Raw genomic sequence first — 57063 nt, 5'->3', positions numbered from 1 at the left:
CGGTCCGATCGTGGATCCCCGGAGTGCGGCGGCGATCGCGGAGGGTTCCCTGCTGCCTGCGACGGCCGCGGCTCGCACGAGCGCCACGACGGCGTCGTGGCTGGGGGCGTCCGCGACCGCGGCGAGATCGCGGAACGCGCGGTCGCCGAGGAGGGTCGTCCGCGCGGCATCGTCGGCGGTCATCCGTACGGCCCCGAGGAACGCGGAGGCCGCGCGTCCGCGCTCGTCGCCGCGGAGGGCGACCGCGTCGCCGGAATCCGTGCCGATCGTCGTCAGATCTCCCGAGAGGGTGCCTCCGGCCGCGGCCAGGGCGGGAGCGAAGGCGGGGCTCAGTGCGTCGGGCGTGAGCAGGATCGGGACGGACGCCCCCGCCGCCTGCAGAGCGGCGACCGCCGTCGCCTGCGCCGCGGCGGGGCCGGACACGACGACGCGCTCGACCGCCGGCTCGCCCTCGAGGTGCGGGCGGGCGGCGGTGATGATCACGTCCGCGGCGGCGCCCGGATCGGCGGCCACCGTCGCGGCGGGCGAGAGACCGGTCGGGGTGCCTCCACCGGTGTCGACGAGGAGTACCCGGGCGCCTCCGCCGGCCTCCTCCACGAGTGCCGCGTCGGCCGAGGCGGTGTCGGGTCCGAGGGACCAGACGCCGTCGCCGGGCAGGGCGGGGCCGCCTCCGTACGGGAGGACGGCCGCTGTCCCCGCTGCCCGAGCGGCGTCCACGGCCGCAGCGGTGTGGGTGCCGTGGGTCGCGAGGACGAGGCCGGACACGCCCTGCCCCGTCAGCTCCTCGACGGCGGCGCGGGCACCCTCGGGCGTCCCGTGGTCGTCGACGGCGACGAGACCGATCTCGCAGCCGCCCATCGCTGACCGGTGCGCTGCGACGACGGCACCGTTCGCCGCGTCCTTCCATTCCGCGCCCTCGCCCGGAGCCGAGCTGAGCGACACCACCACCCCGAGCGTCAGCTGCTCGGGCACCCGGGCGCACGAGAAGCCGACCGGGAGAGCGGCGACCTCCGTCATCGGGGCGGACTGCGGGGGCAGGAGGGAGACGAGGGCACCGCTGACGCCGAGGAGGGCGACGGCGCCGCCGATCAGCATCGGGCTCCGTCGGGCGGTGCGGGGGTGCTGCGCCGCGCGCCTGCCCAGGCGGGTCATCGCTCGTCCCCGATCCGGAAGGAGTAGACCGTCCGGGTCCGCGTGCCCTCGGGCAGGTCGAGGTGGAACGCGGGAAGCTCATCCCCGGCGCGGAGGGAGGCCCGCTCCTGGGCCTGCGCCAGCAGGATGCCCGAGACGTCCTCGGACCGCACCGCGGCGTAGCCCCGTGCGCTCTGCGAGGCGAGGGCGAGCTGCACGTCGGCGGTGCCGACCTTCGCGGCACTCGTGGTCATCGATCCGAGCAGGCCGGAGCCGCCGACCGTCCGGTCGCCGAGGTCCAGGAGCACCTTGTGCAGATCGGCTGCGAGGAGCGCGGCGGCCGCGTCGGTGTCGCGGGTCGAGGCGTCGATCGTCGTCGCGATGCCGGCCAGGGAGGCGCGCGTCCGCTCAGAGACGGCCCCGCCGATCCGGGCCTCCGCGGTGCGGAGAGCCCGGTGCCCGGCGTCCACCGTCGCTGCACCGTCGGAGCGGATGCCGGAGGAGGCCGTGCGCAGGCTCGAGACCGACCGGTCGAACATCGCGACGACCGCGTCGGCGTCGGCGCCGGAGCGCGTCGAGATCCGCCGCACCTGCTCGTCGAGGAGTGCGGTGACCGCGGAGGCGGCTGCCGTGTCCGCCTCGGCGAACGCATTCTGGATCGCCGGTGCGAGAGCGTCCTGCTGGGCACCGAGAGCGTCGATGCGGGTGCCGAGTGCGTCGCGCTGAGCGGTCAGCGCGTCGACGCCGGTGCGGAGGGAGGCGAGCAGGCCGGTGAGGCGCGTGTCGTCCGAGCCGGCCGTCGCGCCGGCCTCGGCCACGCCTCCGCGGACCGTGGCGAGCGCGGCGCGCAGGGCGGCGAGGTCGGCGCTAGCGCCGGTGCTGCCGACGGTGGAGGCGACGGCGGTCCACGCGTGGACCTGGTCGCTCAGCCGGTCGGCCAGGGGGGCCGGATAGCCGTCGGGAGCGTCGAGGCGGCCCGTGCCGGAGCAGGGCGTCGCGGTCAGGTAGGCGCGGAGCTCCTCGACGGAGCCCCGGGTCACCTCCACGGGTGCGCGCGTCGGGCGCCCGGTCGGCGTGGGTGCGGCAGCAGGGGACTGTGTCGCCGGCGACAGCTCGCAGAGCCGATCGGCCAGCTCCTGGTTCTGCGCCGACAGCGACCCCGTGCTGGTCGGCGTGCCGAGCTCGTCCAGGGCGGTCGTGGCGGCGGTGCCGACCGAGGCGACCGTCGTCTCCAGGCCCGCGGTGTCCGCGTCGAGCTCGTCCAGCGTCGCCGACAGGGCGGCGAGTGCCCGGGTGACGGATCCCTCCGGGTCGGCCAGGGTGTCCACCGAGGCCGACGCGGCGTCCACCCTGCTCGCGAGGGCGGCGAACCCGGCCTGCACGCCGTCCATCAGCTCCGGCTGCAGGGAGTCGACGAGGTCCTGCCCGCGATCGAGCATCCCGAGCAGCACGGTGTCGACGGCGGCTCCGGAGGCGGCGAGGGAGCATGTCATCGAGGGTGCCGTGCAGGTCTCGGCGGAGGGCTGTGCCGGCCCCGCGGCAGCACGGAGAGCCGCGACGACCTCGTCGCGGCAGGACTCGGCCGCGGTCCCGTACGCGTCGAGCTCGGCCGTGAGCCGCAGCAGCTCCGAGTGGATCGAGCCGGTGCGGCCGCCGTCGACGGCGAGTCCGCATCCGCTGCCCGAGACCGTCGGCGGCGGCACCGCGGCCGATGTGTCGCCCAGCATGGCGTCCACCGCGTCGATCGCCTCGGACAGCTGCGCCAGCAGGCCGGACTCGGTGCCCGAGACCGTCGACGACAGCTGCGCCCGGAGCGCGCCGAGCTGCCCGGAGAGGCTCTGCATCGAGGCCGCCGTCGAGGCGGCGCCGGCCCGCAGCTCCTCGGCCGCGCGGACACCGAGAGTCTCGGAGGTCGCGTCGAGCGAGGCCCGCACCTCGGCGACGGTGGTGCCGGCCTGCGTCAGCAGGTCGTCCACCGCGGTGACGACCTCGATCGTGCGGCGCTCGAGGGCGAGCGGCGAGGCGTCGGAGGAGTCGAACGCGGCGCCCAGCGCCCCCTCGGTGGTCGGGTCGGTGCTCAGGCCGGGCTGGACCGCCAGGTCGAAGGCGGGGACGGCGAAGTCGGCGACGTCGGCGACGAGGGTCAGCGTCGCCGTCGCGCCACCGCCCGGGGGAGCGAGGAGAGCGGCCCACTGCACGACGGCGTCTCCGTGCTCGTCACGGCTGAGCACGCCGTTGGTGACGGCACCCGACTCGCTCTCGGTGACGACGCGACTCGGCGAGACGCCCGGCAGGACCGCGGAGGCTGCGATCGTCAGCGGAGCGCCGACGAGTGCACTGCGGCGGGCTGCACGACCGGCCGCGTCGAACGCGACCTCCTCGGGCCGGACCGTCAGGTTCTCCACCGCGAGCGAGATCTCGATCCGACCCGAGCGCCCGGCGAGGTCGGCCGGATCGGTGCCCGAGGCGTCGGCGGTGCGCCACGAGGGCCGGACACGGACCGGCAGGTCGGCGGCGACCTCGGGGGGATCGTAGACGGTGGTGGTCGCCGAGGCGTCGGACGGGTCGTCGCCGACGGCGAGGGCCGTCCCCTCGATCGCACGGACACCCCCGTCGGACGAGACGGCGACGGACACCGCCTGCAGCACCCTGGCGGCGGTGAGCGCCGGCTCCGGTGGCATGCAGCCCGCCAGTACAGCGGCCACGACCGCGATCGCCGCTGCGGCCGTCGTCCTGCGAGCATTCGAGCGCACCCTGACCACCCCTCGTCCCGACGGGGCACCGGGCGGTGCCGCTCACGTCGACATGAGAGATGCTCGCAGATGAGCGGAACCCCGAGAGCCGGTGGCGCACGATGACCTGCACCGCGCGCCCCGGGGTCAGACGAGCTTCAGCTTCTTGCGGAGCGCCTGCACGTGCCCGGTCGCCCGGACGCCGTACTGCGCGAACTCGAGCGCTCCCTCGGCTCCGACGACGAACGTCGAGCGCAGCACGCCGACGACGGTCTTGCCGTAGAGGCTCTTCTCGCCCCACACCGCGTACGCGCGGTGCACGGTCATGTCGGGGTCGCTCAGCAGCGGGTACGCGATGCCCTGGGCGTCGGCCCAGCGGCGCAGCGCCTCCGGGGCGTCCCGCGAGATCCCGAGGACCTCGTAGCCGGAGTCGCGGAGGGACGCCGCGTTGTCGCGGAAGTCGCAGGCCTCCGTGGTGCAGCCGGGGGTGTCGGCCTCGGGGTAGAAGAACAGGATGACGCGCCGTCCGCGGTATTCCGTGAGCGAGACGGGCTCGCCGTCCTGGTTCGGCAGCGTGAACTCCGGAGCGGAGTCGCCGACGGCGAGGCGCGCCTCGGCGGGGAGGGGGGAGAGGTCGGTCATCGTCTGCTTCCGTCGGTCGTGGCGAAGGTGGTCAGGAGGCGCTGGAGCGAGTCGAGGCGCTCCGGTCCGCTGGCGCCCAGCAGTCCGCCCTCGACAGCCTCGATGACGGCGCAGTCGGGGGAGTCGGGCAGGTGCGTGCAGCCGCGCGGGCAGTCCCGGGCGATCACGGCGAGGGTCGTGAACGCGCCGAGGATGTTGTCGGTGTTCACGTGGCCGAGTCCGAACGAGCGGACGCCGGGGGTGTCGATGACCCAGCCGTGCCGGTCGCCGCGCTCCACGCGGAGCGAGACGGTGGAGGACGAGGTGTGCCGACCGCGGCCCGTCACGGTGTTCACGCGCCCGATGGCCCGGTGCGCGTCCGGGACGAGCTTGTTCACGAGGGTGGACTTGCCGACTCCGGAGTGCCCGACGACCACGGTCTCGTGGCCGAGGAGGGCGTCGGCGATCTCGTCGACCGGCGGCTCGTCCTGGCTCGAGAGGAACACGCGGAGGTCGAGCCCCTCGAAGTTGCGGAGGAACGGGGCCGGGTCCGCGAGGTCGGTCTTGGTGATGCAGAGCATCGGAGTGATCCCGGCGTCGAAGGCGGCGACCAGGTAGCGGTCGACCAGCCGGGTCCGGGGCTCGGGGTCGGCGGCGGCCACCACGCAGAGCATCTGGTCGGCGTTGGCGACGATCACGCGCTCGATCGCGTCGGTGTCGTCGGCGCTGCGGCGGAGGAGGGTCGACCGCTCGCGGATGCGGACGATGCGGGCGAGCGTCCCCTCGTCGCCGCTGGAGTCCCCGACCACGTCGACGCGGTCGCCGGCCACGATCGCCTGGCGCCGCAGCTCGCGGGCCCGGGCCGCCGTGAACTCGTGCTCCTCGGGCGTCCCGTCGCCGATCATCACCGTGTAGCGACCCCGGTCGACGCCGAGCACCATCGCGATCTCTGCGTCCTCGTAGGCGGGCCGGTTCTTGGTCCGGGGCTTCGTGCCCTTCGGGTTCGGGCGCACCCGCGCGTCCGACTCGTCGTACCCGTCGAAGTCGTCGAGAGCACCGTCGGCGTCGAGGCCGCTGTCCGTCCACCACGACACGGGTCAGACCGATCCGGCGAGGGTCGTCCACAGTTCCGGGAACTGGGGGAGGGTCTTCGCTGTCGTCGCGACGTCCTCGATCACCACGCCGGGGACCACGAGGCCGATCAGGGCGCCGGCGTGGGCCATGCGATGGTCCGAGTAGGTGCGCCAGCGGCCGCCGTGGAGCTCGGCGGGCTCGATGCGCAGACCGTCCTCGAGCTCCGTGACCCGGCCGCCGAGGCCGGTGATCTCGGCGGCGAGGGCGGCGAGGCGGTCCGTCTCGTGGTGGCGGATGTGGCCGATCCCGGTCAGGGTGCTGGGAGTGGAGGCCAGCGCGGCGAGGGCGGCGAGGGCGGGGGCGAGCTCGCCTCCCTCCGACAGGTCGAGGTCCACGCCCAGGATCTCGTCGCCGCCGGTGACCACGAGGTCCTCGCCGTCGCGCTCGACGCGGGCGCCGAACAGCGGCAGGATCCGCTCGAGGTGCGCCCCGACCTGCGTGGTGACGGCCGGCCAGTGGCGAAGCCGGACGCGGCCGCCCGTGACGAGGGCCGCAGCGAGGAACGGCGCGGCGTTCGAGAGGTCGGGCTCGATCAGCACGTCGGCGCCGGCGATGGGCTGCGGCGCGACGGTCCACTCGCCGTCGGCGGGCGTGCCGACCTCGACGCCCCGTGCCGCCAGTGCGGCGACGGTCATGTCGATGTGGGGCCGGGAGGGGACGGCGCTGCCCTCGTGGCGCAGGTGCAGTCCCTCCTCGAAGCGGGCGCCGGCCAGCAGGAGCGCCGAGACGAACTGGCTCGACCGCGAGGCGTCGACGACGACGTCGCCGCCCCGGACGGCCCCGGAGCCGTGGACGGTGAAGGGGAGCGCGCCGCGGCCGTCGTCGGCGACGTCGACGCCGAGCGCGCGGAGGGAGGCGATCGTCGCCCCCATCGGCCGCTTCGCCGCGTACGCGTCGCCGTCGAAGGTGGTGGGGCCGAGCGCGAGGCCGGCCAGCGGCGGGACGAAGCGCATCACGGTGCCCGCGAGCCCGCAGTCGATCGTCGTCGAGCCGAGCAGCTCCTCCGCGGGCTCCACGACCAGGTCGGCGCCGAAGCCGCCGGTCGAGCCGGACTCCCGGATCGTGGTGCCGAGCGAGCGCAGCGCCTCGACCATCAGGGCGCTGTCGCGGGAGTGCAGCGGCGCCCGCAGCGTGGAGGGCCCGTCGGCCAGAGCGGCGAGCACCAGCTCCCGGTTGGTCAGCGACTTGGAGCCGGGCAGGCCGACCTCGGCGTCGAGAGCGCCGGCCGCGAGGGGTGCGGGCCAGGCGTCGTCGCCGGGGAGCGCACGGGCGTCGCCGTACGGATCGAACTCGGGAGCGGAATAACGCGAGAAGACCATCGGTTGTCAGGATAGTCGGCGCGCAGGGCGTCGTCAGGAGCGTGACGGAGGCGGAGCATGACGGCAGCACCCCCGGTCCTCCGGAGCAGCAGGCCCGTCGCCCGGAGGCGCCCTCGTGCCGCAACCCCGGTCGTCCGCCGCGCCGCCGCTCTAGAATCGCTCGTGATGACTCGCGACGACGAACCCCGCACCACCCCCGCCGACGAGGCTCCCGAGCCCGCCGACGCGGAGCAGACGATCGTGGAGACCGTCGAGGAGTCGCTGGACGACGCCCCGGTCGAGGCTCCCGTCGATCTCCGCTCCCTCTTCGAGCAGCAGGCGCTGCCCTTCATCGACCAGCTCTACGCGGCCGGTCTGCGGATGACGAAGAACCCCTCCGACGCGCAGGACCTCGTGCAGGAGACGTTCGCGAAGGCCTTCGGCGCGTTCCGCCAGTTCGAGCAGGGCACCAACCTGAAGGCCTGGCTCTACCGCATCCTCACGAACACGTTCATCAACTCGTACCGCAAGAAGCAGCGCGAGCCCTATCAGAGCGCGATCGACGAGCTCGAGGACTGGCAGCTGGGCGGCGCCGAGTCGACCACGGCCACCTCCAGCCGCTCGGCCGAGGCGGAGGCGATCGACCACCTCCCCGACACCGCGGTGAAGGAGGCGCTCCAGGCGATCCCGGAGGACTTCCGGCTCGCCGTCTACTTCGCCGATGTCGAAGGCTTTTCCTACCAGGAGATCGCGGACATCATGAAGACCCCCGTCGGGACCGTCATGAGTCGGCTGCACCGCGGCCGGCGCATGCTGCGCGAACGACTCACCGACTACGCACGCGAGCGCGGATTCCGCGCCGCATTCACTTCCGGGAGCACGAAATGACCGACAGCGGCTGCACGAAGGCGAAGGCCGAGCTCGAGGAGTACCTCCACAACGAGCTGTGCAAGGAGGACGCCGCCGACATCCGCGAGCACATGGCGGGATGCGTCGACTGCGCCGATGAGGCGAAGGTCGGCGTGGTGCTGACGGTCGCCGTGCAGCGGGCCTGCAAGGAGACGGCGCCGGAGGACCTCCGCGCCCAGGTGCTCGGCATGCTCCGCGACGAGCACGCCGCGCACTCCCAGGCGCCCGCCCGCCTCTAGGCGCCGCACGACCCGGGGAGCCCCGGCCGTTCGAGACAACCCGCGCACCGCGGGCCCTCGAAGGGCCGGGGCTCCGTCGTGTCCGGCGGCCTCCGGGTGCCGCGGCACCCGCACGTCGCGCGCGCTCCTGCCGGTCTCTGCGGGCCTGCGGTCAGGCACGGTCCGCCTGCAACGCGACGGGCCCGCCGGAACACGAGGTTCCGACGGGCCCGACCGCGTCGTGCGGATCGCGGGTCAGCGGGTGAGCGCCCGCGACAGCAGGTCGGCCTGCTCGGAGGCGTGCCGCTTGGCCGAGCCGGCCGCGGGGGAGGCCGCGGACGGCCGCGAGACCACGCGCATGGACCGGCCCAGCTTCGGAGCGACCTCGAGGGCCATGAACGGCCAAGCGCCCTGGTTCTCGGGCTCGTCCTGCACCCAGACGAGCTCCGCGTCCGGGTAGCGCTCGGCGATGCCGCGCAGCTCCTCGATCGGCGCCGGGTAGTACTGCTCGACCCGGACCAGCGCGATGCCGTCGTCGGGCTTCTTCTCGAGCTCCGCCTTGAGGTCGTAGTGGACCTTGCCGGCGTGGAGCAGGACGCGCTTCACGGCCGAGGCGTCCTGGATCCGCGCGTCGTCGATCACCGGCTGGAAGCGGCCCGAGGTGAAGTCCTCGACCGGGCTCGAGGCTCCGCGGAGACGCAGCATCGCCTTCGGGGTGAAGACGATCAGCGGTCGGCGGGGCCGGGAGTAGGCCTGGCGGCGCAGCAGGTGGAAGTAGGACGCCGGCGTCGACGGGCGCGCGACGGTCATGTTCCGCTCCGCGCACATCTGCAGGTAGCGCTCGATCCGCGCCGACGAGTGGTCGGGGCCCTGGCCCTCGTAGCCGTGCGGGAGCAGGAGCACGAGCGACGAGCGCTGGCCCCACTTCTGCTCGGCCGAGGAGATGAACTCGTCGATCACGATCTGGGCGCCGTTCGCGAAGTCGCCGAACTGCGCCTCCCACAGCACGAGCGAGTCGGGCCGCTCCACCGAGTAGCCGTACTCGAACGCCATCGCCGCGTACTCCGAGAGCAGCGAGTCGTAGATCCAGAGCCGGGCCTGCTGCTCGGACAGGTTCATCAGCGGCAGCCACTCCTGGCCGTTCTCGCGGTCGTGGAGGACAGCGTGGCGCTGGACGAAGGTCCCGCGGCGCGTGTCCTGGCCGACGAGGCGCACCGGGGTGTCCTCGAGCAGCAGCGAGCCGAGCGCGAGCAGCTCGCCGAAGGCCCAGTCGATGGAGCCGGAGCGGCTCATCTCCTGGCGCTTCGCCAGCAGCTGCTGGAGCTTGGGGTGCACGGTGAAGCCCTCGGGCGGCGTCGTGAACGCGTCGCCGATGCGGGTGACGACCTCGGTCTTCACGCCGGTCACCTCGGGCTCGCCCGGGTAGTCCTCGCCCTGCTGCGCGTCGGGCAGCTCGAGGTCGGCCACGGAGTCGCCGTCGGCGGTGATCACGGGGATCGCGCCGGTCTGCGCGGCGTGGGTCTCGGCGAACGCGCGCTCCAGGCGGTCCTGGAAGTCCTGGTGGGCGCGGTCGTACTCCTCCTCGGTGATGTCGCCGCGGCCGACGAGCGCCTCGGTGTACAGCTTGCGGACCGAGCGCTTGGCCTCGATCAGGCTGTACATCAGCGGCTGGGTCATCGAGGGGTCGTCGCCCTCGTTGTGCCCGCGCCGGCGGTAGCAGATCAGGTCGATGACCACGTCGCGGTGGAACCGCTGGCGGTACTCGAACGCGAGCTGCCCGACATGGACGACCGCCTCGGGGTCGTCGCCGTTCACGTGGAAGATCGGCGCCTGGATCGTCTTCGCGCCGTCGGTCGAGTAGATCGAGGTGCGGGCCTCGTGAGGGGGAGTCGTGAACCCGACCTGGTTGTTGATGTTGATGTGGATCGTGCCGCCGGTGCGGTACGCGCGCAGCTGCGACATCTGCAGGGTCTCGACCACCACGCCCTGGCCCGCCATCGCGGCGTCGCCGTGCACGAGGATCGGCAGCGTGGTGAAGGTGCCGATGGGCTTGCGGTCCTGCTTGGCGCGGACGATGCCCTCGAGCACGCCGTTCACGGCCTCGAGGTGCGAGGGGTTCGCCGCCAGGTAGACCGGGATCTCCTCGCCCGCCGCGCCGCGGAAGGTGCCCTCGGTGCCGAGGTGGTACTTCACGTCTCCGGAGCCCTGGACCGTGCGCGGGTCCTGGGTGCCCTCGAACTCGCGGAAGATCTGGCCGTAGGTCTTGCCGGCGATGTTGGTCAGCACGTTCAGGCGGCCGCGGTGGGCCATGCCGATCGCCACCTCGTCGAGGTGCTCGTCGGCCGCGCCCTGCAGGACGGCGTCGAGCAGCGCGATGAGCGACTCGCCGCCCTCGAGCGAGAAGCGCTTCTGGCCCACGTACTTGGTCTGCAGGAAGGTCTCGAAGGCCTCGGCCTCGTTGAGCTTGCCCAGGATGCGCAGCTGCTCGTCGTGGCCCGGCTTCTCGTAGCCGCGCTCGAGCTTCTGCTGCATCCAGGCGCGCTGCTCCGGGTCCTGGATGTGCATGTACTCGACGCCGACGGTGCGGCAGTACGAGTCGCGGAGGATCCCGAGGATGTCGCGCAGCTTGAGCTGGCGCTTGCCGCCGAAGCCGTCCGTGACGAACTCGCGGTCGAGGTCCCAGAAGGTGAGGCCGTGGCTCTCGATGGCGAGGTCGGGGTGCGAGCGCTGCACGTACTCCAGCGGGTCGACGTCGGCCATCAGGTGCCCGCGGACGCGGAACGAGTTGATGAGCTCCTGCACGCGGGCGGTCTTGGAGACGCGCTCGGCGAGGTCGACGGCGATGTCCGTGGACCAGTGGATCGGGTCGTAGGGGATGCGCAGCGCGGCGAAGATGTCCTCGTAGAACCCGCGGCCGCCGAGCAGGAGCTCGTGCACGATCTTGAGGAACTCGCCCGAGCCGGCACCCTGGATGACGCGGTGGTCGTAGGTCGAGGTCAGGGTGATGGTCTTGCCGATGCCCAGCTCGACCAGCGTCTTCTCGGACGCGCCCTGGAACTCCGCCGGGTACTCGAGGGCGCCGGCTCCGATGATGCAGCCCTGGCCCTTCATCAGGCGGGGGACGGAGTGGACCGTGCCGATGCCGCCGGGGTTCGTCAGCGAGAGCGTGGTGCCCGCGAAGTCGCCGGCGACGAGCTTGTTGCCGCGCGCGCGCTTGACCAGGTCCTCGTAGGCCGAGAGGTAGGCCGTGAAGCTCAGCGTGTCGGCGCGCTTGATGCTCGGCACGAGCAGGGCGCGCGTGCCGTCGGGCTTCGGCATGTCGATCGCGATGCCGAGGTTGACGTGCGCCGGGGCGACGACCGCGGGCTTGCCGTCGACCTCGTCGTAGAACACGTTCTGGCTCGGGAAGTCCTTGAGCGCGCGGATGAGCGCCCAGCCGATCAGGTGCGTGAACGAGACCTTGCCGCCGCGGGTGCGGCGCAGGTGGTTGTTGATGACGATGCGGTTGTCGATCATCAGCTTCGCCGGGATCGTGCGGACGCTCGTCGCGGTGGGGATGCTGAGGCTGGCGTCCATGTTGGTCGCGAGGCTCTTCGCCATGCCGCGGAGCGGGGTGACGACGTCCTCGTCCGGCGTCGAGTCCTCGGCGGAGGGCTTGCTCACCGGAGCGTCGGCCGGGATCGGCTGCGCCTTCGGCTGCTTCGACGTGGTGCGGGAGGCGGGGGTCGACTCGGAGGAGGAGGCCGCGGCGGGATGGGTCACGGCGCCTCCGCCGCTCGACGAGACGCGCTCGGCGGCAGCGGCGGGCTTCGAGGCGGCGGGCGCGGGGGCCGCGGCGGGAGCCGGAGCCGGAGCGTCCTTGCCGGAGTTCGCGAGCTGGGCGCCGTAGCGCTCCAGGATGGGCCACCAGGACTCGTCCACCGAGGCGCGGTCGGAGCTGTACTGCTCGTACAGCTCCTCCACGAGCCACTCGTTGGCTCCGAAGTCCTCCGCGCCCTGCTCTGTTCCTGCTCCGGTCAACTGGCTCGACACAGCCGATCGCCCACTCTCTCCGTTGATTCGTCCTCGATCATCCGGACGGGCCCGTCGCATCCCTCGGCGCCTGCCACCGCGGCGGAGGAGGTCGTCCTCGCACCAGCGGGAACCGGTGCCGTCGCCTGGTCCCGTCCCGGTCGCCAAGCCTAGCCCCGTTCCCTGCACGGCCGACCCGGGGCCGCGCCGGAGTAGCGTTTCCCCCATGCGTTTCTCCGGCGGAACACCCTCAGGCGACCTCACCTACTCGGACGTCTTCCTCGTCCCCGGCCGCTCGTCGGTGACGAGCCGCCTCGACGTCTCGCTCGCTCCGGGCGACGGCACCGGGGCGACGATCCCCGTCGTCTCCTCCAACATGAACTCGGTCACCGGTCAGCGCCTCGCAGCGACGCTCGCGCGCCGGGGCGGGCTCGGCGTCCTCCCGCAGGACATGCCTCTGCAGGCGCTGGACGCCGCGATCCGCTGGGTGAAGCGCCAGCCGGTCGCTTTCTCCGGCGCCCTCACCGCCTCGCCGGCGACGACCGTGGAGGAGGCGCTGCGCATCCTGCCGGCCGTCGCCGGCCACGGCTTCGTGGTGCAGGAGGAGGGCGGCGCGATCCTCGGCTGCGTCCCGGCCGCGCGCCTGGCGACCGCGCTGCCGGACGCGCGTCTGGGCGACCTGGTGCACTCCGCCACGCCCTCGATCGACGCCGACGACGTGCCCACCGCGCGGGCCGCCTTCGACGTCATGGTGGCCGCCGACCTCGACTTCGCCCCGGTGCTGCACCACGGCGCCCTGGTCGGCACGCTGTCGCGCACCGGCGCCCTCCGCTCCACCGTCTACGACCCGGCGCTCGACGCGGACGGGCGTCTGCGCGTCGCGGCGGCGATCGGCATCAACGGCGACGTCGAGGCGAAGGCGCGCGCGCTCGTCTCCGCGGGCGTCGACGTCCTCGTCCTCGACACCGCGCACGGCCACCAGGAGGGGATGCTCCGGGCGCTCCGGACGGTCTCCGCGCTCGATCTCGGAGTGCCGATCGCGGCGGGCAACGTCGTCACGGCCGACGCGGTGCACGACCTCGTCGACGCGGGAGCGGGCATCCTCAAGGTCGGCGTCGGCCCCGGCGCGATGTGCACCACCCGGATGATGACCGCGGTCGGCCGCCCGCAGTTCTCGGCCGTCCTCGAGACGGCCGAGCGCGCGCACGAGCTGGGCGCCCACGTCTGGGCGGACGGCGGGGTGCGCTACCCGCGCGACGTCGCCCTCGCGCTGGCCGCGGGCGCCGCCTCCGTGATGATCGGCTCCTGGTTCGCCGGCACGATCGAGGCTCCGGGGGAGCTGCGCAGCGACGCGGCCGGCCGGGTCTACAAGGAGAGCTGGGGCATGGCCTCGGCCAAGGCGGTGCAGGAGCGCTTCGACCGCCTCGACGCCTACGAGCTCGCCCGCAAGCGCCTCTTCGCCGAGGGCATCTCCTCCTCCACCATCTACCTCGACCCGTTGCGGCCCTCGGTCGAGGACCTGCTCGACATGATCACCTCGGGGGTCCGCTCGTCCTTCACCTACGCCGGCGCCCGGAGCGTGGCCGACTTCCACGAGCGGGCGCACGTGGGCCTGCAGTCGGCCGCGGGCTACGAGGAGGGCAAGGCGCTGCCGGTCAGCTGGTGAGCGGGCGCCGCGTGCTAGAACCGAGCCCATGACCATCGTCGACAACGCCGTGTACGTCGACGGCCGCCGCATCCGGAACCCCGACTCGCTCGAGGACACCTTCGAGCTGATGCGCGACGAGCACGGCATGGCCTGGATCGGCCTCTACCGCCCGACGCGCGAGGAGGTCGAGGCGGTCGCCGAGGAGTTCGGGCTGCACCCGCTCGCCGTCGAGGACGCGCTGAGCGGGCACCAGCGGGCCAAGCTCGAGCGCTACGACGACGGGCTCTTCGTCGTGCTGCGGCCGGCGCGCTACGCGGACGCCGCCGAGACGGTCGTCTTCGGCGAGCTGCACGTCTTCGTCGGCCCCGACTTCGTGGTCACCATCCGGCACGCCGATTCCCCGGACCTCGCCCGCGTGCGCCGCCGCCTGGAGGAGGATCCGGCCCTCCTCGCCCGCGGGCCCGAAGCGGTGCTCTACGCGATCCTCGACCAGGTCGTCGACGAGTACGCGCCGGTGGTGTTCGGCGTCCAGGGCGACGTGGACGAGATCGAGGACCAGCTCTTCGGCGACGACTCGGACGACGGGCTCTCGGAGCGCATCTACCGGCTCTCGCGCGAGGTCATCCACTTCCAGCGCTCGGTGCAGCCGCTGACCGCCCTGCTGCACGAGCTGCTGCAGGAGTCGACGCCCGTGGAGGGGGAGCCCTCGCCCTCGCCGGAGCGGATCGAGCTGCGCCGCTCCCTCCGCGACGTGCTCGACCACACCATCCGCGTGACGGAGGCGGTCGACTCCCTGCGCGCGATCCTCGACAAGGCGCTCACGGTGCACTCGACGCTCGTCTCGCGCCGGCAGACCGAGACCGGGCTCGCCCAGAACGACGTGGTCCGCAAGATCTCCTCGTGGGCGGCGATCCTCTTCGCCCCGACGCTGGTGGCCGGCATCTACGGGATGAACTTCGACGACATGCCGGAGCTGCACTGGCGCCTCGGCTACCCCTGGGCGCTGGGCCTGATGGTGCTGTTCGGCTTCGCGCTCTACGCGGTGTTCAAGCGGAAGAAGTGGCTCTGAGCCGCCGCGTCGGAGCACGCCCGGCAGCGCTCCGCGGCGGGTAGACTCGGCGCCACAATGGACGACCCTCCCTCTGCGCATCCGGCCCGTTCCGCTCGCCGCCGTGCTCCTCGGACTCCCGCCCGCCGCTCCGGTGCCGCCGCTCCGCCGGCCCGCACTGTCCGGCCCTCCTCGCACCTCCCTCTCGTGACCGGGGGCGACCACCGTGGGAACTGAGTGGCTCCTCCTCGGCGTCGGCCTGCTGCTGACCCTGGGCACCGGCGTCTTCGTCGCCAGCGAGTTCGCGCTGGTGAACCTCGACCGGGCCGATCTCGAAGCCCGTCGCGACCGCGGCGAGACGCGCCTGGGCATGACCATCGCGGCCCTGCGCGTCACCTCCACGCACCTCTCGAGCGCGCAGCTGGGCATCACCCTCACGACGCTGCTCACCGGCTACACGATGGAGCCCGCCCTCTCGACGCTGCTCCAGGAGCCGTTCAGCGGATTCGGCATCCCGGAGGAGGCGCTCGCGCCGGTCATGACGGTGGTCGCCATCGTCATCGCGACCCTGCTGTCGATGATCCTCGGCGAGCTGGTCCCCAAGAACTTCGCCCTCGCTCTGCCGCGGGCGACCGCGAAGCTCGTCGTGCCGCTGCAGACCGCGTTCACGACGGTGTTCCGCCCGGCCGTCGCCCTGCTGAACGGCAGCGCGAACGCCCTGCTGCGCCTGGTCGGCATCGAGCCGAAGGAGGAGCTCTCGGGCGCCCGCAGCGCCGAGGAGCTCTCGAGCCTCGTGCGCCACTCCGCCAGCGCCGGACTGCTCGAGGAGGACACGGCCGACCTGCTCGGGCGCACCCTCCGCTTCTCCGCCCTCACCGCGGGCGACGTGATGACGCCGCGCCTGCGCCTGTCGACGGTCGAGCGCGCGAGCACCGCGCAGGACGTGCTCGACCTCGCCCGCACCACCGGGTTCTCGCGCTTCCCGATCACGGACGACGACATCGACGACATCGTCGGAGTCGTGCACGTCAAGCAGGCCGTCGCCGTGCCCCGCGGCAAGAGGTCCGACGTGCCCGTCACGGCGCTGCGCTCCGAGCCGCTCCGCGTCCCCGAGACCATGAAGCTCGACGTGCTGCTCACGGAGCTGCGCGGACGCGGCTTCCAGCTCGCGGTCGTCGTCGACGAGTACGGCGGCACGGCGGGCGTCGCCACGCTCGAGGACCTGGTCGAGGAGCTGGTCGGCGAGGTCGCCGACGAGCACGACCGCTCCCGGGCCGACGTGGTCAAGCTCCCCGGCTCCACCACCTTCCCCGGCATGCTCCGCCCCGACGAGGTCCTCGACCGCGCCGGCGTGCACATCCCCGAGGAGGGGCCCTACGAGACGGTCGCCGGATTCGTGATGAGCGAGCTCGGCCGCCTCCCCGCCGTCGGCGACCGGGTCGACGTCGAGGGCGGCTCGCTGCGCGTCGAGCGCCTGGACGGCCGCCGCATCGACCGCCTCCGCTTCACGCCCGACCCCGACGCGGATCCCGACGGGATCCCCGACCCGCTCGCCGACGTCGCCCGCGGACACCGCGGACGGAAGGAGTCCGACGATGAGTGACTGGGCCGGAATCGCCTGGCTCGTGGTGCTCCTCGCCGCGAACGCCTTCTTCGTCGGAGCGGAGTTCGCGGTCATCTCCGCGCGCCGCTCCCAGATCGAGCCCCTCGCGGAGAGCGGACGCCGCAGCGCGATCACCGCGCTCGCCGCGATGGAGCACGCCACACTGATGCTCGCGACCACGCAGCTGGGCATCACCGTCTGCTCGCTGCTGATCCTCAACGTGAGCGAGCCGGCGATCCACCACCTGCTCGAGGTGCCGCTGCACGCCGTCGGCATCCCCGACGAGCTCTCCGGCACCGTCGCCTTCGTCATCACGCTGCTGATCGTGTCGTTCCTGCACGTGGTGCTCGGCGAGATGGTCCCCAAGAACATCTCGTTCTCGATGCCCGACCGCGCCGTGCTCCTCCTGGCGCCGCCGCTCGTCGCCATCGCCCGGGTCCTCCGCCCGATCATCGTCGCCCTCAACGCGGTCTCGAACGGAGTGCTCCGCCTCTTCAGGGTGGAGCCCAAGGACGAGGCGAACAGCACCTTCACGCTCGAGGAGGTGCAGACGATCGTCGACCAGTCCACCCGCGAGGGCACGCTCCGCGACTCGACCGGGACCCTCCTCGCCGCGTTCGAGTTCACCGAGAAGAAGGTCCACGACGTCGCCCTGCCCCTCGACGGGATCGTCAGCCTCCCCAGCGGAGCGACCCCCGCCGACGTCGAGCGCGCCGTCGCCAAGCACGGCTTCTCGCGCTACGTGATCCTCGGCGAGGACGGCACCCCCGAGGGCTACATCCACCTCAAGGACGTCCTCGACCTCGACGGCGACACGGAGGGCGCCAAGTTCCGCCTCCCCGTCCCCGCCAAGCGCATCCGCCAGCTCGCCTCGATCTTCGAGGCCACCGACCTCGAGGACGCCCTCGCGATCATGCGGCGCACCGGCGCCCACCTCGCCCGCGCGTTCGACGAGCAGGGCCGCGCCACCGGAGTGCTGTTCCTCGAGGACATCATCGAGGAGCTCGTCGGCGAAGTCGACGACGCCACCCGCCGCTAGGCGCGGGCCGCGGAGGGGCCGTCTGCGGCGTTGTCGTCGGGCGCGATACCGCCGGTATCGCTTCCTCCTCCGCCTTGCATCCGACCCCTCCGCGGCCCGCGCCCGCGGGTGCTGGAGGGGGCGTTGTCGTCGGGCGCGATACCGCCGGTATCGCTTCCTCCTCCGCCTTGCATCCGACCCCTCCGCGGCCCGCGCCCGCGGGTGCTGGTGGGGGCGTTCGCGGCGTTGTCGTCGGGCGCGGTACCGCCGGTACCGCTTCCTCCTCCGCCCAGCGACTGCCCCCTCCAGCACCCGCGCCCCCCCTGGAGAAAGGGGAGAGGGGTGCGGCTGCGCCGGCACCAGTGCGCTGCGCCGGCACCGGGCGGATCCGTCGCAGGGCGACGTAGGGTGGCGGGATGGGTGAGCGGGTCGGGACGGCGGAGGCGGCGCGGAGCATCAGGGTGCCGCGGGAGGACGACGACAAGTACACGCGCGGGGTGCTGGGGATCGCGACCGGGTCGGAGCGGTACCCGGGAGCGGCGGTGCTCGGCGTCGAGGCGGCGGTGCGGACGGGAGTCGGCATGGTCCGCTACCTCGGACCGGAGCGGCCCGCGGGACTGGTGCTCGCCCGGCGGCCGGAGGTCGTGACCGCGGTGGGACGCGTGCAGGCCTGGCTCGTCGGCTCCGGCACCAGCGCCGAGGACCGCAGCGACGAGGAGCGGCGCACCCTGATCGAGCAGCTGCACTCGGGAGTCCCGGTGGTGCTCGACGCGGGCGCGCTCGACCTGATCGACGAGGCCGCAGGCCCGGTCGTCATCACGCCGCACTACCGCGAGCTCGCCGGAGTGCTCGGCCGAGCGGGTCTGGACGCGGACGCCGCGACGATCGCCGAGGCCCCGGGGGAGTGGGCGCGCCGGGCGGCGGACCGCCTCGGAGTCTGCGTGCTCCTCAAGGGCGGCACCACCCACGTCGTCGCGGGCGGCGTCGAGCTCGAGGTCTCCGGATCCACGCCCTGGCTGGCGACCGCGGGCAGCGGCGACGTCCTCGGCGGCGTGCTCGGCGCACTCCTCGCCGGTCGGGCCGCGGACACCGAGGCGGCCGGGGCGGCTCTGACGGCGGAGGACCTCGCCCCCGTGGCAGCCGCGGCCGCCGTCCTGCACGCGGAGGCCGGACGGAGCGCCTCCGCCGGCGGCCCGATCGCCGCGCTCGACATCGCGGAGCACCTGCCCGGAGTGGTCGCCGCGCTCCTGCGCTGACACGCCCGTCGGACGAGCGCTGAACCGAACCGGGACCGCCGCCGTTGTCCTGGAGGAAGCGACGCCCGCTGCCCGGCTCACCGGCTCCGCACCGCCGCCTCATCGGGTGCTCGAAGCGAGCACCTCTACCGTCGGATCCGCCGCGTCCGCCTTGACCAGGAGAACAGACATGACCGCGAAGACCACGACTCCCGCCCGCTACGCCCTGACCCTCCTCGCCGGCGCCGGCACCCTCGCCGCGCTCGCCGCCTGCTCCAGCACCACCACGACCGGGAGCGACGCCGCCGACGCGGCGACCACCACCGCTCCGAGCACCGCCACCAGCTCCGCCCCCGAGGCCACCGGCGCCGCGTCCTCCGCCGCGAGCGGCAGCAGCTACGCCGACGGCACCTACGAGGCCGAGGGCGGATACACCTCGCCCGGAGGGAACGAGAAGGTGGGCGTCTCGCTGACCCTCGCCGACGGCGTCGTCACCGACGTGACCGTGACCCCGGAGTCGGAGAACCCCACCGGCCAGCAGTACCAGTCGCGCTTCGCGGGCGGCATCGCGGGCGAGGTCGTCGGCAAGCAGCTCGACGAGCTGAAGGTCTCCAAGGTGTCGGGGTCCTCCCTCACCTCCGGCGGCTTCAACGACGCCGTCGAGACCATCAAGGCCGATGCCACGGCCTGACGCCCCGACGGTCCTCGGCCACGCGTGGCGGTTCGACGCGATCGGCACCGGCTGGCAGATCGACACCGCCGAGCCGCTCGGGCCCTCCCACCGCTCGCGGGTCGAGGCGCGCATCGCGGAGTACGACCGCACCTGGTCGCGGTTCCGTGACGACTCCGCCGTCTCGCAGCTGCGGGCCGGAGGCGAGCACGTCTTCCCCGACGAGGCGGTCGACCTCTTCGCACTGTACGACGTGCTCGACGAGCTGACCGGCGGGGCGGTCACCCCCTTCGTCGGCGGCTCTCTCGAGCAGCTCGGCTACGACTCCGCGTACACCCTCGTCCCGCGCGGACCCGCCGTCCCCGCTCCCCCCTGGGCCGCCGCCCGTCGCGGAGCGGCGGGACTGCGGGTCGAGCCCGGGACCGTCGTCGACGTCGGCGCCGCGGGCAAGGGCCAGCTCGTCGACCTCGTCCTCGAGGAGCTCGACGGAGTCGGGCCCGCCGTCGTCGACGCGAGCGGCGACCTCCGGGGCATCGGAGCCGGACCCGTCCGGGTCGGCCTCGAGCACCCGTGGGACCCGAGCAGCGCACTGGGAGTGGCGGTGCCCGGCGACCGCGCGCTCTGCGGCTCGGCGAGCAACCGCCGCGCCTGGGGCAGCGGCCTCCACCACGTCCTCGACGGGCGGACCGGAGCTCCGGTCGAAAGCATCGTCGCCACCTGGGCGGTGGCCGACACGGCCCTCGTCGCCGACGGGCTCGCGACCGCGCTGTTCGTCTGTCCGCCCGAGGCCCTCGCCGAGCGCTTCGACTTCGAGTTCGTCCGCGTCCGCAGCGACGGCACCCTCCACTACTCGCCTTCCTTCCCCGGAGAGGTCTTCCGATGATCGGCACCTTCGACCGCGCCCTCGGCCGCGTCACCACCTACCGGCTGGTCTGGATGACGCTCGCCGCGCTCCTGCTCGTCGCCGTCGGCTACGCCGCAGCCGGCCTGATCTTCTCGACGCCGCTCGAGATCCTCGGCACGACGCTCGTCGCCGTCGCCTCGACGGCCCTGGTCAGCGCGGTCCTCGCGAGGCTGTTCCGGAGCCGCGCGCACCTGGAGTCCTCGCTCGTCACCGGTCTGCTGATCGCCTGCCTCCTCTTCCCGACGGCCGATCCCCGCGGGCTCGCCGTGATCGCGCTCGTCGGCGCGATCGCCGCCGCGTCCAAGTACGTCCTCGCCTGGCGGGGCCGCCACCTCTTCAATCCGGCCGCGGTCGCCGTGCTGATCATCGGCTTCACCGGGCTCAACGCCGGAGCCTGGTGGATCGCCAGTGGCGCGATCTGGCCGTTCGTCGTCGTGGGTTCCCTCCTGATCGTCGCGCGGGTCCGCCGCTTCGCCGTCTTCGCCGTCTTCGTCGTCGTCGCCGGCGGGGTGTCCGTGCAGCAGGCGGTGCAGAACGGCCAGGACCTCGGCGCCGCGGCGGCCCTGGTCCTCACGGCCTACCCCTTCGTCTTCGCCGGCGCCTTCATGCTGACGGAGCCGCTCACGCTCGCGCCGCGCCGCTCGCAGCAGCTGATCATCGCGGTCGTCGCAGCGCTCGTGGCGAGCGTCCCCTTCCACATCGGCGTCGTCTCCGCCACTCCGGAGCTGGGCCTCGTGGTCGGCAACGCCCTCGCGTTCGCCTTCGCATTCCGCCAGCGTCGGCGGCACACGCTCGAGCTCGCCTCGACCCGCGTGCTGGCGCCGGGCATCGCGGAGTACCGCTTCCGCTCCCGCTCGCCGCTGACCTTCGAGCCGGGCCAGTGGCTCGAGCTCGACCTGCCGCACCGCGCCGACAGCCGGGGCAGCCGGCGCACCTTCTCGGTCTCGTCCGCTCCGTCCGACGGCGAGATCGCGATCGCCCTGCGGATGCCGGAGAAGGCGAGCAGCTTCAAGCGCGCCCTCGCCGCTCTGGAGCCCGGCGACTCGCTCCGGGCGACGAGCGTCGGCGGTGACTTCGTCCTGCCGGCCGATCCCGCCGTGCCGCTGCTGCTGGTGGCGGGCGGCATCGGGATCACCCCGTTCGCCAGTCAGCTCCGCTCGCTCGCGGACGGTCCGCGGCGCGACGTCGTCGTCGTGGTCGCCGCGCCGAGCCTCGCCGAGGTCGCGTACCGCGACCTGCTGCAGGAGTCGGGGGCCCGGGTCGTGCTCTGCTCGAAGGAGGCGCCGACCGACCTGCCCGCACGGTGGTCGCACGTCACAGGCCGACTGACCGCCGAGCTGCTCGCGGACGCGGTGCCGGACGCCGGCCGCCGCGTGGGCTACGTCTCCGGGTCGCCGTCGTTCGTCGACTCGGTCCGCGGCGCCCTGCGCGGTGCCGGGGCGAAGCGGATCCGCACCGACGCGTTCGCCGGCTACTGAGTTCATCGGGTCGTGACGCCGTCTGCTGACGCCCGGCGGCGACCGACGCCGCCGGGGGACCGATGCCCAGCGGGAGCGGCGCTCTCAGGCGGGCTCAGGTGCTGCCAGGGTCCCGTTCAGCGGCCCCTCTACAATGACGCGGTGCCGTCCTCCCCTCCTCGAGCGTCCTCCCGCCCCCTCGCCCGGCTGCGCGAGAACCGCGACTCCGTCGCCGTGCTCTGGGGCGCCTTCGCGCTGGTGCACGTGGTGCTCTCCCTCCTGGCGCTGTTCGCTCCGGGTCTGCCGATGGGCGACGTCAGCATCGTCTACAAGGAGTGGATGAGGACCGCCGTCGAGGGCGGCGGCATCGCCGGGATCGACACGGGCTGGGTCTACCCGATCCTCGCCTGGGGCCCGATCGCCGCCTCCTGGCTCTTCGGCTCGGCGGGCTACGACCTGATGTGGCTCGTCCTCGTCGCGCTCGCCGACGCCGCCGCCTTCGCCCTGCTGCTGCGCGGCCGGTCGGCACCGCGCCTCGCGGCGGCGCGCTGGTGGCTGCTGTTCCTCGTCCTCCTCGGGCCGATCGCCATCGGCCGCATCGACGCCTTCACCGCGCCGCCGGCCATCGCCGGGATGCTCTGGGCGGCGACCCGTCCGGGCGTCGCGGCGCTGCTGCTGACCGTGGCCACCTGGATCAAGGTGTGGCCGGCCGCGATCCTCGCCGCTGCCGTGCTGGTCCTGCGCGGACGGCTGCGGATGATCCTCGTCCCCGCGGTCGCCTCCGTGATCATCGTGCTCGCGGTCGTCCTCGTCGGCGGCGGGGACCAGGTCTACAGCTTCGTCACCGACCAGACCGATCGGGGCCTCCAGATCGAGGCCGTCGTGAGCACTCCCTGGATGTGGCTGTCGGTACTCCCGGGATCGGGGAGCTACGTCTACTACGCCGCCGACATCAACACCTTCGAGATGCACGGGCCCGGCACCGAGTTCGCGGCGAGCCTGATGACCCCGCTGCTCGCTCTGGCCATGCTCGGCGTGGCCCTGCTGGGTGCCCGTGCTCTCGCCCGCCGGGCCGACCCCGCCAGGTTGTTCCCGCTGCTCGCGCTGACCTTCGTGGTCGTGTTCATCGACACCAACAAGGTGCTCTCGCCGCAGTACATCGTCTGGCTCGCGCCGCCGGTGATCGCCGGGCTGATCGCGTGCCGCGACGGCGCATTCGACCGGCCCGCGAAGCTGACCCTCGTCACTGCGGCTCTGACCCAGGTGGTCTACCCGTACCTCTACCTCTTCCTCCTCTGGTCGCACTGGTGGATGGTGCTCGTGCTGACCGTGCGGAACATCCTCCTCGTGGTGCTGCTCGGCTGGCTGCTGCGCGAGCTGTGGAGGATGGGGACGGCGCGGGTCGTCGCACCCGGCGCCACGACTTCCGCGTCGTCGCTGACCGGCGAGACCCGCCTGGCGCCCCAGGGCTCGTAGGCTCGGAGGGCGCGGGGCCGGCACGCGGTGCGCGCAGTCAAGGAGGCTCCCATGCTCGTCGCATTCTCGGTCGCACCGTCCGGGGGCGAGGCGCCCGACGCGTCCGTCCACGACGCCGTCGCCGCCGCCGTCCGCATCGTCCGCGAGAGCGGCCTGCCGTCGCGGACGACCTCGATGTTCACCGAGATCGAGGGGGAGTGGGACGAGGTCTTCGACGTCGTCAAGCGCGCGACGGAGGCCGTCGGAGCGTTCGGGACGCGCGTGTCGCTCGTCCTGAAGGCGGACATCCGCCCCGGCTACTCGGGCGAGATCGACGGCAAGATCGCCCGGCTGAACGACGCGCTGGGGGAGTAGCGGGTCCGCGCCGAGACCTCTCGCGTGCGGGTGTGCTCGAATCGATTCGACATCCGTCCGATCCTGAGTAGCCTTGAGCGGTGACGCTCTCGCCCGCTCGGACCCGCCTCGCCCTGCTCGCCCTCGCGATGGGGGGCTTCGGCATCGGCTCGACCGAGTTCGTCGCGATGGGGCTCCTCCCGCAGCTCGCCGCCGACCTCCTCCCCGGGGTCTGGGCCGTGAGCCAGGAGCAGGCCGTCTCGCAGGCCGGGATGCTGATCTCGGCCTACGCGCTCGGTGTCGTGGTCGGCGCCCCCACCATCGCCGCCGCAGCGGCGCGCTGGCCGCGCAAGAGGCTCCTCCTGACCCTGCTCGTCGCCTTCACCGTCGGGACGATCGGCTCGGCGCTGCTCCCGAGCTTCCCGCTCGTCCTCGCCGCGCGCTTCGTCGCCGCGCTCCCGCACGGCGCCTACTTCGGCATCGCCTCCCTGGTCGCCGCCGACCTGATGGGTCCCGGCAAGCGCGGCAAGGGAGTCGCGTTCGTCCTCTCCGGGCTCACGATCGCGAACGTCGTCGGCGTGCCCGCGATCACCTGGGTCGGGCAGGTGGCCGGCTGGCGCAGCGCCTACCTCGTGGTCGCGGTGCTCTTCGCGCTGACCGTCGTGGCCGTCCAGCTGCTGGTGCCCGCGCAGCCCGGGAATCCGGCGGCGACCGTCCGCAACGAGCTGCGGGCGTTCGGGCGCCTGCAGGTCTGGATGACCCTCCTCGTCGGCGCCATCGGCTTCGGCGGACTCTTCGCGATGTACAGCTACATCTCGCCGCTCGCGACCGAGGTGACGGGCCTGCCGCTCGGCGCGGTCCCGTGGATCCTGGTCGTCATCGGCCTCGGGATGACCGTCGGCAACCTCGTCGGCGGCTGGGCCGCCGACCGCGACGTGCGGCGGGCGCTGGTGGTGTTCTTCGCCGGCGTCGGCGTCTCGCTGATCGGACTCGCGCTGTCGGCCTCGTCGGTCGTCGGCCTGGTGGTGTTCGCGTTCCTCTCGGCGGGCTTCTCGGCGGCCGCGTCGCCCGCGATCCAGACCCGGCTGATGGACGTGGCGCGCGACAGTCAGACGATCGCGGCCGCGCTCAACCACTCCGCCCTGAACATCGGCAACTCGGTGGGTGCCGCGCTCGGCGGCCTGACGATCGCCGCCGGACTGGGCTACCTGTCGCCCATCTGGGTCGGCGTGGGCCTGACCGCGGCCGGAATCGTGCTCGCCTTCGGCAGCATCGCGATCGACCGCGCCCGGGGCACGGTCTACCCGGTCCACCGCGAGCCCGCCCAGCCGGGCACCGGCGGCATCCCGGTCGACGCGCTGTAAGCAGAGCGCGGCCAGGGCCTCTGGAAGACTCTCGGCATGCGCGCCGTGAGCTACTCGTCCTTCTCCGCCCTCCCCGCGATCGTCGAGGTCCCGGAGCCCGTCTGCCCCGTCGACGGCGTCGTCGTCCGCGTCGCGGCGACCGGGGTGTGCCGGAGCGACTGGCACGCGTGGAAGGGGCACGACGACTCGGTCGTCCTGCCGCAGATCCCCGGGCACGAGTTCGCCGGGACGGTGATCGCGACGGGAGCCCAGGTGTCGCTCTTCGCGGTCGGTGACCGGGTCACGGCGCCGTTCGTGTTCGCCTGCGGCGACTGCGAGCAGTGCCGGGAGGGGGCGACGCAGGTGTGCCTCCGGCAGCAGCAGCCGGGATTCACCCTCGACGGGTCGTTCGCCGAGGCGGTGGCCGTGACGGGTGCGGACCTGAACCTGGTGCGCCTGCCCGACTCCGTCGGCTTCGTCGAGGCGGCCGGTCTCGGCTGCCGCTTCGGGACCGCGTACCACGCCCTGCACGAGCGCGGCCGGGTCGCCCCGGGGGAGTGGGTCGCGGTGCTGGGCTGCGGCGGAGTCGGCCTCTCCGCGGTGATCGTCGCGCTCGCGGCCGGGGCCCGCGTGGTGGCGTCGGACGTCTCCGCCCCGGCGCGGGAGGCCGCGGCCGCGATCGGGGCGGTGACCGTCCCCGGAGGCGAGGGTGCCGCCGAGGCGATCCGGGCGGCGACCGGAGGAGGGGCGCATCTGGCGGTCGACGCCGTCGGCAGCAGGGTCACCGCGGAGGCGTCGATCGCCGCCCTGCGTCCGCGCGGCCGGCACGTGCAGGTGGGTCTGCTCCTCGGGCCCGACGCGGCACCGGCGATCCCGCTCGGCCGGGTCATCGCCCAGGAGCTGGAGCTGCTGGGCAGCCACGGCATCGCCCGGAGCGGCTACACGGCCCTCCTCGACGACATCGTCGCCGGCCGTCTGCGCTCCGCCGACTCCGTCGGCCGCACCATCGCCTTCGAGGACCTGCCCGACGCCCTCGCCGCGATGGACGCCCCCGCCGCGACGCCCGGCATGACGGTCGCCGTCCTGGCCCCCTGACGCGGGCCCGCAGGAGCACTCGCAGTCCCGGTCCGGTGGGTCTCGATGCCCAGCGTCCCGCGGCATCTCGACCAGCATCGACCCGTTGTCCGTGCCTGGCGGGTCTCGATACGCCGCGTCCCGCGGCGACTCGACCGGCACGACTCGGGCACGCCCTTCCGGCTCGACTGCAGGAGCAGGTGGCCGCCGCTCGACGAGGTGGAGTCCGCCGACAGCGATCCGTGTACCTTGGATAGATGCCTGGCGACGCACCTCGCTCCGCGGAACGCACCACGTCGTGAAGCCGACCGCGCCGTGGTGGGCAGGGACCGCCGCGCCCTCGTGGAGCCCGCCGACAGCGATGCGCGTGCCAGCGGATCGATGCCGGGCGACGCACCTCGCTCCGCGGAACGCACCACGTCGTGAAGCCGACCGCGCCGTGGAGGGCGGGGACCGCCGCCCCCCCCCTGGAGCCCGCCGACAGTGATCCGCGTGCCAGCGGATCGATGCCGGGCGACGCACTCCGCTCTGCGGAACGCACCACGTCGTGAAGCCGACCGCGCCGCGGCGGGCGGGGACCGCCGCGCCCTCGTGGAGCCCGCCGACAGCGATCCGCGTGCCAGTGGATCGATGCCGGGCGACGCACCTCGCTCCGCGGAACGCACCACGTCGTGAAGCCGACCGCGCCGTGGCGGGCAGGGACCGCCACGGAAGAGGACTCAATCCGTCTCGATGAGGATCCCGTCGTGGATGGCGCGCTTGCGGAGCGCCACCTTCGTGCCGACGTCGATGCCGACGACGCGGTACTTCTCGCGGATCCGCTTGAGGTACGACTTCGCCGTCTCCTCCGAGATGCCCAGCTCGAACGCGACCGACTTCACCGGCTCGCCGCCGCCGTAGAGAGCCATCACGCGGCGCTCCTGCGCGCTGAGCTTCGGCGCTCCGTCGGAGTCGCCGGTGGAGAGCGCCATGTCGAGCTCGTGCGAGATGTAGGAGTGGCCGTCCTTGGCCGCGCGGATCGCCTCGACGATCATGTCCGCGTCCTCGGTCTTCACGAGGTAGCCGAGGGCTCCGGAGGCGAGTGCCTCGCGGACCACGGCGGGCTCGGAGTAGGTGCTCATCAGCACGGTCTTCACCCCGGTGGTCTTGAGGGTCGAGAGCTTCACCGAGATCGGGATGTTGTCCTTGAGGTCGAGGTCGAGGAGCACGACGTCGACGGGGAACTCGGGGTGCGTGAGCAGCTCGGGCCAGGAGGCGACCGCGGCCACCAGCTGGATGTCGGAGGCGGCTCCGCGGATCCACTCCGTGAGCGCTCCGAGGAGCATCTTGTGGTCGTCCACGACCGCGAGAGTGATCTTCGCGTCAGCGGTGGGTGTCATCGGTGTCCTTCGGTCGGCGGTCGTCGGCGGTCTATCGGCGGCTGCTCACCGGTCGGCGGGATTCTCGACCAGGCAGTCGATCTCGATCCGGAGCTCCCCGTCGCGTGAGGTGTCGCGGAAGACGCCGACCTGAGCGATAGCCTCCCACGTCGCAGGATCGACGCCGCGCAAGGGCGCGCCTGAGGAGCGGAGCGTGATCGGCACGAGCAGTCCTCGGGCGGCCGTCCCGGCTCCGGGATCGCGGGGGCTGCCCGACTCGACGTGGAGGACCACGGCGAGCCCGGTCGCGCTGTCGGCGATCAGCCAGATCGCCGAGAGGAGCCCGTCGCGCTGCTGGTGCCCGAGGAGCCCGGCGGTGCCGTCCGGGTCGTCGAGCTCGACGAGCGGCGCGAGCAGCTCGGACTCGAGCACGGCGTGGTGCAGCCAGGTCTCGCGCCGCCCCTCGATGAGGTGGAGGCGGAGCTGGGTGGCGAGCGAGGTCGCGTGCGCGGCGCGCTGGGCGTCGAGGGGCAGGCGGACCGAGCCGTCGCCCACCTCGGCGAGGAGGCGCTCGGCGGCGAGGTCGAGCCGTGCGAGCTCCTCCGAGGCGAGCATCCCGACCGCGTAGCGCGGGCCGAGCGTGGTGCTCTGCACGAGGGCGCGGTCGATCTCGAGCTGGACCATCCGGCGGAACCCGCGCATCATCACGACCACGACGACGGCCGGCGCGATCGTCACCACGAGGGCGCTGATGCGCACCGAGAGCGCGCCCGCGCCGCCCGACTCCATCGAGAGGAACGCGATCACCTCGGCGATCGCGACGAGGGCGCTCACCGCGAGGATCTCGATCCCGCGCCGGTGGACGATCAGCGCGGCGTGCGCGACGGCGCCCGCGACCGCGGCGGTGGGGACGGTGCGGGCCGCGCCGGAGTCGGTCACGGCCACCAGGTCGAGCACGACGGCGGCTCCGACGGCGACGAGGAAGCAGAGGTAGACCGGGAGCGGCAGGCGGCGTCCGCCGAGGTGGATCGCGAGGACGGTGGACCCGAAGGCCAGGACGACGAGGACCCAGGCGATCGCCGCGGGCGCGAGGTCGCTGTAGCGGGCGGAGGTCGAGAGGAAGATCAGCAGCTCGTAGGCGAGGATCGCGGCGGCGATGCCGTTGAGGCCGCTGCCGAGGTAGTTGGTGCCGAGCCCCTCCTGCTGGCGGCGGACCGAGCGGGCGGACCGGGAGGAGCGGCCGTGCGTTGCGGGCACGCGTCCCAGCAGCGGGGCCCGCGACTCCGGTGCGGGGCTCACTTCGGGACCTCCAGCACCACGGTCGTCCCCGATCCGGGGGCGCTGAACAGTCTGGTGCGGCCGCCGACGTCGCCGAGCCGGGCGATCACCGACTCCTTGAAGCCGAGCTTCGTGTCGGGGACGGTCGCGATGTCGAAGCCCGCGCCCGCGTCCGTGACCATCGCGCGGACGGTCGTCTCGTCCTCGGTGATCGTCACGTCGGCCGAGGCGACGCCGGAGTGGCGGCGCACGTTCTCGAGGCACTCCGCCAGGGCGAGGACGAAGGAGTCGAGGGCCGCGCCGGTGAGCGCCACCTGGCCGGAGCCGTGCCAGATCACGTCGAGCCCCATCCGGCCGAAGCGGTTGCGGACGGTCTCGAGGGTGTTGGCCGCGGGGGCGGAGGTGACGCTGGTCAGCTGGTAGGAGCCGGACGCGCTCGGGGTGGGGGTCCCGCCGAGCCGGAGCTGGCGCAGGAGCTGCGCGTCCTGCGCCGCCTGCTGCCGGAGCGCGTCGACCGACACTCCGCGGCCCGAGTGCGCGAGGAGCGTGAGGGTGGCCAGCACCGTGTCGTGCAGGAGCCGCGCACCCTGCCGGCGCTGCGCCTCCGTCTCGCTGGCGAGGCGCTCCACACGGTGCGCGTTGCCGATGCTGTCGATCCGCCGCACCACCCGAGGGACCGCTGTGCCGATCCAGAGGGCGAAGCCGCAGAGCGTGCCCCAGGGCAGCAGGCTCTGGACGACCACGGTGGGGATCATGGTGCCGCTCGAGACGAGCACCGACGGGACCAGGCTCGGGAGGAGCACCGGCAGCAGCAGGAGCAGGCGGCGCGCGGACGTCGTCACGACCACGGCGATGCTCGCGGTCACGGCGTTCGCGGTGTTGACCAGGACGAACCCGGCGAAGTCGGCGCCCGGAGCGAGCCCCAGGGCGAGGCCCCAGCCCAGCAGCAGGCCGCCGACGGCGACCGCGATCACGCGGCTGCGGCGCCCCGTCCGGGCGAGCTCGACGTGGGCGGCCATCATGCCCAGGAGCAGCGCGACGGCGAACGGCACGGCGGCGGGCTGGAGCGTTCCGGGGATGAGGGCCATGCCGAGCGCCCCCGCTTCCGTGAGCAGGCCGATCCCGCAGGCGGAGTGGCGCAGCAGCCGGTCGCGCTCGCGGGCGCTGCGGATCATCGGCACGCTCTGGCCCCCTCCGGTCGTGGCGCGGGGCTGGCCCCCGTCTCACGATAGCCACTGCCCGGGCCGGTCGGAGCGGTTCGGGGCGTCGAACCGCGCCGGGGTCGGGCGGGTCAGGCCGTCGCGGGATGCGCCAGCAGCCGGGCGAGGTGCGCGCCGACCGCGTCGTCCTCGATGAGGAACCCGTCGTGGCCGAACGTCGAGGTGATCACCGCGACCTCTCCGCCGTCGAGGGCGCCGGGAGCGTGCGCCGCGATGATCCGCTGGCCCTCGACCGGGAAGAGCCGGTCGCTGTCGATGCCGAGGACGAGGGTCGGGCTGGTGATCCGGGAGAGGGCGGCCGCCTCGCCGCCCCGGCCGCGGCCGACGTCGTGCGAGTTCATCGCCTCGACGAGCGTGATGTAGCTGTTCGCGTCGAAGCGGCGCGTGAACTTGTTGCCGTGGAAGTCGAGGTACGACTCCACGGCGAAGCGGCCGCCGCCGCCGAGCGGGCTGAGCCCCGACTGCCAGCTGCGCTCGAAGCGGTCGTTGAGCTCGGAGGGGCTGCGGTAGTTGAGCAGTGCCATCCGGCGGGCGAGCGCGAGGCCGTGGTACGGGCCCTGGCCGTCGCCGGCGTCGTAGTAGGAGCCGCCCGCGAAGGCCGCGTCGTTGCGGATCGCCTCGAGCTGCACGAAGTTGAGGGCGATCTGGTCGGCCGTGGCCCGCGGGGGAGCGGCCAGGACCGCGAGGCGCGCGACCCGCTCCGCGTGGTCGATCCCCCACTCCAGCGCCTGCATCCCGCCCATCGAGCCGCCGATGACGGTGTGCCAGCGCTCGACGCCGAGCAGGTCGCTGAACTGCACCTGCGCCCGCACCTGGTCGCGGATGCTCGTGTACGGGAACCGTGCGCCCCACTCGTGGCCGTCGGGGGCGAGGGACGCGGGACCGCTGGAGCCCTGGCAGCCGCCGAGCATGTTCGGGGCGACCACGAAGAAGCGGTCGGTGTCGATCACGAGGCCGGGGCCGACGAGTCCCGACCACCAGCCGTCCGTCGCGTGGCCGGGATCGCCGCGGCCGAGCAGGTGGGAGTCGCCGGTCAGCGCGTGCAGGACGAGGACGGCGTTGTCGCGGCGCTCGTTCAGAGCGCCCCAGCTCTCGTAGGCGATGCGGGCGTGGGGGAGGCGGCCGCCCGCCTCGAAGTCGAACGGGCCGAGGTCGACGAAGCGGCGTCCGCCCGGGTGGTCGCCGTCGCGCCAGGCTCCGGTGGCGGGCGGCTTGCCGATGACCGAGAGGAGCTGGCGCTCGGTGACGAACGCCGACGGGACCGTGTCCTCGAGTGTCTGCTGCCAGTCCATAGCGCTGTCCATCGTGTCAGAGCGCCGCGGGGCGGAGCCGTTTGTTACGCCCTGCTCCCGCGCTCCTCCGCCCGCGCGCGAAGCGCCCTGACGCGATCCCCGAGCACGGGGACCCCGTCAGGGCGCCGAGGGGCCTCAGGCGTTCGCTCGGGAGGCCTCGACGACGGCGCGCGCGGCGCGGAGGGCCTGGTCGAGGTCGGCGCGGAGGTCGTCGACGTTCTCGAGTCCCACCGACAGGCGCACCAGGCCCGGAGTGACGCCGGCGGTCAGCTGCTGCTCGGGCGAGAGCTGCGAGTGCGTGGTCGACGCGGGGTGGATGACGAGCGAGCGGACGTCGCCGATGTTGGCCAGGTGCGAGAACAGCTCCAGCGAGTCGACGAAGGCCCGGCCGGCGTCCACTCCGCCCTTGAGCTCGAACGAGAGCACCGCGCCCACGCCCTTCGGCGCGTAGCGGTTGGCCGCGGCGTACCAGGGCGAGGTGGGCAGGCCCGAGTAGTTCACCGAGGCGATGTCGGAGTGGTTCTCGAGGTACTCCGCGATCTCCTGCGCGTTCTGCACGTGGCGCTCGATCCGGAGCGAGAGGGTCTCGATGCCCTGGATGAGCTGCCAGGCGCTCGCCGGGGCGATCGAGGCGCCGAGGTCGCGCAGCAGCTGCACGCGGGCCTTGATGATGTAGGCGAGGGAGTCGCCGACCGCGTCGGTGTAGACGGCACCGTGGTAGGACTCGTCCGGCGTGGTGAGGCCGGGGAAGCGCTCGGCGTTCGCGGTCCACGAGAAGCGGCCGCCGTCGACGATCGCTCCGCCGATGACCGTGCCGTGGCCGCCGAGGAACTTCGTCGCCGAGTGCACGATGATGTCCGCGCCGTGCTCGAAGGGGCGGATCAGGTAGGGCGTCGCGATGGTGTTGTCCACGATCAGGGGCACGCCGGCGTCGTGCGCGACATCGGCCACGGTGCGGATGTCGAGGATGTTGATCTTGGGGTTGCCGACGGTCTCGGCGAAGAACAGCTTCGTGTTCGGACGGACGGCGCGGCGCCACTCCTCGCGGTCGTCCTGGTTCTCGACGAAGGTCGTCTCGATGCCGAGCTTGGCGAGGGTGTACTTGAAGAGGTTGTAGGTGCCGCCGTAGATCGAGGACGACGAGACGATGTGGTCGCCGGCCTGGGCGATGTTCAGCACGGCCGCGGTCTCGGCGGCCTGGCCCGAGGCGAGCAGCAGGGCGCCGGAGCCGCCCTCGAGGGCGGTGAGCCGCTCCTCCACGACCGCCTGGGTCGGGTTCTGGATGCGGGTGTAGATGTTCCCGAACTCGGCCAGCGCGAACAGGTTCTGGGCGTGCTCCGCGTTGTCGAAGACGTAGGAGGTGGTCTGGTAGATCGGCGTCGCGCGGGCCTTGGTCACCGGGTCCGGCGCGGCGCCCGAGTGGATCTGCTTGGTCTCGAACTGCCACTTCTCGGAGTCGGTCATGGTGCTTCCCATCGGATCGTCGGGGTCGGTGACGGGGCCGTTCTCCGTCGCGACGAGCGTACGCGGGGGCCCGCCGGGCGGCCAGGACCGCCGACACACGGGGTAACGGCCGTCAGCGCCGCTCGGGCTGCCGGTCGCGCTTGGCGCCGGTAGGGTCTGCGCGGTCCGGGCGCGGAGGCCTCTCGTCGGCCACCGGGGCGAAGAGCCAGGCCGCGCGGGGCTCGACCAGCCGGTGGAAGACGGTGCGGGTCCAGCCCAGCGAGAGCGCGACCGAGACCGCGACGCAGAACACGATCATCAGCACGAGGGCGAGCGTGCTCTCCGTCCGCGAGAGGATCCCGGACTCCCGCAGCGGATAGAGGACGAAGCTGTGGAGGAGGTAGACGTACATCGTCGACTGCCCCCAGGCGGTGAGCGGGGTGCGGCGGCGGGGCACCATCGCGAAGAGCGCGAGCGAGAGCACGACCGCTCCGGCCATCAGGGCCAGCCGCACCAGCCCGGCCCACCACTGGGTCTCGCCGAGGGCGTCGTAGGGGCGGTCGTAGAAGAACCAGTAGCGCAGGTCCGCCGCTCGGAACGCCTCGATGTTGACGGTCATGACGACCGCCGTGACCGCGAAGAGGACGACGGCGAGGATCCGGGCGAGGAGCACCCGCGACGGCGGCTGATCGAGCCAGCGGTCGACGGCGGAGCGGCCGCCGGGGGCGAAGCCGCGCAGGCGCCAGCCGAACACGAAGAACGGCAGGATCCCGATCGCGCGTGCGAGCGAGAAGGTCGAGTCGATGTTGTCGTAGTAGCTGACCCCGACCGCGAGCACCACGCTGATCAGCAGCGGCCAGCGCAGCAGCGCCAGGTAGGGGAGGACGAGGCGGAAGATGCCCAGCGCGAGCAGGAACCACAGCGTCCAGCTCGGCTTCGTCGGGTTGAACTCCTGCTTCCCCTCGACCAGGAACTGCACCAGGGTCCAGATCGTCTCCATGATCAGGTAGGGCAGGAGGATGTCGGTCAGCACCCGCCGCATCGCGCGCCCGCTCGGTGCGCCGCTCTTGGAGAAGTAGCCCGAGATGATCGCGAAGGCCGGCATGTGGAAGGCGTAGATCGTCAGGTAGACGATGAGCGAGGTGTCGGAGTTGGCCGTCAGCCTCTGGACGCCGTGCCCGATCACGACGAGGGTCACGCAGACGAAGCGCGCGTTGTCCCAGAGGGGAACGCGGCGCTTCGGGGTGACGGCTGTCCCGGCGGTCGCGGGAACCGGGTCGGCGGGCGGCACGCGGCCAGACTAGCGTTGGGCTGCGACGACGGAGTCGAGGGTGTCCGAGGCTTGACGGAAGGGGACGGGCGTGGATCGACGCGTTGTCGTGACAGGAGCGAGTTCAGGGATCGGGGCGGCCGCGGTCCGCCTGTTCCGCGAGCACGGCTGGGAGGTCGTCGCCGTCGCGCGCCGGCGCGACCGGCTGGAGGCGCTCGCCGCCGAGACCGGCGCCGGGTACTTCGCCGCCGACCTCACCGACGCCGCCCAGGTCGACGCTCTGCGCGACCACCTCGCCTCCTCCGGGCCCGTGCACGCGCTCGTGAACAACGCGGGCGGTGCGCTCGGACTCGACTCGGTCGAGAAGTCAGACCCCGAGGACTGGCGCCGCATGTTCGAGATCAACGTGCTCTCGGTGAAGCTCGTGACCAGCGCGCTGCTCCCGCTGCTGCGGGCCGGGATCCGGGGGAGCGGGACCTCCGCGGACATCGTGACCGTCACCTCGATCGCCGGCCACGTCGCCTACGAGGGCGGAGGCGGGTACAACGCCGCCAAGCACGCCGCGCACGCGCTGGTCGCCGTGCTGCGGCTCGAGCTGGCCGGCGAGCCGATCCGAGTGATCGAGATCGCGCCGGGGATGGTGCACACGGACGAGTTCTCGCTGGTCCGCTTCGGCGGCGACCGGGAGCGCGCCGACGCGGTCTACGCCGAGGTCCCCGACCCGCTCGTCGCGGAGGACGTCGCCGCTGCGATCGTCTCCTCGGTGGAGCTCCCCGCCCACGTCAACCTCGACCTGGTGACCATCAAGCCGGTCGCGCAGGCGGCCCCGCACAAGGTCGCGAAGGGACCCCTGGCCCCGCGCGCCTGACAGATGTGACGCGGAGGCCCGCGACGGCCTAGCCTGTCCCTCATGGTTTCCGACGCCGACGACTCCGCCGCCCTCCTCGCCGCCACGGAGAAGGAGGTGCTCGGCTGGCTCGAGTTCGGCGACGCCGCTCGGCACCTGGCCGACGACGTGGTCGCGTCGGGCTACCGGCCGGAGCTGGTCGTCGCCATCGCGCGCGGCGGTCTGCTCCTCGCGGGCGCCGTGGCCTACGCGCTCGGCATCAAGAGCTGCGGCGCGCTGAACGTCGAGTTCTACACCGGCGTCGAGGCGCGCCTGGCGGAGCCCGTGGTGCTGCCGCCGCTGCTCGACGAGGCGTCCGTGCGCGGCAAGCGCATCCTCCTGGTCGACGACGTCTCCGACTCCGGCCACACCCTCGCCCTCTCGGTGAAGCTCATCCGCGCGATGGGTGCCGAGGTGCGCACCGTGACCCTCTACACGAAGCCGCGCACGGTGCTCGAGCCCGATTTCTTCTGGCGCCGCACCCCGCGCTGGATCGTCTTCCCCTGGTCGGCTCTGCCCCCGGTGGACGGAGCCCTCGCCGAGGACGACGAGTGAGCGTCCACCTGATCGGCGGCGGAGGCGGCGTCGAGCGCGACCAGCAGCTGTACGGGGCGTTCCTCGCGGAGGCACGCGCCCACGCGGTCGACGCCGGCCGGATCGAGGGCCCGCGCATCGCGATCGTCGTCGTCCACGACGGGCTCGGCCCCGAGGCGTACGCCGGCTACGCGGCACTGCTCGCGACGGTCGGCCCGCTCGACGCGTTCGCCGTGATGAAGCCGGAGGGCGGCCGGATCGATCCCGCGGTCTTCGACGACGTCGACGGGATCTTCGTCGGCGGAGGGCTGACCCCGGCCTACCGCGACGCGCTCGAGGCCTGCTTCCCGCGGCTGCGCGATCTCGTCTCCTCCGGAGTGCCGTATGCCGGCTACTCGGCGGGGGCCGCCGTCGCGGCCGATCGCGCCCTCGTCGGCGGCCACCGGATCGGCGGCGTCGCCGTCGTCCCGGAGGGCGCGGCGGAGGAGCTCGACGAGGTCACGGTGCTCGAGGGCATCGGCCTCATCGACGTGACGGTCGACGTGCACGCGGCGCAGTGGGGGACCCTCGGCCGCCTGGTCGCGGCCGTCGAGGCGGGCCTGGTCGACGGCGGCGTCGCGCTCGACGAGTCCACCGTGCTGATCGTCGGCACCGGCGCGCTCCGCGTCGGCGGCGCCGGCTCGGTGTGGCGCGTCAGCGGCAGCGACGCCGGAGTCGTCGTCGCGACGCTCGCGGCGGGCTGACTCGGTGGACCTCGCGGAGCTCGCGGCCTCGGGACTGATCGACCGGGGCTGGGCGGAGGCCCTCGCCCCCGTCGCCGGGGACATCGCCGCGATGGGCGACTTCCTCCGCGGCGAGGTCGCGGCCGGTCGGCCCTACCTCCCCGCGGGCCGCGACGTGCTCCGCGCCTTCGCCGCCCCGCTCGCGGACGTGCGCGTCCTCATCGTCGGACAGGACCCGTACCCGACGCCCGGGCACCCGATCGGGCTGTCCTTCGCGGTCGAGCGCCACGTGCGCCCGCTGCCGAGGAGCCTGCAGAACATCCACCGCGAGCTCCGGGACGACCTCGGCGTCGAGCCGCCCGAGCACGGCGACCTCAGCGGCTGGACCTCGAGCGGCGTGATGCTGCTCAACCGGGTCCTCACCGTCGCCCCCGGCTCTCCCGCCTCGCACCGCGGGAAGGGCTGGGAGGCGGTCACCGAGCACGCGATCCGCACGCTGGCCGCCCGGGACGCGCCTCTCGTCGCGATCCTCTGGGGCCGCGACGCCGCGTCGCTCCGCCCGATGCTGGGGGAGGCCGGAGTGATCGAGAGCGCGCACCCGAGCCCGCTGTCGGCCTCGCGCGGCTTCTTCGGCTCCCGGCCGTTCAGCCGCGCCAACGCCCTCCTGGAGGAGCGCGGCGCGGAGCCGGTCGACTGGAGCGCTCTCGCGTGACCGGGCGCTCGCCCGCGGGGCGGCTACGCTGGCCCGGATCGATGGGCGGAGCCGAAGGGGAGCCGGATGCTTGAGGAAGAGTACGAGAGCCGGCGCGTCCTGCCGCCGCACCTGCGGAAGGCGCCGCCTCCCGAGCCCGGCTTCTCGTTCGAGATCCGCGACGCCCGCGACGCCGACCTCCCGGACATCCGCGAGATCTACAACCACTACGTGCGCAACACGGTGGTGACCTTCGACGAGGACGACTCGACGCTGAAGGAGTGGCGGACGAAGTTCACCCGCAACCAGAAGCTCGGGCTGCCCTTCATCGTGGCCGTCTCGCCGTCGGGCCAGATCCTCGGCTACGCGATGGTGTCGCCGTGGTCCTCCAAGCGGGCGTACCGCTTCACCGTGGAGAACTCGATCTACCTGCGGGCGGCCTCCACCGGCAAGGGCCTCGGCCGGGCGCTGATGGCCGAGCTCCTCGAGCGCGCGAAGGCCGTGGGGATCCGTCAGATCATGGCCGTCATCGCCGACAAGGGCGCGGAGGCGTCGCTGGCGATGCACGCGCAGTTCGGATTCGTCGAGGTCGGCCGGATGGGCCGCGTCGGCTTCAAGTTCGAGCGCTGGCTCAGCACCGTCCTGCTGCAGAAGACCCTCAAGTAGGGCCGACCCGCCCCTGCGAATGCGCCTCATCGACAGGTGCCGGGGAGCGCGCCGTCCCTACACTGGACGGCATGGAATGGCTCGTCCCGCTCATCGTCGTCGTCGCGCTCGTCGTCATCCTCGGGGTCTACCTCTGGGCGACGTACAACTCGCTGGTCACCCTCAACGTCCGCGTGGACGAGGCGTGGAGCGACATCACCGTCCAGCTGAAGCGCCGTGCGGATCTGATCCCCAACGTGATCGACTCCGTGAAGGGCTACGCCTCGCACGAGCGCCAGGTCTTCGAGTCGGTGACGCAGGCTCGCGCCGAGACGCTGCAGGCCCAGGGCCCGGCGGAGGCGTCGGTCGCCGAGGACCACATGCAGAGCGCGCTGAAGTCGATCTTCGCGGTCGCGGAGGCATACCCCCAGCTGCAGGCGAGCCAGAACTTCCTCCAGCTGCAGGGCGAGCTGGTCGACACCGAGGACAAGATCCAGTCGGCCCGGCGCTTCTACAACGGCGGCGTGCGCGAGATGAACACCAAGGTGAAGGTCTTCCCGAACACGCTCTTCTCGCGTCGGCTCGGCTTCTCGGAGCGCGAGTTCTTCGAGGTCGGCGATCTCGCCGCGATCTCGGAGCCCCCGCGCGTCCAGTTCTAGGCAGCCGCCGTGTACAGCGCGATCGCCCGCAACAAGCGCAACACGGTCCTGATCCTCGTCCTGTTCCTGGCGATCATCGGCGGCCTGGGCGCCCTGGCTGCAGCGGTCTACCGCAGCACGACGATCGTCGTGGTGGTGCTCGTGATCGCCGCCGGGTACGCGTTCTTCCAGTACTTCTTCGCCGCTCGCCAGGCGGTCGCGCTCAGCGGCGGCGTGGCGGTGGAGAAGGCGGACGAGCCGAGGCTGTACCGCATCGTCGAGAACCTCTCGATCGCGACGGGCACGCCGATGCCGAAGGTGTGCCTGATCGACGACCCGGCGCCGAACGCGTTCGCGACCGGCCGTGATCCCGAGCACGCCGTCGAGGCTGCGACGACGGGCCTGCTCGCGATCATGGACGACGCCGAGCTGGAGGGCGTGATGGCCCACGGGCTGGGCCACGTCCGCAACTACGACATCCGCGTCTCGATGATCGTCTTCGGTCTCGTCGTCGCGGTGGGCTTCCTCTCGGACGCCTTCCTCCGCCTGGCCTTCTTCGGGCGGGGCGGCAACGGCAACGGCGGGGGCAACCCGGCGCTCCTGATCGTCGGGCTGGTGTCGATGGTCCTCGCGCCGATCGTCGCCTCGGTCGTGCAGCTCTCGATCTCCCGTCAGCGCGAGTACCTCGCCGACGCGACCAGCGCGCTGACGACCCGCCACCCCGACGCCCTCGCCCGCGCCCTGCTCAAGCTCGAGTCCGCGGGCCGGCCGATGCAGCGGCAGAACAGCTCGATGGCGCACCTCTGGATCGCCGACCCGTCGAAGCCGGGGGTGGTCGCGCGCCTCTTCGCGACCCATCCGCCGATCGCGGACCGCGTCGCCCGCCTCTCCGAGATGGGCTCGCGCTTCTAGCAGGCCGATCCGGCCGACGCCCCGTCGACGATCGCCCGCCCCGCACCGCATCCCGCTTCGGTCAGAGGTGCGCCCGTCACCGCGCCGGACGGGACGTCATCCGGTCGGAGCCGCGAGCGGACCGCCGTCGACGGTCGTCAGGTACTCGGCGAAGACCGGCGCCGGGTCGATGCCGCTCGCGGCCGCGTCGACCAGCGCCCGCCGGACCAGGGCGAGGACGACGGTGGCCAGGACGGCCGCCCGGTGCGGGGACGTGCGGCCGAGCCCCATCCGCTCCGCGAGGAACGGCGTCAGCGCCTCCTCGCCGTCGTGCAGCGACTGCGCCCAGACGGCGCGCATCGCCGAGGTCTCGGTGAGCAGGGGGATCAGCCGGAGGGTGCGGTCGAGCTGGGGACCGGAGGCCGCCGCGGCGAAGGCGTGACCGAGCGCCGCGTTCAGCGGCTCGGCGGCCGGTCGTTCGAGGAGGGCGCGTCCCATCGCGGCGATCGCGGCGGCGAGCACCGGGCGCCCGCAGTCCTCCTTCCCGCCGAGGTACCGGTGGAAGGTCCGGAGGGAGACGCCGGCCGCATGGGCGAGCTCGCCCGTGCCGACCCCGACGACGCTCCCGCGCTCGAGCAGACGGGCGACGCAGCGCTCCGAGAGCGCCAGCGCCAGGACGCCGCCGGGCGCGCTCACGCGATCCTCCTCAGTGCTGCGGCGAGGGCGGCCGCGAGGTCGCCGCGACCGACGACCTCGACGGCGTCGAGGCCCTGCCAGGCCGCCGCCTCGACCAGCAGTGCGGCGAGCCGCTCCGGCGTGTCGGCCGGGGCCCCCGGCTCGAGCCAGGCGGCCTGCACGAGGAGGACCCGGCGCTTGCGCTCGCTCTTGAGGTCGACCCGTGCAGCGATCACGTCGTCGAGGAGCACGGGGAGGACGTAGTAGCCGTGGACCCGCTGCTCGGCCGGGGTGTAGATCTCGATCCGGTAGCGGAAGCCGAAGAACAGCTCGGCCCTCGGCCGGTGCCAGACCACGGGGTCGAACGGCGAGAGGAGCGCGTCCGCCCGGAGCGTGCGGGGGCGTCGGGCGTCGACGTGCCGCCAGAGCGGCACGGATCGCCCGCCCCGCTCCCAGCCGCGCACCTCGACGCGCTCGAGCTCGCCCGCCTCGACCAGCTCGTCGATCGCGACGCGCGTGGGGGACTGGAGCAGCCGGTGGTAGTCGGCCAGGTCGCCGAGGGTGCCGATCCCGTGGGCCCGGGCCGCCCGGCGCACGAGCTCGCGGACGGCGTCGGGGAGGGGCACGTCGGCATCGAGCACCGCGCTCGGGAGGAGCCGCTCGGCGAGACCGTAGGAGCGCTCGAAGCGCGTGCGCCCCGCCGTCACCACCTCGCCCCAGCGGAACAGGACCTCGAGGCCGCGCTTGATGTCGGACCAGCCCCACCAGGGGCCCGTGCGGACGTTGGCCTCGTGCTCGATCTCGGAGGCGCGGAGGGGACCGTCGGCGAGCGCGGCGCGGAGCCAGTCGAGGGTGGCGCGGTTCTCGTGGGCCCAGCCCTCGTGCTCGGGCAGGCGGACCCGGCGGTAGTGCTCCATCCGCCAGCGGTAGAGCGGGAGGTCCTCGCGGCGGACGAGGGCGGCCTCGTGGGCCCAGTACTCGACGTAGGGGCCGTCGGGGGAGAAGGCCGCTGCGTCGAGGAGGGAGCGATCGTACGGGCCGAGCCGCGCGAGCAGCGGCAGGTAGTGGCTCCGCTCGAAGACGTTCACCGAGTCGAGCTGGAGCGGGCGGATCCGGTCCACGGCGGCGCGCACCCGGCGCGCGTCGACCCGGGACGGACGGGGGACGCCGAACCCCTGCGCCGCCAGGGCGATGCGGCGCGCCAGCGCGGCGGAGAGCTGCTCGGTCATGGTCCGCCCACGCTAGCGAACGCCCCCGACATCGCCGTCCCCGATTCGGCCCCCGGCGTTCGCCCGGCATTGACCGCCGCGCTCCCTCGCCGACTCGCGGCGCTCCTACCGTGCCCGAGGCCGTCCCACCGGGGCGGCCCACCCGACTCCTGGAGGACCCTTGACCATTCAGCGCCTGTCGCGCGCCGCCGCGGTCGCCGCCGCCGGCACCGCCCTCGTCTTCACGCTCTCGGCCTGCTCCGGCGGCGCCACCGCCTCGTCCGACGGCGGCGGCGCGGAGGCGGCGTCCGCCACGTCCGCCGCGGACCTCGGCGGGCTGGACGCCCTGGTCGAGGCCGCGAAGGCCGAGGGCGAGCTCAACGTCATCGCCCTGCCCGACACCTGGGCGAACTACGGCGAGCTGATCAGCGGCTTCGAGGACGAGTACGGCATCACCGTGAACTCCGCCGACCCCGACGTCTCCTCCGCGGAGGAGATCAGCACGGCGGAGAACCTCGCCGGGCAGGACACCGCTCCCGACGTGTTCGACCTCGGGCCGGCCGTCGCTCTGGCGAACACGGACGTGTTCGCGCCGTACAAGGTCGAGTCCTGGGACGACATCCCCGAGGGGAACAAGGAGGAGTCGGGCCTCTGGGTCAACGACTACACCGGCCTGATGTCGATCGGGTTCGACGCGGACGCGGTGCCTGCGCCCACGTCGCTCGAGGACCTCCTCGGCGCCGACTACCGCGGCTCGGTCGCGATCAACGGCGACCCGACCCAGGCGGGAGCCGCCGCGGCCGCGGTGCAGCTCGCGGCTCTCCAGTCCGGCGGCTCCGCCGCCGACGTCCAGGCGGGGATCGACTTCTTCGAGAAGCTGAACGACGCCGGCAACTTCCTGCCGCTGGACCCGACCGACGCCACCATCGCCTCGGGCGAGACCCCGGTCGTCTTCGACTGGAGCTACAACAACCTCGCCGCCGGGAAGGCGAACGAGGGCACCCGCGAGTGGACGACGACCGTCCTCCCGGGCTCCGCCGTCGGCAGCTACTACAACCAGGCGGTCAACGCCGACGCTCCGCACCCGGCGGCCGCGCGGCTCTGGCAGGAGTACCTCTACTCCGACGCCGCGCAGAACCTCTACCTCGCCGCCGGCGCCTACCCGGTGCGTCTGGCCGCGATGACCGAGGCCGGCACGGTCGACCAGGACGCGCTCGACGCCGTCGGCGCCGCTCCCTCCGACCTCGTCCAGTTCACGGAGGAGCAGACCGAGGCGGCCTCGTCGCTCCTCGCCGAGAAGTGGGCCCCGGCGATCCAGTGACCACCGCTCCCGCCGAGGCCGTCTCCGGGGCGGCCGCGCCCCGGGGACGGCGCGGCACCCCGGCCGTGCTGGGCGTCGCCCCCTTCGCGCTCTACGTCCTGCTGTTCCTGGCCGTCCCCACGGTCCTCGCCGTGGCGACCGGATTCACGGACGGAGACGGCCGCTTCACCACGGCGAACGTGCTCGCGCTCGGGGATCCCGTCGTGCTGTCCGCCTTCGGCGCGTCGCTCGGGCTCTCGGCCGTGACCGCCGTCGTCGGCGCGGTGCTGGGCGCGGTCGTGTGCCTGGCCCTGCTCGGCTCCGATCCGCGCGGGGCGCTCCGGACCGTCGTCGATGCAGCGGCGAGCGTCCTCGCGCAGTTCGGCGGGGTGATGCTCGCGTTCGCGTTCATCGCGACGATCGGCGTGCAGGGGCTGGTGACCACCCTCCTCGCGGGAGCGGGCGTCGACCTCTACGCCGACGGCGTGTGGCTCTACCAGCTGCCCGGGCTCGTCCTGCCCTACCTCTACTTCCAGGTGCCCCTGATGGTGCTCACGTTCCTGCCCGCGCTCGAGGGCCTGCGTCCGGAGTGGGCCGAGGCGAACGCGGTGCTCGGCGGGGGCCGGCTCGGCTACTGGCTGCACGTGGCCCTCCCGGTGCTGGCGCCGTCGTTCCTCGGCTGCGTGCTGCTCCTGTTCGCGAACGCGTTCTCCTCCTTCGCCACCGCGGCGGCGCTGATCAGCCAGGGCGCGCAGATCGTCCCCCTCCAGATCCGCGCCGCGCTGGTCAGCGAGACGGTGCTGGGCCGCGAGAACCTCGCGGGCGCCCTCGCGCTCGGGATGCTCGCGGTGATGGTGGTCCTGATGTCCGGGTACGCGCTGCTGCAGCGCCGGGCCCGGCGGTGGCAGCGATGAGGCCCGCGCGGCTCCTGTCCGGGGCGGTGCTCGTGATCACCGGGCTGGTGTTCGCCGTCCCGATCGTCGCGATGGCGGAGTTCACGCTCCGCGGCGCCGGCGGCCGCGACCTCGCGCACTGGACGGCGATCCTCGACCCGGAGAACGAGCGCGCCTACCGCTCACTGTTCCAGGGGATCGGAAACTCGCTGGTCCTCGCCGTCGTCACCGCCCTCATCGTCCTGATCCTGCTGGTGCGGACGATGCTGCTCGTCGAGATCCGGCTCCCGCGCCTGCGCCGGGCTCTGGAGCTGGTCTGCCTGCTCCCGCTGACCGTGCCCGCCATCGTCCTCGTCGTCGGCCTCGCGCCGGTCTACTCCGTGGTCACCGAGCTCGCCGGCTCCGCGCCGTGGACGCTCGCTCTCGCCTACGGGGTGCTGGTCCTGCCCTACGCCTACCGCCGTGGCGGCGGACCTCGCCGGTCTCGACGCCGTGACGCTCTCGGAGGCGGCCCGCTCGCTCGGCGCGGGCCCGCTCGCGGTGCTCGGGAGGGTCCTCCTGCCGAACCTGCGCCGGGGCCTGGTCGCGGCCGCGCTGATCACCGTCGCAGTCGTCCTCGGCGAGTACACGATCGCCTCGCTCCTCAGCCGCACCACCCTCCAGACCGGCCTGGTGCAGGTGTCGAAGACCGACGCCTACGTCGCCGTGATCTTCTCGCTGCTCTCCCTCCTCTTCGCCTTCGCCCTCCTGCTCGGAATCGGCCGCCTCGCGCGGATCGGCCTGCCGACGGGCCGGGCGCGCTCCTCGAAAGGCTCCTCGTGACCGCTCCCACCCTCCCCGGCGCCCGCGTGCGCTTCGTCGACGTGGAGCGGCACTACGGCTCCGCGCGAGCGCTCGACGGCGTCTCGTTCGACGTGGCCCCGGGTGAGTTCATCGCGCTGCTCGGCCCCTCCGGCTGCGGCAAGACCACAGCCCTGCGCGCCCTCAGCGGTCTCGAGCGGATCGACGCGGGGCGGATCCTCGTCGACGAGGAGGACGTCGCCCACGTCCCCGTCGCGAAGCGCGACATGGGCATGGTCTTCCAGTCGTACTCGCTCTTCCCGCACCTGCGGGCGCGCGAGAACGTCGAGTTCGGGCTGCGCACCCGGGGAGTCGGGGCGCGCGAGCGCCGGGCGGCCGCGGGGGAGGCGCTGGAGGTCGTGGGCCTCGGCGCCCTCGGCGACCGCTACGCGCACGAGCTCTCCGGCGGCCAGCAGCAGCGGGTGGCGCTCGCGCGCGCCCTCGTCACGCGGCCGCGGGTGCTGCTGCTGGACGAGCCTCTGTCGGCACTGGACGCGAAGGTCCGCGTCCAGCTGCGCGACGAGATCAAGCGCCTGCAGTCCGAGATCGGCATCACCACGTTCTTCGTCACGCACGACCAGGAGGAGGCGCTCGCCGTCGCCGACCGCGTCGCGGTGATGAACGCCGGGCGGATCGAGCAGCTGGGTGCACCGGAGGACCTCTACGCGCGCCCGGCGACCGCCTTCACGGCCCGCTTCGTCGGCCTCTCGACGGTGGTCGCGGGGACGGTCTCGTCGGGATCGGTCCTCGCGCTCGGCGTGCGCCTGCCGCTCGTCGACGCGGCGGCAGCGGACGGGCCAGTGTCGGTGTTCCTCCGCCCCGAGGACCTCGCCGTCGTGGCCGACGGCGCTCCCGACTCCCTGCCCGGAGTCGTCCTCGCCTCGAGCTTCCTGGGGCCGGTGCGGCGCTCGACCGTCCGGCTGTCGACGGGTGAGGAGGTCACCGTCCAGCACGCGTCGGGGCATCGCCTCGAGCCGGGGGAGCGTGTCGGCGTGCTGCCCGCGCGGCGCCCGGTCGCGGTCGGTCCGGCACCGGAGCAGGCGGCGGTCGGCGCCGCCGCATGAGCGCTCCCCGGGGATACCGCGCGGGGTATGCGCCGGGGCCTAGTCTGGGCAGATGAGACTCGGCAGGTCCCGCCGCACCTCCGGCCCGCGCGCCGTCCAGCCCGCCGCGCCCGTCGCCCCGGCCGCCCCCTCCCGGCCCGCTCCCGTCGCCGATTCGGCCTTCGTGAGCGACGGGATGCGCATCGCCGGCGCCTGGGCCTGGCGCGTCCTCGTCGTGGTCGCGGCGCTCGCGGTGCTGGTGCTGCTCGTCATCGAGCTGCGGCTGATCGTCATCCCGCTCCTGCTCGCGATCGTGATCGCCGCCCTCCTGGTGCCGTTCTCGAGCTTCCTCCAGCGCCACCGCTGGCCCAAGTGGGCCGCCGTCGTCCTGGCGGAGCTGGGGATCGTCGTGGTGATCGGCGGGCTCCTCTTCCTCGTCGTCACCCAGGTCTACTCCGGCTTCGACGACCTCAGCCGGCAGACGGTGCAGTCCTACGACGACTTCAAGGCCTTCCTCCTCGAGTCGCCGCTCCACCTCACCGAGACCGACATCAACCAGTACGCGCAGCAGGCCCTCACGGCCCTGCAGCAGGACTCGGGGATGCTGGTCAGCGGCGCGCTCAGCGTCGGCTCGACCGTCGGCCACCTGCTGACGGGCGTGCTGCTCACCCTCTTCTCGACGCTGTTCATCCTCATCGACGGGCCGAACATCTGGAGCTGGGTCGTCCGCCTCTTCCCGCGCCGCGCCCGCGGAGCCGTCGACGGCGCCGGTCGCGCAGGGTGGGTGACGCTGACCAACTTCGTGAAGGTGCAGATCCTGGTCGCCTTCGTCGACGCGGTCGGCATCGGCCTCGGCTCCTTCCTCCTCGGCGTCCCGCTGGCCATCCCGATCGGCGTGCTCGTCTTCCTCGGCTCCTTCGTGCCGGTCATCGGCGCCGTGGTGACGGGGGCGCTGGCCGTCTTCATCGCGCTGGTCTACAACGGACCGCTGATCGCGCTCTTCCTGCTGATCGTCGTCCTCGCGGTGCAGCAGCTCGAGGGCCACATCCTCCAGCCGCTGATCATGGGGTCGGCGGTCAAGGTCCACCCGCTGGCCGTCGTGCTCGCGGTGGCAGGAGGCTCGATCATCGGCGGCATCGCCGGCGCCTTCTTCGCGGTGCCCGTCGTGGCCACGCTCAACGTCATGGTCAAGTACGTCGCGAGCGGAGTCTGGCGCTCGCCGACCCGAACCCCCGAGAGAGTTGCCGCAGAGCATGCAGACTAGCCGCGTCGTCGGACCCGCCCTCCACGAGTTCGAGGCGGCCCGCGCCGTCCTCGCCCCCGTCATCGCCGCCACCCCCATGGAGACGAGCACCTTCCTCGCGCAGGTCCTCGGCTCGCCCGTGTTCCTCAAGTGCGAGAACCTCCAGCGCACCGGCTCCTACAAGATCCGCGGAGCCGTGTTCCGGATGTCGCGGCTCACCCCGGAGGAGCGGGCCCGTGGAGTCGTGGCGGCCTCGGCCGGCAACCACGCGCAGGGCGTCGCCTACGCGGCGCGGGAGCTGGGGATCAAGGCCACGATCTTCATGCCGATCGGCGTCGCGCTGCCCAAGCTCGCGGCCACCCGTGACTACGGCGCTGACGTGGTGCTGAGCGGGCACATCTTCAACGAGGCGCTCGCGGCGGCGGCGGAGTTCGCCGAGCGCACGGGCGCGGTCTTCGTTCCTCCCTACGACCACCCCGACGTGATCACCGGGCAGGGCACGGTCGGCCTCGAGATCCTCGAGCAGGCCCCCGCCGTCGAGACCATCGTGGTGCCCATCGGCGGCGGCGGCCTCATCGCCGGGGTCGCATCGGCGGCCAAGCAGAAGGCGGCCGAGGAGGGGCGCACGCTCCGCGTCATCGGCGTGCAGGCGGCCAACGCGGCGCCGTACCCCCTCTCGCTCGCGAGCGGCGAGCCGACCGCGATCACGATCTCTCCGACGATCGCCGACGGCATCGCCGTGGCGAAGCCGGGGCAGCTGAACTTCGCGATCGTCCGCGAGATGGTGGACGAGGTCGTCACCGTCGAGGACGACGACATCGCCCGGGCTCTGCTGGTGCTGCTGGAGCGGGCGAAGCTCGTGGTGGAGCCCGCGGGCGCGGTGGGCATCGCGGCGATCCTGACGGGGAAGATCCGCGACGCCGGAGCGACCGCGGTCATCCTGTCGGGCGGCAACATCGATCCGCTGATGATGGAGCGGGTGATCAGCCGGGGCCTGGCCGCGTCGGAGCGCTACCTCAAGATGAGCATCGGGCTGCCGGATCGTCCGGGGCAGCTGTCGCGCATCGCGGAGCTCATCTCGGAGGCGAACGCGAACGTGGTCGAGGTGCTGCACACCCGGCACGGCCGGGGCCTGCAGATCAGCGAGGTCGAGATCGAGATCAGCGTCGAGACCCGCGGCCCCGAGCACGCCGACCGCGTCATCCAGGTCCTCACCGACGCCGGCTACGCCCCCCGCATCTCCCGCAACTGACCGCCTGTGGGCGCCGCGGTGTTCTCCGCAGAGCGGAGGACAAAGCCGGTACCGGCGATCTCGCGCCCTCGCCCTCGCCGTCGCCGCGAAGCCGGCGCCCCGCTCCCGTCTGGAGAGGGCTGATCGTGCGTCGCGGCGTTCTCCGCAAGGCGGAGGAGGAAGCGATACCGGCGGTATCGCGCCCGACGACAACGCCGCGGAGAGCGCCGCGACGTGCGATCAGTGGCCGGACCAGGTCTCGACGTTGGCGACGCGGACCTCGATCTCCCGCCCGTTGGGTGCCGTGAAGCGGGCGGTGTCGCCGACGTTCAGGCCCATGATCGCCGATCCGAGGGGGCTCTGGGGGCTGTAGACGTCGAGGTCGCTCTCGCCCGCCATCTCGCGGTTGCCGAGGAGGAAGCGGGACTCGTCGCCGGCGATCTCGGCGGTGATGATGGTGCCGGCCTCGACGACTCCGTGGCTCTCGGGGGGCGTGCCGATCTCGGCTTCGCGGAGGAGGGAGGTCAACTGGCGGATGCGGGCCTCGATCTTGCCCTGCTCGTCCTTCGCGGCGTGGTAGCCGCCGTTCTCCTTCAGGTCGCCCTCCTCGCGGGCGACCTCGATGCGCTTGGCGATCTCCTCGCGTCCGTTGGTGGACAGCTCGGTGAGCTCCGCCTCGAGGCGGTCGTACGACTCCTGGGTCATCCAGGTCACCTGTGACTGGTCGGCCATGGTGGGCTCCTGCTCTGCGGGCCGCGCTCGCGGCGCCCGGCAGCACCGTGCGGAGGTGTCCGCGTCCGGCGGTGGGGACGGCCGGCGTCAGGCGGCGGTGGGAATGGCGAGGCCCCGACGAGTCCGTCGGGGCTTCGGGCAAGCCTACGGGAGCCAGCAGGAGGAGATCAAACCTGTGTTCGCGAGCTCGGTGGTGCGGACGGTCTCCGTGTAGGAGCGGAAGCGCTCCGTCGAGGCGGGGTACTCCACGACCAGCCAGCCGACCACGGCGGACTGCTCGTTGAGGGCCTGGACCGCGCAGGCGACCTCGCGGCCGACGGGCGCGGTGAGGTCGAAGGAGACGGTGACGGTGCGGTCGTCCACGACCTGGTGCGCGGTGTCCTGGACGTCCACCCCGCCGCGTGCTCCGTCGAGTCCGGCCCAGACGACCCAGGCGGCGAAGACGGCGACGAAGGCGAGCGCGACACCGCCGAAGAGCCAGCGGTTCCCGCGGCGGGTGCGCGTCGTGCGGCCGTAGCGGGTGGCGAGGGGTCCGGCGGCGCGGACGGCGTCCGGATCGAGCGCGGGCGCGGCGGCTCCCTCGACGCTCTCGGACGTGCGGGCGGCCACGGAACTCCCTGGGTGATGCGTCTACTCTGGACGGGTGGCGCGCGTCCTTCGCGGACGGGAGCGCCGATCCCATTAAACCCCGAGGAATCGAGCGATCGTGTCCCAGGCCGTCGAGGTCTCCGTCGATTCGGAGGTGCGGGACACTCCGCGCCTTCTCGCCGTGCACGCCCATCCTGACGACGAGTCGAGCAAGGGCGCGGCGACGCTGGCCGCCTACGCCTCGCGGGGCGCCGAGGTCATGGTGGTCTCCTGCACCGGAGGCGAGGCCGGCTCCGTGCTGAACGAGGGCCTCGAGGCCCGCGCGCACGCCGAGCGCGACATCGGCGGCCTCCGCCGCTACGAGATGGCGGCCGCTCGCGAGGCGCTCGGCGTCGAGCACGCCTGGCTCGGCTTCGTCGACTCCGGCATGCCCGAGGACGGGAAGGTCGACGCCGCCTCGTTCGCGGGTCTGCCGCTCGCCACGGCCGCCGCTCCGCTCGTGCGCCTGGTCCGCCGGTTCCGGCCGCACGTGATCATCAGCTACGACGAGAACGGCGGCTACCCGCACCCCGACCACATCCGCGCCCACCAGGTCGCCGTCGAGGCCTACCGCGCGGCGGGCCTCGCCGAGGAGTACCGGGACACGGGCGCTCCGTGGTCGGTCTCGAAGCTGTACTACGACCGCGTCTTCAGCGGCCAGAAGCTGCGGGCGATCGCCGAGCACCTGCGCTCGATCGACCCGGAGGACCCGCGCCTGTCGGTCTTCGAGGAGATGAAGCGCTGGAACGAGGACACCCCGTACCTCGCGACCACGCGGGTCGTGATCTCCGGCTTCCACGATCGGCGCGATGCGGCCCTGCTGGCCCACGCCAGCCAGGTCGCTCCGGACAACGCCTTCTTCTTCCTCCCGCACGAGGCGATCGACGCCGCCTGGCCGACCGACGACTTCCAGCTCGTCGAGAGCCGGGTCGACGCGCCGACGCCCGAGACGGATCTCTTCGCCGGTCTCGACCTGGCCGAGCTCGCCCCGGGCCCGACCGCGGTCGTCCCGCCGATCGCTCCCGACCCCGAGCCCTCGGGGGACGCCCCGGTGCCCCCGGAGCCCGACGGCTCCGGCGTCGTCGTCGCCGACGAGGTGCGCGCGTGATCGCCGCGCTGCTCGAGGGCGCCCAGCGCGCCGTCGTCCTCGCCTCCACGACGGTGCCGACCCCCGGCCCCGAGTTCAACGAGGACACGGTCACGCCGGGCCTCTTCGGCTTCATCACGATGCTCGTGATCGCTCTGGCCGCCGTCCTCCTCGCGCTCGACATGGTCCGGCGCGTGCGGCGGACCACCTACACCGCCCAGGTGAAGGAGCGGCTCGACGCCGAGGAGGCGGAGCGCAGCGAGGGCTGAGCCCGGCCCACAGCGGTGGGCCCGGGCCTTTCTAGGCGTTGTACGCGGGGTGGAGCGAGACGATCAGCGCCGCCGTCCAGTGGCAGAGGAACGCCACGGCAGTGAGCGCGTGGAAGATCTCGTGGAAGCCGAAGACGCCCGGGACCGGGTTGGGCTTCTTGATCCCGTAGATCACGGCTCCGGCGGAGTAGCAGAGCCCGCCGACGAGGACGAGCACCATCATCGTCGCGCTGGCCTCGAAGAGCGGACCGAGGTACATGACGGCCGCCCAGCCCAGCAGCAGGTAGAGCGGCACGTAGAGCCAGCGCGGCGCCCCGATCCAGAAGACGCGGAAGCCGATCCCGAGCAGCGCCCCCGCCCAGACCAGGACCAGCAGGAGCGTGCCCTGCGCGGGCGGCAGGGCGAGCACGGCCAGCGGCGTGTAGGTGCCGGCGATCAGCAGGAAGATGTTGGCGTGGTCGATCCGCTTGAGGATCATCTTCGTCCGCGGCTTCCAGTCGAAGCGGTGGTACAGAGCGGAGTTCCCGAAGAGCAGGAGCGACGTGGTCGCGAACACCGCGGCCGCCCACTTCGCCGCGGTCCCCTCCGCGACCACGATCAGCACCACTCCGGCGACGATCGCGAGCGGGAAGAGGCCGGCGTGGATCCAGCCGCGCCAGGTGGGCCGGACCTCCGCCGAGGAGTCGTGCTCGATCGCGTCCTCGATGAGGGGGAGGGCGGGCAGGTCCGGGCCGTCCGCTCCGACGGCGTCTCCGCCGCGGTCGGTGCGGGCGCGGGGATCGGACGGGGGAGGCGTTGGCCGCTGGCTCATGCCGGACAGACTACGACGCCGTCCCGGGCCGACGCCGAGCGCCGCCGGGCTTCGAGGAGCGCCCCGGGTCGACTACCGTGTCACTGTGCCGAAGCCGAGACTGCCTGTGGGAAGGGACCTCCTCTACGGCGTCTACAAGAAGCGCCTCCGCTCGAGCCTTCCCCCCGACTCCCTGCCGAACCACGTCGCGATGATCATCGACGGCAACCGGCGCTGGGCGCGGCAGCGGGCCCTCGAGACCGCCGCGCACGGCCACCGGGCCGGAGCCGCCAAGGTGCACGAGTTCCTGCAGTGGTGCGACGAGCTCGGTGTGCGCCACGTCACCCTCTACCTGCTCTCGCAGGACAACCTCGTCGGCCGCGACAGCAGCGAGCTGACCGAGCTGATCGCGATCATCGCCGACCTCGCCGAGGAGGTCTCGCAGCAGCCCGACTGGCGCGTGCAGCACGTCGGCTCCGACGAGGGCCTCCCGCCCTCGCTCGTGGCCGCGCTCGACACGGCGGAGGCGCGCACCGCCTCCCACACGGGCCTGCACGTCAACCTCGCGGTCGGCTACGGCGGGCGGCACGAGATCGCCCAGGCCGTGCGGAGCATCCTGGAGGAGCACGGCAAGCGCGGCTCCTCCATCGAGGACGTCGCGGGCCTGCTGACCCCGGAGCTCATCGGCGAGCACCTGTACACCAGCGGGCAGCCCGACCCCGATCTGGTCATCCGCACCTCGGGGGAGCAGCGCCTCTCCGACTTCATGCTCTGGCAGAGCGCGCACAGCGAGTTCTACTTCATGGAGGCGCTCGGCCCCGACATCCGCGAGGTCGACTTCCTCCGCGCGCTCCGCGACTACGCCGGACGGCACCGCCGCTTCGGCAGCTGACCTCGCGGCTCCTGCCGCACCACCGACCGGAAGGGCCGGCATGAGCTCGAACGAGGCCACCTCCACCACGACCGAGGACTACCTCGCCGGTTTCGGCGAGGAGACCGGGTACCTCGACTTCGGCCGGGTGGGCCCGCTCTCGGCGACCGTCGCCGCCGAGCAGGACGCGGCCGTCGAGCTGCTGGTGCGCGCGCGCAGCGGCACCCTCGACGAGCTGTTCCGGCAGGACGAGCGCGTCCGGGAGGCGGCGGTGGCGCTCGTGCGCGTCCCCGCCGACAGCGTCGTCTTCCAGCCCAACACCTCGACCGGCCTCCTGCACGCGCTGTTCGGCGCCTCGGGCGCGGTGCTGCTGTCGGCCGCGGAGTTCCCGAGCCTGCCGTTCGCGGCGGTGCGCTCGGCGCAGGCTCTCGGCTCGGTGGAGCCCCGCTGGCTGCGGACCGAGCAGGGACGGGTGACGCCGGAGGCGGTCCGCGAGCAGCTCACGGACGACGTGACGACCGTCGCGGTGAGCCTGGTCGACTCCCGCACCGGCTACCTCGCGGACGTCGCGGCGATCCGCGACGTGATCGGCGACCGGATGCTCGTCCTCGACGCGATCCAGGGCTTCGGCGTCGTCGACGCGCCCTACGAGCTGGCGGACGTGGTCGTCACCGGCGGCCAGAAGTGGCTCCGCGCCGGCTGGGGGACGGGCTTCCTCGCGCTCAGCGAGCGGGCGCTGTCGCGGCTGACCCCGGTGCTCTCCGGCTGGACGGGATCGGAGCAGGCGGAGCCGTGGGACGAGGTGGCTCCGCCGCGCGGCGACGCCCGCGCCTTCAGCATCAGCAACCCGGACCCGATCGCCCAGGCCCGGCTCGCGTCGGCGCTGGAGGAGGTCGCCGCGGTCGGGCAGTCGACGATCGCCGCGCTCGTGGCGGAGCGGGTCAGCGCGATCGTCGACCTCGCGGACGAGTTCGGGCTGGCGGTCGTGGGCTCCCGCGGCGAGCACGAGCGCGCCGGCATCGTGGTCGTCGAGCCGGAGCCGGAGGAGCTGGCCCCGCTGGCGGCCTCCCTCGCCGCGCACGGCGTCACCGCGCGCCTGCGTCCGAGCACCATCCGCTTCAGCGCGCACGCCGGCACCACCGACGCGACCCTCGCGCTGCTCCGCGCCGCCCTGATCTCGTCGGCCACGAGCATCGACTACTAGGCCGGATTCCGCGCGTTCACACACTGGTTACACATTCGTAGCGGTGAGAAGCACACGGATGTCATTCGCCGGGTTAGGTTCGAGTCATCAGGTACAGCGCCTGGTCGAGACGGCCACAGAAGTACGGCTCGACATCGCGCAGACGCCGAAGGGACACTGCGCGGTGCACGACACGCACCGATGAGGCCGGCTCGAGGACATGAGCCGGGGGCTCCGGCCCCCGGAGTGTGGAGAGTCGTCGTGACAGTTCCCCAGGGCATGGATCCGCAGACCGGGACGCAGGGCGGCGTCCACCGCCGTGTCCAGCACGGCTCCTCGGATCCGGCCGATCAGCTCCTCCGCACCTATGTCCTGGACACCTCGGTGCTGCTGTCGGATCCGTCCTCGATGTTCCGGTTCGCGGAGCACGCCGTCGTGCTGCCGATCGTCGTCATCAGCGAGCTCGAGGGCAAGCGCAACGATCCCGAGATCGGCTACTTCGCCCGGCAGGCCCTGCGCCGCCTCGACGAGCTGCGCGTGCAGCACGAGCGCCTCGACTTCCCCATCGCCGTCGGCCGCGGCGGCACGCTCCGCGTCGAGCTCAACCACTCGAACATGTCGGTGCTGCCGAGCGGGCTCCAGATGGGCGACAACGACGCGAGGATCCTCGCCGTCGCGCTCAACCTGCAGAGCGAGGGCGCCGCGGTCACCGTCGTGTCCAAGGACATGCCGATGCGCGTGAAGGCCGCCTCCATCGGCCTCGCCGCGGAGGAGTACCTGGCCGAGCAGGCCCCCGAGTCCGGCTGGACCGGCATGGACGACGTGACGCTCGGCGGCGACGCGATGAGCGAGCTCTACGACCGCGAGCGGCTCTTCACGGACGTCGTGGCCGACATCCCGGTCAACACCGGACTCGTCGTCCACTCCGACCGCGGCTCCGCTCTCGCGAGGGTCACCGGCAAGCGGCAGATCACGCTGGTCCGCGGCGACAAGGACGTGTTCGGCCTGCACGGGCGGTCGGCGGAGCAGCGGCTCGCGATCGACCTGCTGCTCGACCCGGAGGTCGGCATCGTCTCGCTCGGCGGCCGGGCCGGCACCGGCAAGTCGGCGCTGGCGCTCTGCGCGGGCCTGGAGGCGGTGCTGGAGAAGCGCCAGCACAAGAAGATCATGGTCTTCCGGCCGCTCTACGCGGTGGGCGGCCAGGACCTCGGCTTCCTGCCCGGCGACGCGGCCGAGAAGATGAACCCCTGGGCGCAGGCGGTCTTCGACACGCTCGGGGCGCTGGTGTCGCAGAACGTGCTCGACGAGGTGATCGAGCGCGGGATGCTCGAGGTGCTGCCGCTCACGCACATCCGCGGGCGCTCGCTGCACGACGCGTTCGTGATCGTCGACGAGGCGCAGTCGCTGGAGCGGAACGTCCTGCTCACGGTGCTCTCGCGGGTCGGGCAGAACTCCCGGGTGGTGCTGACCCACGACGTGGCGCAGCGCGACAACCTCCGGGTCGGCCGGCACGACGGGGTCGCCTCCGTGATCGAGACGCTGAAGGGCCACCCGCTGTTCGCGCACGTCACGCTGACCCGCTCCGAGCGCTCGGCGATCGCCGCTCTGGTCACCGAGATGCTGGAGTCGAACGAGCTCGCCTGACGGGCTCGCCGTGCGTCCGGCCCGTGGGATCCGAGGATCCCCGGGCCGGGCGCGTCCCTGCAGGGCACCGGGGCGTAGCGTGGACGGGTGAGCATCCTCGACGATGCGCTCCTCGAGCGCTTCCGCACCCGCGCGGCCGACTACGACGAGCGCAACGCGTTCTGCGCGGACGACCTGGAGGAGCTGCGCTCGATCGGGTACCTGGCGCTGCTCGTCCCCGAGGAGCTCGGCGGTGCCGGCCTCGGCCTGGAGCAGGCGGCCGCCGAGCAGACGCGCCTCGCGACGGCCGCGCCCGCGACCGCGCTCGCCGTCAACATGCACCTGGTCTGGACCGGGATCGCGCGACTCCTGCTCGAGCGGGGCGACGACTCCCTCCGCTCGGTTCTCGTCGACGCCGCGACGGGTCACGTCTTCGCCTTCGGCAACAGCGAGGCGGGCAACGACCTGGTGCTCTCGGACTCGCTGACGCGGGCGGAGCCGCTCGGGGACGGCGGCTACCGCTTCACCGGCACGAAGGTCTTCACCTCCCTCGCGCCCGCCTGGACGCGGCTCGGCGTGTTCGGCCGCGACGACAGCGGGTCGGAGCCGCGGCTCGTGCACGGCTTCGTGCACCGTGAGCGCCCGGACTCGCCGGTCGCCGGGCTCGAGGTCCGCGACGACTGGGACACGCTCGGCATGCGGGCGACCCAGAGCCGCACGACGGTGCTCGACGGCGTCGTCGTCCCGGCCGAGCGGATGATCCGCTCGCTGCCCGTCGGACCGACCGCCGACCCCTTCGTCTTCGCCGTCTTCGCGGCCTTCGAGCTGCTGATCTCCTCGGTCTACCTCGGTGTCGCGCAGCGCGCGCTCGAGCTCGCCGTCGCCTCCGTCCGCCGACGGACCTCCCTCCGGGCGGGAGGGCGGCCACTGGCGGAGGACCCCGAGGTGCGGCACCGGGTGGCTGAGACCGGGATGCTGCTCGACGGGCTCGAGGCGCCCCTGCGCACGGCGGCGGCCGACGTGGACGCGCTCGTCGACCGCGGCGCGCGCTGGTTCCCCTCGCTGGTCGGGGTGAAGATCCGCACCACGGAGGGAGCGCTCCGCGTGGTCGAGAGCGCCGTCCGGATCGCGGGCGGGTCGGCGTACCAGCGCAGGTCGGAGCTCGGCCGCCTCTACCGCGACGTGCTCGCCGGGCAGTTCCACCCCTCCGACGACGCGTCGGCGCACGGCGCCTGGGCGTCGCTCCTGCTGGGACCGCTGCCGCCGCACGACTGAGGCCGGGATGGGACCCGCCGCCGCCCGAGCACGCCGGCGGGCCGCCCTGTGGAGAACTCCGACGCCCCGAGGGCGTCGCCCCCTAGTCTCGGCGGATGCTCCGCGGATCTCTGCTCGACCGGGCCGCCCTGCTCCTCGGCGCCCTGGTGCTCCTCCTGATCGGGGCCCCGCACCTCGATCGGGCGCCCGGCCTCATCCCGGTGGCGCTCGCGAGCGTGCCGCTGGTGCTGGCGGACGTGCGCGGGCACCGGCTCCCGAACGCGGTCACGCTCCCGCTGCTGGCGGTCGGAGCCGTCCTCGCGCCCACGGAGGGGACGCTTGTCGCCGTCCTCGCGACGGTGCTGTGCCTGGGCGTGCTGCACGTGGCGGGCGGGCTGGGCCTCGGCGACGTGAAGCTCCAGGCGGCCCTCGCACCGCCGCTCGCGGCTCTCGGACCCGAGCACGTTGTCGCCGCGCCCGCTGTCGGCTTCGCGGTGGCCGGGCTGTGGGTGCTCGTGCTGCGCGTCCGCGGGCGGGTCGCGTTCGGACCGTTCCTGCTCACCGGGTTCTGGCTGGTGCTCTGACGGCCCGTCTCCGCGCCGAGCGCAGGGACGGGCCGTCGGAGGGCCGGGTTCAGCCGGGGCGGGTCATCGACATGACGTCGAGGGCGCTGTCGAGCTGCTCCTCCGTCACCTCGCCGCGCTCGACGAAGCCGAGGTCCACGACCGACTCGCGGACGGTGATCCCCTTGGCGACCGAGTTCTTCGCGACCTTGGCGGCGGCCTCGTAGCCGATCACCTTGTTGAGCGGCGTGACGATCGAGGGGGAGGACTCGGCGAGGGCGCGGGCGTGCTCGACGTCGGCCTCGAGGCCGTCGACGGTCTTGTCGGCGAGCAGCACGGCGGAGTTCGCGAGCAGGCGGATCGACTCCAGCAGCGCCGTCCCCATGACGGGGATCGCGACGTTGAGCTCGAAGGCGCCCGAGGCGCCGGCCCAGGCGATGGTGGCGTCGTTGCCGATCACGCGCGCGCAGACCATGAGGACGGCCTCCGGGATCACCGGGTTCACCTTGCCGGGCATGATCGAGGATCCGGGCTGGAGGTCGGGGATCCGCAGCTCTCCGAGACCGGTGTTGGGGCCGGAGCCCATCCAGCGGAGGTCGTTGTTGATCTTGGTCAGGCTCACCGCGAGCACGCGCAGCGCTCCGGAGGCCTCGACCAGCGCGTCCCGCGCGCCCTGGGCCTCGAAGTGGTTGCGGGCCTCGGTGACGGGAAGGCCCGTCTCCTCCGCGAGGCGCGCGATGACCTTCTGCGGGAAGCCGGCGGGGGTGTTGATCCCGGTGCCGACCGCGGTGCCGCCGAGCGGGACCTCGGCGACGCGGGGGAGCGCCGACTGCACGCGCTCGATGCCGAGGCGGATCTGCGCGGCGTAGCCGCCGAACTCCTGGCCGAGCGTGACCGGGG

General features: G+C 73.1%; 52 protein-coding genes (2 of these 52 cut by a window edge). 34 read left to right on the top strand and 18 right to left on the bottom strand.

Features of this window, described 5'->3' with window-relative positions; translation table 11 throughout:
• From C5C44_RS01820 to aroA, 5 genes are all read right to left on the bottom strand, one after another.
• Window positions 1–1152, bottom strand: partial view of a hypothetical protein gene (locus tag C5C44_RS01820; RefSeq protein ID WP_146084285.1) — the 5' portion only. 150 nt of this gene lie to the left of the window's left edge; only the first 1152 of its 1302 coding nucleotides appear in the window; the start codon lies at window positions 1150–1152; its stop codon lies off the left edge, out of view.
• Window positions 1149–3884, bottom strand: coding sequence for a hypothetical protein (locus C5C44_RS01815; RefSeq protein ID WP_181132654.1), 2736 nt, complete (start codon window positions 3882–3884; stop codon window positions 1149–1151). Before C5C44_RS01815 ends, C5C44_RS01820 begins: the two co-directional genes overlap by 4 nt.
• Window positions 3885–4010: 126 nt before the next feature.
• The gene (gene bcp / locus C5C44_RS01810; RefSeq protein WP_104225495.1) at window positions 4011–4505 is read right to left on the bottom strand and encodes a thioredoxin-dependent thiol peroxidase; all 495 of its coding nucleotides are present in this window, start codon (window positions 4503–4505) and stop codon (window positions 4011–4013) included.
• Window positions 4502–5578 (bottom strand): ribosome small subunit-dependent GTPase A, encoded by a 1077-nt coding sequence (rsgA, locus tag C5C44_RS01805; protein WP_104335151.1) that lies wholly within the window; start codon window positions 5576–5578, stop codon window positions 4502–4504. Before rsgA ends, bcp begins: the two co-directional genes overlap by 4 nt.
• Before the next feature lie 3 nt (window positions 5579–5581).
• On the bottom strand, window positions 5582–6937 hold the full coding sequence (aroA, locus tag C5C44_RS01800) for a 3-phosphoshikimate 1-carboxyvinyltransferase (protein ID WP_104232787.1): 1356 nt from the start codon (window positions 6935–6937) through the stop codon (window positions 5582–5584).
• 165 nt (window positions 6938–7102) lie between these two features.
• On the opposite strand from aroA, the gene C5C44_RS01795 reads away from it, so the two are divergent.
• Both C5C44_RS01795 and C5C44_RS01790 read left to right on the top strand, forming a co-directional pair.
• Window positions 7103–7804: a sigma-70 family RNA polymerase sigma factor gene (locus tag C5C44_RS01795; RefSeq protein WP_104224117.1), complete on the top strand. Its 702-nt coding sequence runs from the start codon at window positions 7103–7105 to the stop codon at window positions 7802–7804.
• Entirely contained in the window at window positions 7801–8064 is a 264-nt protein-coding gene (locus tag C5C44_RS01790; RefSeq protein WP_104224116.1) for a zf-HC2 domain-containing protein, read from the top strand. Before C5C44_RS01795 ends, C5C44_RS01790 begins: the two co-directional genes overlap by 4 nt.
• A 234-nt stretch (window positions 8065–8298) precedes the next feature.
• Here C5C44_RS01790 and C5C44_RS01785 read toward each other — a convergent pair whose 3' ends face one another.
• The gene (locus C5C44_RS01785) at window positions 8299–12075 is read right to left on the bottom strand and encodes a multifunctional oxoglutarate decarboxylase/oxoglutarate dehydrogenase thiamine pyrophosphate-binding subunit/dihydrolipoyllysine-residue succinyltransferase subunit (RefSeq protein ID WP_181132652.1); all 3777 of its coding nucleotides are present in this window, start codon (window positions 12073–12075) and stop codon (window positions 8299–8301) included.
• A gap of 205 nt (window positions 12076–12280) precedes the next feature.
• Between C5C44_RS01785 and C5C44_RS01780 the strand changes: the two genes are divergently transcribed.
• From C5C44_RS01780 to C5C44_RS01725, 12 genes are all read left to right on the top strand, one after another.
• A complete protein-coding gene (locus C5C44_RS01780; protein ID WP_104335149.1) occupies window positions 12281–13720 on the top strand; it encodes a GuaB1 family IMP dehydrogenase-related protein in 1440 nt (479 codons plus the stop codon).
• Between the two features lie 28 nt (window positions 13721–13748).
• On the top strand, window positions 13749–14771 hold the full coding sequence (corA, locus tag C5C44_RS01775) for a magnesium/cobalt transporter CorA (protein ID WP_104224113.1): 1023 nt from the start codon (window positions 13749–13751) through the stop codon (window positions 14769–14771).
• 205 nt (window positions 14772–14976) lie between these two features.
• Window positions 14977–16353: a hemolysin family protein gene (locus C5C44_RS01770; RefSeq protein WP_104224112.1), complete on the top strand. Its 1377-nt coding sequence runs from the start codon at window positions 14977–14979 to the stop codon at window positions 16351–16353.
• Window positions 16346–17392 carry a hemolysin family protein gene (locus C5C44_RS01765; RefSeq protein ID WP_104335148.1) on the top strand — a complete coding sequence of 349 codons (1047 nt, stop codon included), beginning with the start codon at window positions 16346–16348 and terminating at the stop codon, window positions 17390–17392. Before C5C44_RS01770 ends, C5C44_RS01765 begins: the two co-directional genes overlap by 8 nt.
• 395 nt (window positions 17393–17787) lie before the next feature.
• Complete coding sequence (locus C5C44_RS01760; protein WP_104335147.1) at window positions 17788–18627, top strand: ADP/ATP-dependent (S)-NAD(P)H-hydrate dehydratase; 840 nt, start codon at window positions 17788–17790, stop codon at window positions 18625–18627.
• A gap of 169 nt (window positions 18628–18796) precedes the next feature.
• Complete coding sequence (locus tag C5C44_RS01755; RefSeq protein WP_104335146.1) at window positions 18797–19297, top strand: FMN-binding protein; 501 nt, start codon at window positions 18797–18799, stop codon at window positions 19295–19297.
• Window positions 19284–20159 carry an FAD:protein FMN transferase gene (locus C5C44_RS01750; protein WP_104335145.1) on the top strand — a complete coding sequence of 292 codons (876 nt, stop codon included), beginning with the start codon at window positions 19284–19286 and terminating at the stop codon, window positions 20157–20159. Before C5C44_RS01755 ends, C5C44_RS01750 begins: the two co-directional genes overlap by 14 nt.
• Window positions 20156–21658: an oxidoreductase gene (locus C5C44_RS01745; protein ID WP_104335144.1), complete on the top strand. Its 1503-nt coding sequence runs from the start codon at window positions 20156–20158 to the stop codon at window positions 21656–21658. Before C5C44_RS01750 ends, C5C44_RS01745 begins: the two co-directional genes overlap by 4 nt.
• A 141-nt stretch (window positions 21659–21799) precedes the next feature.
• The gene (locus C5C44_RS01740; protein ID WP_104335143.1) at window positions 21800–23113 is read left to right on the top strand and encodes a glycosyltransferase 87 family protein; all 1314 of its coding nucleotides are present in this window, start codon (window positions 21800–21802) and stop codon (window positions 23111–23113) included.
• Window positions 23114–23164: 51 nt separating this feature from the next.
• Window positions 23165–23467 carry a thiamine-binding protein gene (locus C5C44_RS01735; protein WP_104224449.1) on the top strand — a complete coding sequence of 101 codons (303 nt, stop codon included), beginning with the start codon at window positions 23165–23167 and terminating at the stop codon, window positions 23465–23467.
• A gap of 128 nt (window positions 23468–23595) precedes the next feature.
• Window positions 23596–24810, top strand: coding sequence for an MFS transporter (locus C5C44_RS01730; RefSeq protein WP_104335185.1), 1215 nt, complete (start codon window positions 23596–23598; stop codon window positions 24808–24810).
• Between the two features lie 36 nt (window positions 24811–24846).
• The gene (locus C5C44_RS01725) at window positions 24847–25884 is read left to right on the top strand and encodes an alcohol dehydrogenase catalytic domain-containing protein (protein ID WP_104335142.1); all 1038 of its coding nucleotides are present in this window, start codon (window positions 24847–24849) and stop codon (window positions 25882–25884) included.
• Between the two features lie 698 nt (window positions 25885–26582).
• Here C5C44_RS01725 and C5C44_RS01720 read toward each other — a convergent pair.
• The 6 genes from C5C44_RS01720 to C5C44_RS01695 all read right to left on the bottom strand — a co-directional run bounded on the left by C5C44_RS01720 (window position 26583) and on the right by C5C44_RS01695 (window position 33745).
• Window positions 26583–27242, bottom strand: coding sequence for a response regulator (locus tag C5C44_RS01720; RefSeq protein ID WP_104224447.1), 660 nt, complete (start codon window positions 27240–27242; stop codon window positions 26583–26585).
• A gap of 45 nt (window positions 27243–27287) precedes the next feature.
• Window positions 27288–28478 (bottom strand): hypothetical protein, encoded by a 1191-nt coding sequence (locus C5C44_RS01715; protein ID WP_104348244.1) that lies wholly within the window; start codon window positions 28476–28478, stop codon window positions 27288–27290.
• A gap of 38 nt (window positions 28479–28516) precedes the next feature.
• A complete protein-coding gene (locus tag C5C44_RS01710) occupies window positions 28517–29674 on the bottom strand; it encodes a sensor histidine kinase (protein ID WP_104335141.1) in 1158 nt (385 codons plus the stop codon).
• A gap of 116 nt (window positions 29675–29790) precedes the next feature.
• Entirely contained in the window at window positions 29791–31011 is a 1221-nt protein-coding gene (locus C5C44_RS01705; protein WP_104232776.1) for a homoserine O-acetyltransferase, read from the bottom strand.
• A 135-nt stretch (window positions 31012–31146) separates the two neighbouring features.
• Window positions 31147–32475 carry a bifunctional o-acetylhomoserine/o-acetylserine sulfhydrylase gene (locus C5C44_RS01700; protein WP_104237865.1) on the bottom strand — a complete coding sequence of 443 codons (1329 nt, stop codon included), beginning with the start codon at window positions 32473–32475 and terminating at the stop codon, window positions 31147–31149.
• 112 nt (window positions 32476–32587) lie between these two features.
• Window positions 32588–33745 (bottom strand): acyltransferase family protein, encoded by a 1158-nt coding sequence (locus tag C5C44_RS01695; RefSeq protein ID WP_104315117.1) that lies wholly within the window; start codon window positions 33743–33745, stop codon window positions 32588–32590.
• Between the two features lie 70 nt (window positions 33746–33815).
• On the opposite strand from C5C44_RS01695, the gene C5C44_RS01690 reads away from it, so the two are divergent.
• From C5C44_RS01690 to C5C44_RS01660, 7 genes are all read left to right on the top strand, one after another.
• Window positions 33816–34592 carry an SDR family NAD(P)-dependent oxidoreductase gene (locus C5C44_RS01690; RefSeq protein WP_258063402.1) on the top strand — a complete coding sequence of 259 codons (777 nt, stop codon included), beginning with the start codon at window positions 33816–33818 and terminating at the stop codon, window positions 34590–34592.
• A gap of 42 nt (window positions 34593–34634) precedes the next feature.
• The gene (locus C5C44_RS01685; RefSeq protein ID WP_104224441.1) at window positions 34635–35165 is read left to right on the top strand and encodes a phosphoribosyltransferase; all 531 of its coding nucleotides are present in this window, start codon (window positions 34635–34637) and stop codon (window positions 35163–35165) included.
• The gene (locus tag C5C44_RS01680) at window positions 35162–35887 is read left to right on the top strand and encodes a peptidase S51 (RefSeq protein ID WP_104335140.1); all 726 of its coding nucleotides are present in this window, start codon (window positions 35162–35164) and stop codon (window positions 35885–35887) included. Before C5C44_RS01685 ends, C5C44_RS01680 begins: the two co-directional genes overlap by 4 nt.
• A 4-nt stretch (window positions 35888–35891) precedes the next feature.
• Window positions 35892–36578 carry a uracil-DNA glycosylase gene (locus C5C44_RS01675; RefSeq protein WP_104232774.1) on the top strand — a complete coding sequence of 229 codons (687 nt, stop codon included), beginning with the start codon at window positions 35892–35894 and terminating at the stop codon, window positions 36576–36578.
• Between the two features lie 66 nt (window positions 36579–36644).
• Window positions 36645–37223, top strand: a complete 579-nt coding sequence (locus C5C44_RS01670) for a GNAT family N-acetyltransferase (protein WP_104262462.1) — start codon at window positions 36645–36647, stop codon at window positions 37221–37223.
• Between the two features lie 71 nt (window positions 37224–37294).
• Entirely contained in the window at window positions 37295–37861 is a 567-nt protein-coding gene (locus C5C44_RS01665; protein WP_104225511.1) for a LemA family protein, read from the top strand.
• Between the two features lie 9 nt (window positions 37862–37870).
• Entirely contained in the window at window positions 37871–38752 is an 882-nt protein-coding gene (locus C5C44_RS01660; protein WP_104335139.1) for a M48 family metalloprotease, read from the top strand.
• A gap of 96 nt (window positions 38753–38848) precedes the next feature.
• Here the strand turns inward: C5C44_RS01660 and C5C44_RS01655 are convergent, their stop codons facing one another.
• Together C5C44_RS01655 and C5C44_RS01650 are read right to left on the bottom strand one after the other, a co-directional pair.
• Window positions 38849–39427 carry a TetR/AcrR family transcriptional regulator gene (locus C5C44_RS01655; RefSeq protein WP_104335138.1) on the bottom strand — a complete coding sequence of 193 codons (579 nt, stop codon included), beginning with the start codon at window positions 39425–39427 and terminating at the stop codon, window positions 38849–38851.
• Window positions 39424–40635: a winged helix-turn-helix domain-containing protein gene (locus tag C5C44_RS01650; RefSeq protein ID WP_104335137.1), complete on the bottom strand. Its 1212-nt coding sequence runs from the start codon at window positions 40633–40635 to the stop codon at window positions 39424–39426. Before C5C44_RS01650 ends, C5C44_RS01655 begins: the two co-directional genes overlap by 4 nt.
• A 160-nt stretch (window positions 40636–40795) precedes the next feature.
• Here C5C44_RS01650 and C5C44_RS01645 point away from each other — a divergent pair, with 160 nt between their 5' ends.
• From C5C44_RS01645 to ilvA, 6 genes are all read left to right on the top strand, one after another.
• The gene (locus C5C44_RS01645) at window positions 40796–41935 is read left to right on the top strand and encodes an ABC transporter substrate-binding protein (RefSeq protein ID WP_104246638.1); all 1140 of its coding nucleotides are present in this window, start codon (window positions 40796–40798) and stop codon (window positions 41933–41935) included.
• Entirely contained in the window at window positions 41932–42828 is an 897-nt protein-coding gene (locus tag C5C44_RS01640) for an ABC transporter permease subunit (RefSeq protein ID WP_104335184.1), read from the top strand. Before C5C44_RS01645 ends, C5C44_RS01640 begins: the two co-directional genes overlap by 4 nt.
• A 441-nt stretch (window positions 42829–43269) precedes the next feature.
• On the top strand, window positions 43270–43629 hold the full coding sequence (locus C5C44_RS17280; protein ID WP_258066609.1) for an ABC transporter permease subunit: 360 nt from the start codon (window positions 43270–43272) through the stop codon (window positions 43627–43629).
• Window positions 43626–44711, top strand: coding sequence for an ABC transporter ATP-binding protein (locus tag C5C44_RS01635; protein WP_104249531.1), 1086 nt, complete (start codon window positions 43626–43628; stop codon window positions 44709–44711). The genes C5C44_RS17280 and C5C44_RS01635 overlap by 4 nt, the downstream gene beginning before the upstream one ends.
• Window positions 44712–44763: 52 nt before the next feature.
• Window positions 44764–45954 carry an AI-2E family transporter gene (locus tag C5C44_RS01630; protein WP_104335136.1) on the top strand — a complete coding sequence of 397 codons (1191 nt, stop codon included), beginning with the start codon at window positions 44764–44766 and terminating at the stop codon, window positions 45952–45954.
• Entirely contained in the window at window positions 45944–47185 is a 1242-nt protein-coding gene (gene ilvA / locus C5C44_RS01625) for a threonine ammonia-lyase (protein ID WP_104224429.1), read from the top strand. The genes C5C44_RS01630 and ilvA overlap by 11 nt, the downstream gene beginning before the upstream one ends.
• A 219-nt stretch (window positions 47186–47404) precedes the next feature.
• Here the strand turns inward: ilvA and greA are convergent, their stop codons facing one another.
• Window positions 47405–47896 carry a transcription elongation factor GreA gene (gene greA / locus C5C44_RS01620; protein ID WP_104225519.1) on the bottom strand — a complete coding sequence of 164 codons (492 nt, stop codon included), beginning with the start codon at window positions 47894–47896 and terminating at the stop codon, window positions 47405–47407.
• Between the two features lie 144 nt (window positions 47897–48040).
• On the bottom strand, window positions 48041–48505 hold the full coding sequence (locus tag C5C44_RS01615; protein ID WP_104224427.1) for a DUF4307 domain-containing protein: 465 nt from the start codon (window positions 48503–48505) through the stop codon (window positions 48041–48043).
• A gap of 97 nt (window positions 48506–48602) precedes the next feature.
• On the opposite strand from C5C44_RS01615, the gene mca reads away from it, so the two are divergent.
• Both mca and C5C44_RS01605 read left to right on the top strand, forming a co-directional pair.
• On the top strand, window positions 48603–49631 hold the full coding sequence (gene mca, locus C5C44_RS01610) for a mycothiol conjugate amidase Mca (protein WP_258062346.1): 1029 nt from the start codon (window positions 48603–48605) through the stop codon (window positions 49629–49631).
• Window positions 49628–49879 carry a hypothetical protein gene (locus C5C44_RS01605; protein ID WP_104224426.1) on the top strand — a complete coding sequence of 84 codons (252 nt, stop codon included), beginning with the start codon at window positions 49628–49630 and terminating at the stop codon, window positions 49877–49879. Before mca ends, C5C44_RS01605 begins: the two co-directional genes overlap by 4 nt.
• A gap of 31 nt (window positions 49880–49910) precedes the next feature.
• Here C5C44_RS01605 and C5C44_RS01600 read toward each other — a convergent pair whose 3' ends face one another.
• On the bottom strand, window positions 49911–50690 hold the full coding sequence (locus tag C5C44_RS01600) for a hemolysin III family protein (protein WP_104224425.1): 780 nt from the start codon (window positions 50688–50690) through the stop codon (window positions 49911–49913).
• Between the two features lie 106 nt (window positions 50691–50796).
• Between C5C44_RS01600 and C5C44_RS01595 the strand changes: the two genes are divergently transcribed.
• The 5 genes from C5C44_RS01595 to C5C44_RS01575 all read left to right on the top strand — a co-directional run bounded on the left by C5C44_RS01595 (window position 50797) and on the right by C5C44_RS01575 (window position 56184).
• Window positions 50797–51561 (top strand): isoprenyl transferase, encoded by a 765-nt coding sequence (locus tag C5C44_RS01595; protein ID WP_279630826.1) that lies wholly within the window; start codon window positions 50797–50799, stop codon window positions 51559–51561.
• Between the two features lie 40 nt (window positions 51562–51601).
• Window positions 51602–52744, top strand: coding sequence for an aminotransferase class V-fold PLP-dependent enzyme (locus C5C44_RS01590; protein ID WP_104335135.1), 1143 nt, complete (start codon window positions 51602–51604; stop codon window positions 52742–52744).
• Window positions 52745–53002: 258 nt separating this feature from the next.
• A complete protein-coding gene (locus C5C44_RS01585; RefSeq protein WP_104224423.1) occupies window positions 53003–54367 on the top strand; it encodes a PhoH family protein in 1365 nt (454 codons plus the stop codon).
• Window positions 54368–54454: 87 nt separating this feature from the next.
• Window positions 54455–55621, top strand: coding sequence for an acyl-CoA dehydrogenase family protein (locus C5C44_RS01580; RefSeq protein WP_104335134.1), 1167 nt, complete (start codon window positions 54455–54457; stop codon window positions 55619–55621).
• Between the two features lie 95 nt (window positions 55622–55716).
• Window positions 55717–56184 (top strand): prepilin peptidase, encoded by a 468-nt coding sequence (locus C5C44_RS01575; RefSeq protein WP_104335133.1) that lies wholly within the window; start codon window positions 55717–55719, stop codon window positions 56182–56184.
• Between the two features lie 49 nt (window positions 56185–56233).
• Here the strand turns inward: C5C44_RS01575 and C5C44_RS01570 are convergent, their stop codons facing one another.
• Window positions 56234–57063, bottom strand: partial view of an aspartate ammonia-lyase gene (locus C5C44_RS01570; protein WP_104335132.1) — the 3' portion only. It continues 586 nt past the right edge of the window; the window shows 830 of its 1416 coding nt (coding positions 587–1416); its start codon lies beyond the right edge, outside the window — the gene reads right to left on this strand; it ends in the stop codon at window positions 56234–56236.

This window comes from Rathayibacter sp. AY1F6 (assembly GCF_002932035.1).
GTDB lineage: Bacteria > Actinomycetota > Actinomycetes > Actinomycetales > Microbacteriaceae > Rathayibacter.
This window is presented reverse-complemented; position numbering and strand designations above follow the sequence as displayed.

Bases quoted from the DNA above. Each gene is read 5' to 3' on its own strand.
- C5C44_RS01735 (WP_104224449.1), top strand. From the start codon at position 23,165: ATGCTCGTCGCATTCTCGGTCGCACCGTCCGGGGGCGAGGCGCCCGAC.
- C5C44_RS01665 (WP_104225511.1), top strand. From the start codon at position 37,295: ATGGAATGGCTCGTCCCGCTCATCGTCGTCGTCGCGCTCGTCGTCATC.
- C5C44_RS01585 (WP_104224423.1), top strand. From the start codon at position 53,003: ATGGATCCGCAGACCGGGACGCAGGGCGGCGTCCACCGCCGTGTCCAG.
- C5C44_RS01575 (WP_104335133.1), top strand. From the start codon at position 55,717: ATGCTCCGCGGATCTCTGCTCGACCGGGCCGCCCTGCTCCTCGGCGCC.
- C5C44_RS01755 (WP_104335146.1), top strand. From the start codon at position 18,797: ATGACCGCGAAGACCACGACTCCCGCCCGCTACGCCCTGACCCTCCTC.
- C5C44_RS01710 (WP_104335141.1), bottom strand. From the start codon at position 29,674: ATGATCCGCAGCGCCCGCGAGCGCGACCGGCTGCTGCGCCACTCCGCC.
- C5C44_RS01725 (WP_104335142.1), top strand. From the start codon at position 24,847: ATGCGCGCCGTGAGCTACTCGTCCTTCTCCGCCCTCCCCGCGATCGTC.
- C5C44_RS01750 (WP_104335145.1), top strand. From the start codon at position 19,284: ATGCCACGGCCTGACGCCCCGACGGTCCTCGGCCACGCGTGGCGGTTC.
- C5C44_RS01780 (WP_104335149.1), top strand. From the start codon at position 12,281: ATGCGTTTCTCCGGCGGAACACCCTCAGGCGACCTCACCTACTCGGAC.
- greA (WP_104225519.1), bottom strand. From the start codon at position 47,896: ATGGCCGACCAGTCACAGGTGACCTGGATGACCCAGGAGTCGTACGAC.
- C5C44_RS01760 (WP_104335147.1), top strand. From the start codon at position 17,788: ATGGGTGAGCGGGTCGGGACGGCGGAGGCGGCGCGGAGCATCAGGGTG.
- aroA (WP_104232787.1), bottom strand. From the start codon at position 6,937: ATGGTCTTCTCGCGTTATTCCGCTCCCGAGTTCGATCCGTACGGCGAC.
- corA (WP_104224113.1), top strand. From the start codon at position 13,749: ATGACCATCGTCGACAACGCCGTGTACGTCGACGGCCGCCGCATCCGG.
- C5C44_RS01765 (WP_104335148.1), top strand. From the start codon at position 16,346: ATGAGTGACTGGGCCGGAATCGCCTGGCTCGTGGTGCTCCTCGCCGCG.
- ilvA (WP_104224429.1), top strand. From the start codon at position 45,944: ATGCAGACTAGCCGCGTCGTCGGACCCGCCCTCCACGAGTTCGAGGCG.
- C5C44_RS01795 (WP_104224117.1), top strand. From the start codon at position 7,103: ATGACTCGCGACGACGAACCCCGCACCACCCCCGCCGACGAGGCTCCC.
- C5C44_RS01600 (WP_104224425.1), bottom strand. From the start codon at position 50,690: ATGAGCCAGCGGCCAACGCCTCCCCCGTCCGATCCCCGCGCCCGCACC.
- C5C44_RS01670 (WP_104262462.1), top strand. From the start codon at position 36,645: ATGCTTGAGGAAGAGTACGAGAGCCGGCGCGTCCTGCCGCCGCACCTG.
- C5C44_RS01700 (WP_104237865.1), bottom strand. From the start codon at position 32,475: ATGACCGACTCCGAGAAGTGGCAGTTCGAGACCAAGCAGATCCACTCG.
- C5C44_RS01730 (WP_104335185.1), top strand. From the start codon at position 23,596: ATGGGGGGCTTCGGCATCGGCTCGACCGAGTTCGTCGCGATGGGGCTC.
- C5C44_RS01685 (WP_104224441.1), top strand. From the start codon at position 34,635: ATGGTTTCCGACGCCGACGACTCCGCCGCCCTCCTCGCCGCCACGGAG.
- C5C44_RS01590 (WP_104335135.1), top strand. From the start codon at position 51,602: ATGAGCTCGAACGAGGCCACCTCCACCACGACCGAGGACTACCTCGCC.
- bcp (WP_104225495.1), bottom strand. From the start codon at position 4,505: ATGACCGACCTCTCCCCCCTCCCCGCCGAGGCGCGCCTCGCCGTCGGC.
- C5C44_RS01745 (WP_104335144.1), top strand. From the start codon at position 20,156: ATGATCGGCACCTTCGACCGCGCCCTCGGCCGCGTCACCACCTACCGG.
- C5C44_RS01720 (WP_104224447.1), bottom strand. From the start codon at position 27,242: ATGACACCCACCGCTGACGCGAAGATCACTCTCGCGGTCGTGGACGAC.
- C5C44_RS01790 (WP_104224116.1), top strand. From the start codon at position 7,801: ATGACCGACAGCGGCTGCACGAAGGCGAAGGCCGAGCTCGAGGAGTAC.
- C5C44_RS01630 (WP_104335136.1), top strand. From the start codon at position 44,764: ATGAGACTCGGCAGGTCCCGCCGCACCTCCGGCCCGCGCGCCGTCCAG.
- C5C44_RS01650 (WP_104335137.1), bottom strand. From the start codon at position 40,635: ATGACCGAGCAGCTCTCCGCCGCGCTGGCGCGCCGCATCGCCCTGGCG.
- C5C44_RS01705 (WP_104232776.1), bottom strand. From the start codon at position 31,011: ATGGACTGGCAGCAGACACTCGAGGACACGGTCCCGTCGGCGTTCGTC.